Origin of the sequence: Paraburkholderia translucens, assembly GCF_020881035.1 — a bacterium.
Taxonomy (GTDB): domain Bacteria; phylum Pseudomonadota; class Gammaproteobacteria; order Burkholderiales; family Burkholderiaceae; genus Paraburkholderia; species Paraburkholderia translucens.
The window spans coordinates 1-57,671 of sequence record NZ_JAJITC010000022.1 but is presented as its reverse complement, the minus strand read 5'-3'; the positions used below and the strand labels follow the sequence as shown (position 1 = coordinate 57,671).

Here is a 57,671-nt window from a genome sequence, read left to right as displayed (position 1 = left end):
AGCAAGACGTTCGCGGCCATCGTCGTGGTCGCGTATGCACTCGTTGCGACGTTGCCTATCGTGTGGATCATTCTGACGAGCTTCAAGACGCAGGAGGATGCGATTGCGTATCCCCCTGTCGTGATGTTTCAACCATCGATGGAAGGCTACGTGAATCTTTTCACGATCCGTTCACGGCAGTCGCCGGAGTTCATCGCGAGCCTGCCTCCGGCACAGACCTGGTATGACCGCGACGTCCGCAAACGCAATATGGTGATTGCGGGGCCGTCGAAGGTCTTGCCGCGTTTCGTCAATTCGCTCGTCATCGGTTTCGGCTCGACGTTTCTCGCGGTGTTTCTCGGCACGCTTGCCGCGTATGCGTTCTCGCGGTTCAGGGTGCCGCTGGCCGACGACCTGCTGTTTTTCATTCTGTCGACACGGATGATGCCACCCATTGCCGTCGCGATTCCCATCTATCTGATGTACCGTGCGCTTGGACTGGCCGATAGCTACCTGGGCATGATCGTGCTGTACACGGCCGTGAATGTGTCGCTCGCAGTGTGGTTGCTCAAGGGTTTCATCGACGAGATTCCGCGCGAATATGAAGAAGCCGCGCTCGTTGACGGATACACGCGGCTGCAGGCTTTTCTCAAGGTCGTGTTGCCGCAAGCGATCACGGGCATTGCCGCAACTGCGATTTTCTGTTTGATCTTCGCCTGGAACGAGTACGCGTTTGCATTGTTGCTCACAAGCGGCGACGCGCAGACGATGCCGCCGTTCATTCCGTTCATCATTGGCGAGGGCGGCCAGGACTGGCCAGCCGTCGCGGCCGCCACGACACTGTTCGTGCTGCCAATCCTCATCTTCACCGTCGTGCTGCGCAAGCACCTGTTGCGCGGCATCACTTTCGGAGCGGTGCGCAAATGAAAGTGCAAACTACCCTGTCACGCCGGCGCTTTTTCCGCCGGCGCTATTGTGAAGGCGCTTCGACGGTGCTCATCGGCGTGGGCATCGCGATGCTCGTACAACCGTTCACTGTCGATCTCTATACGTGGTCGTTCCCCGTGATTCTGGCGGGCGCGCTGGCTTTCGTCGTGACCAGTCATTTTCCGGACTAAGCCATGTCGACGATCGTTCTTTCGAATCTTCACAAGCGTTTCGGCGATTTTACGGCCGTGCGCAGTACGAATCTGACGGTAGGCGCCGGCCGCTTCGTCGTGCTGCTCGGACCTTCCGGTTGCGGAAAGACGACGACGTTGCGCATGATCGCCGGGCTTGAGTTGCCGACATCGGGACAGATTCATATCGACGGAGAAGATGTCACGGCGCTGCGCGCGCGGCAGCGCGACATCGCGTTCGTGTTCCAGATGTTCGCGCTCTATCCGCACATGAGCGTGCGCAAGAACATCGCGTTTCCGCTGAAAAACGAGGGCATTTCGCGGCGAGAAATCGCAACGCGCGTCGAATCCGCCGCTCATATGCTGCGCATCGAAAACATACTCGACCGCAAGACGGGCGGACTCTCGGGCGGCGACCGGCAACGCGTCGCGTTGGGGCGCGCGATCGTGCGGCATCCGAAGGCCTTCCTGATGGACGAGCCGCTCGGCACGCTCGATGCCGATTTCCGCGAGCTGATGTGCCTTGAACTGCGCAAGCTGCATAACACGCTTAAAGCAACCACGATCTACGTCACGCACGATCAAAGTGAAGCGATGGCGATGGCCGACGACGTCGTCGTGATGGATCAGGGCGAAGTACTTCAATCCGCGTCGCCGCATGAGGTTTATCATTTTCCTGCCACCGTTTTTGTCGGCAAGTTCATCGGAAGTCCGCCAATGAACTTTCTCGCTGTAGACGCCGGAGTCGAAGCGGGTACGGAACGGGTGTCGCTCGGCGGCGCGCCGGTGGCGGTGCCGCGCGTTGATGCCTCCGCCGCGAAAGCGCTGCTGGGCATCCGGCCCGAGCACGTCCTGATCGACGCGCGCGGTGCCTTGCGTGGCCGCGTGATTGCCGACGAGTATCTCGGCTCGCATCAGATCCTCGTGGTCGATACAGCGCTTGGCATTGTGCGCGTGAGGGTCGGCAAGGACGAAGGGCAGGCCGCAGGGGCTCAGGTCGGTCTGTCGTTTCGCAAGGAGCGCACGCTGCTGTACGACGCGGTGAGCGGCAGGATGCTCCCGGGCGCGGCGCGGCAGATGGCCGTCAATGGAAACGGCAATGGAGACGCTTATGTCTGAGATCCGTTTGCTCCACGTGACGAAACGCTTCGGCGATATCGTCGCGGTAGACGACGCTTCGATCGAGGTGAAGGAGGGCGAATTCGTCGTGTTGCTGGGCCCGAGCGGCGCAGGCAAGACGACGACGCTGCGCCTGATCGCCGGGCTCGAAAAGCCCGACGAAGGCGAGATTTTCATTGATGGCGAACCGGCGACGGATTTGCATCCGGCGGATCGCGACGTTGCGTTCATCTTTCAACAGTATTCGCTGTATCCCCATCTGACCGTATTCGACAATCTGGCTTTTCCGTTGCGTTCTCCGCGGCGGCGCGTGAGCGAGGCGCAAGTCAGCGCGCGCGTGCAGGCGGTGGCCCGCATGCTGCATATGGAGTCCAAGCTCGGCAACGCGGCGACGCGCCTGTCGGGCGGCGAAATGCAGCGCGTCGCGATTGGGCGCGCGCTTGTGCGCGAGCCCAAAGTGTTCCTGATGGACGAGCCGCTGTCGTCGCTCGACGCGAAACTGCGCGAGGAACTGCGGATCGAACTGAAACGGCTGCATCGCACGATCGGCGCGACGATTATTTACGTGACGCACGATCAGGTCGAAGCGACGACGCTCGCCGATCGCATCGGCATACTCGAGCATGGCCGCATTGTGCAGATGGGCGCGCCGCGCGAAGTGTATGGCAAACCGGACTCCCTCAGTGCGGCCCGCCGCCTCGGCTCTCCGCCCATCAACTTGTTGCCCGCTACGCTGTTCGACGCCGCCGCGATGCCAGCGGGTACGGCGACGGTCGCGATCCGTCCTGAAGACATCGTGCTGCACGCTCCTGATGCGCGAGACGTCCTCAATCTTCGCGTGCTCGAATATTCCCCGCTTCGGCATCTGCTGATTCTGGACCGCGATGGCACCGCAATTGTCGCGACGACGATGACCGAACGCAATTTCGTGCCAGGGCAAACGGTCGGCGTGTCGTTGCCGCCGCGCAGCCTTCTTTATTTCCGCTCCGATGGCAGGAGGATTCCCGCATGAACGGCAAAACGGTCATGGCGTGCATCGAGGCTGCGCATGCCACGCTGAAGGAACACACGGACGAGATCGCGGCGCTTGATCAGCAAATTGGCGACGGCGATCATATCTTCAACTTGTTACGCGGCGTCGATGCGCTGCTCGCGATGCGCGCCGAGATAGAGGCGGAAGCGTTCGCATCCGCGCTGAACCTTGCAGCGTCGAAACTGCTGTCGACGGTCGGCGGCTCGTCCGGGCCGTTGTTCTTTTCGTTGCTGCACGGAATGGCGAAGGCCTCGGCCGAAAGTGCGCACGCGATGAGCCTCGCGGACGCGTCGCGGATTTTCGCTGCGGGCGTCGATGCCGTCGCTCAGCGTGGCAAGGCGGGCATCGGCAGCAAGACGATGATGGACGTGCTCATTCCCGTAGCGTCGCGTTTTGCGGAACTGGCTGACACCAACGCGGCGCCGGAAGCCGTGCTCGACGCGTTGCCGCAGGTCGCCCAAGCGAGCATGTTCGCCACGCGCGACATGCTCGCGACCAAGGGGCGCGCATCCTTTCTCGGCGAACGCTCGCGAGGTCACATCGATCCGGGCGCGCGCTCGAGTCAGTTGATGATCGAAGCGGTATGTGCGCGGCTCGCGCAAGACAGAGAGTGAAAGGAGCGTAGGCCATGAAAAAATTTATCAACCACGTCGACGACTTTTTGACCGAGAGCCTCGCCGGATTCGCGGCCGCCCATAGCGATCTGGTCGTGCTCAATCAGGAACCGGTATTCGTGCGGCGCAAGACACCGAAGCCGGGCAAGGTTGCACTGGTGTCGGGCGGCGGCTCGGGACACGAGCCTTTGCATAGCGGCTTTGTCGGCTATGGAATGCTCGATGCGGCGTGCCCCGGCCAGGTTTTTACGTCGCCAACGCCTGATCAGATGATGGCAGCCGCGCAGGCCGTCGATACGGGCGCGGGGACGCTCTTCATCGTGAAGAACTATTCCGGCGACCTCATGAACTTCGAAATGGCGTCGGAGATGTCGGAAGTGCCGAATGCAATGGTGTTGATCAACGACGACGTCGCAGTCGAAAACTCCAGTTACACGACGGGCCGACGCGGCGTGGCGGGTGCCGTGATCGTCGAGAAACTGGTGGGCAGCCTTGCCGAAAGCGGCGCGGACCTCGAACAATGCAAGGCGTTCGGCGACCGCATCAACAAGAATACGGCGTCGATGGGCGTTGCGTTCTCGAGTTGCACGGTGCCCGCAGCGGGCACCCTGACGTTCAAGATCGGCGACGATGAAATCGAAGTCGGCGTCGGAATACATGGCGAGCCAGGGCGGCGGCGCGCGCGCTTTGCCGCGGCCGACGCGATTGCGGGAGAACTGCTAACGGCGATCGTCGCCGATCTGAAACCACGGACTGGCTCGGAATTGCTGGTCCTGATCAATGGACTAGGCGGCACGCCGCTCGGCGAACTGTATCTGTTGTTCAATTCCACGCGCTTATGGCTGCAACAGCGCGAGCTGAAGATCGCACGCGCGCAGGTCGGTTCGCTGACGACCTCGCTGGAAATGGCCGGCGCGTCGATCACCTTGTGCGTAATGGAAGATGACATGACGCGGCATTGGGATAGTCCGGTGCATACGCCGTCGCTGAGGTGGGGTATATAGCGGGCGTTGTCACCTTGCTTTCCGACATGCCGCGCAAGGCATGGCATGCGTAACGAGCTGCGCGGCCTGCTGCTCTTCACGCTGAGCAGCATGCTCGACACTTCGCTGACGGCGCAAAGTGTCGGCCACGACTTCGTCGCGTCCCAGCTGATTCGCGGCGGGGCGCAAGTGCTTGCGATACTCGCAGATGCGCGAACTCGGTCAGCTCACCGGACAGATCCAGCAGCAGGCGATGGTCATGACCTTCTCGGAGACGTTCTGGCTGCTCGAGAAGCCGCAACCCGGCGCGGCCGGGTCGTCTGCTGGCCACTGATCAGGCCGTCCGTGGCCTCAATGACTCATGCCCAGATAGGCTGCCTTCACCGACGGGTCGTTGCGCAATTGCGGCGCCGGCCCATGCGCTGCAATCCGGCCGTTTTCCAGTACGTAGCCGTAGTCGGCCACGTCGAGAGCCGCCGCCGCGAATTGCTCGACGAGCAGCATCGTCACGCCCTGGTCCTTAAGATTCCGGATGATGCGAAACACCTCCTCGACGATGATCGGGGCGAGCCCCATCGACGGTTCGTCAAGCAGCACGACCTCCGGGTTCAGCATGACCGCCCGCGCCATCGCGAGCATTTGTTGCTCGCCGCCAGAGAGCGTGCCGGCGAGTTGATTGCGCCGCTCCTTCAGACGCGGAAAAAGCTCGATCGCGCGTTCGAGATCGGCGTTGACATCACCTCGCGGCCGCGCCCAGGTCAGGCGCGCAAAGGCGCCCAAAATGAGGTTGTCCGTTACGGTCATCGTCGCGAACACGCGCCGTCCCTCTGGCGAGTGGGCGAGCCCAAGTCGCGCGATGCGGTGCGAGTCGAGCGCATCGATACGCTTCGCGCTCGCGCCCACGCCCATGGTGATCTCGCCGGAGCTCGGCCGGATCATGCCGGAAATCGCGCGCATCGTAGTGGTTTTGCCTGCGCCGTTCGAGCCGATCAGCGTCACGACGGAGCCCTTCGGGACGTCGATCGAGATGCCGTGCAACACCTTCACCTTGCCGTATCCAGCATGCAGATTCTTGACCGATAGCATGTCTATTCCTGTGAGTCTCGTGGGTCCCAAAGTCGGTCGGGCGGCTCAGGCCGCTTGCCCGGTAGTCTCGCCGCCGAGATAAGCCTCGATCACCTTTTCGTTTGATTGGATGTCGGACGGATTGCCTTCCGCGATCTTCTGCCCAAAGTCGAGCACCGACACCCGGTCGCAAACGCTCATCACGACGTCCATATGATGTTCGATCAGTACGACGGTGATGCCCTGATCGCGGATCTTGCGGATGATCGCGACCAGTTCCTTGATGTCCGGCGCAGTGAGGCCGGCGGCTGGCTCGTCGAGTAGCAGCACCTGTGGATCGAGGGCGAGCGCCCGCGCGATTTCAAGCAGCCGCTGCTTACCGTAGGGCAGGTTGCGCGCTTCTTCGCCAGCAACGTCTTGTAGCCCGACAAACCGCAGCATGCCGATGGCGCGGTCGCGGGCGGCGCGCTCCTCACGCCGGTAACGCGGCGACATCAGTCCGACATCCGCGAGATTGGCGCGGAACGTGTGATGCAACCCGACCAGCACATTTTCGAGCGCCGTCATCTCGCCGAACAGTTGCACGTTCTGGAAGGTGCGCGCGATGCCCGCCAGCGCGATTTGCGCTGACGTCTTTCCCGCGAGCGATGTGCCGCCGTAGTTAAGCGTCCCTGAAGTCGGCGCGTAGATGCCGGTCAGCACGTTCATCATGGTGCTCTTGCCTGAGCCGTTCGGGCCGATCAGTCCGTGGATCGTGCCGCGCCTCACGCTCAGGTCGACATGGTTCAGGGCCTTCAGGCCGCTGAATTGCATCAGGATGCCGCGCAATTGCAGGATTTCCTCAGTGCCTTGCGCGTGTACGGCCGCAATAGCGTCGCCGCCGATCGTCGGAACGTGGCTGCTGTCGACCGTGACCGGGCGTACCCGGCGTTGCATAAGAGTTTTGCGAGCGAAACCGACGACACCGTCCTGCAGGTAGTAGACCACGAGCAGGATCATCAGACCGAAGATCGTTAAACGCCAATCAGCGAGAGTGTCGATGCGGTACGAGAACGCGGCGAGGCCCACTGTGCCCAGTACAGGGATCGCGACCTTGCGGGGTGTCGACACCTTGCGCGCCAGCGCGATACCTGCGCCGAATACGATCACGGCAGCCAGGCCCGACGCGACGGCGCGAAACATATCGATGTCATCGAGGAGCTTCGGCAGAAGCACGATGATCGCCGAACCAAGCAGCGCGCCGCTGCGTGTCTTGCGGCCGCCCATGATGACCGCGAGCAGGAACAGGATAGTTAGCTCGAAATTGTAGGTATTCGGCGAAATGTACTGCTCGGAATACGAGTAGAGGCAGCCCGCGAGACCGGCAAAGCCCGCGCTGATGACGAACGCGTAGACCTTGTAGCGGTACACCGACACGCCCATGCAGTCCGACGCGATCGGACTGTCACGTAGTGCCTCGAAGGCCCGCCCGAGGTGCGACTTCAGGACGCGGTGCACCACGATCAGCGACACCACGAGCAGCACCGCGACCAGCCAGTAGTATTCCACTTCGTTCATCGGCCGCGCCCCGAGCGACGGCTTTTGAATTTTCAATCCCATCGGCCCGTTGGTCAGGAAATCCATCTCATTGATGAGGATCTGCAGGATCGTGCCGAACGCGAGCGTCACCATCGCAAGGTAAGGGCCGGACACGCGCAGCGCGGGCAGGGCGAGGATCGCGCCGAAGCCGGCCGTGGTGAGAATGGCGAGCGGCGCGGTGACGAAGATCGGCATGCCGAGCTTGACGAAAAGCACACCCGCCGTGTAAGCGCCGACCCCGAAGAGCCCGGCATGTCCCAGGCTGACCTGGCCGGTGTAGCCCACCACGATGTCGAGACCGAACAGCAGGATCGCATAGATCATGATGGTCTCGAAGAGGTGGATGTAGTACGGATTGCCCGAGACCACCGGGAATATCGCAAGCGCGGAAAGTGCGAGTGTCGACGCGATGGGTTTTTTCAGTGTCATGGCGTCCTCACACTTTCTTGATCGAGGTCTTGCCGAAAAGGCCGGCGGGTTTCATTGCGAGCACGATCAGGAGCAGCACGAGCCCCGGCACGTCCTTGTAACCGGTGGAGATGTAGAAGCCGGTCGTGGTTTCCGCGATGCCGAGAATCACACCGCCAACAAGGATGCCCATGCCGCTAGTCAATCCGCCAATGATCGCCACCGCGAACGCCTTGAGACCGAGCACCGCGCCCATCGTCGCGCCAGTCAGCGTGAGCGGGGCGATCAGCACACCGGCGAACGCGGCAGTCAGCGACGACAGCGCATACGAGAACGTGATCACGAGGCCCGTGTTGATGCCCATCAGCGCCGCGGCGTCGCGGTCGTTGGCGGTGGCCACTACCGCCTTGCCGAAGATGGTCTTGCGGTTGAAAAATTCGACAGCGAGCATCATCAGTAGCGCACCGGCAACCACCAGCAACTCCATCGGCAGCACGTTCGCGCCAAGCACCTTCAGCGGCGCTTCCGGCAGCGGTGACGGAAAGCGCAGATCGTCGCGGCCCCACACGTTTTCAGCGACGTTCTTGAAGATGATTCCGAGCGCGATGGTCGACATGATCCAGCCGAACTCGGACTTGATCCTGATTGCCGGACGCACCCCGATCCGTTCGACCAATGCGCCTTGTACCAGACCGAAAATGCATACGAGCGGGATCATCAGCCAGTAGTTGACGCCGAGCGATACCAGCGTCAGGCCGACCAGCGCGCCGAGCATCAGCGCATCGCCCTGGCCGAAGTTGAGCGTGCCAGAGGTGGCGAAAGTGAGTTGGTAACCGAATGCGATCACGGCGTAGATCATGCCGAGCGCAATGCCACTATAGAGAAGCTGCAGAAGAATGAGCATCGTCGAACGCCTTGGGGTGCCGCCGTCCATGAAGCAAAGCCGCGCCCGCCGGAGGCCGGGTGCGGCTTTGGAGAGTACTGTTTTTCTTGCGCAGAGGTTGCATTCGCACCGGCGCATTGTGCCTGCCGTGCGTTTGTCCAGTTCCGGCGCGCGAATGTGCGCCGGGGCCGCGCCGCTAGCGCCTAGTTGGAAGACGCCTGCTTGGTGCGCAACTGGCTGCCGCCCTTCCGATCCGCCTCGTAGGCATAGATCACGCGACCGCCCTTGACCTCGCCGAGCACCGGCACGTTCGGGCTGATCGCTTCATGGTCGTCGTGGGTAAAGGGCTTGTCGTACACCATTACGACGCCATCAACCTTGGTGTTGAGGTTTTCAAGCGCGGCGCGCACCTTTGCGCCGTCGGTCGAACCGGCCTGGTTGATCGCCGCGGCCAGCAGATAGACCGAGTCGTACCCTTGCGCGGCAGACACCGGTGAGTCGATGCGGTTGTTCTTCGGCTTGAATTCATTCAGGTAGGCGTCGATGAAAGCCTTGCGCTTCGGTGTATTGGGTTCCTGAATGAATGTCTGCGGCATGCGCGCGCCTTCGCCGTTGGTGCTGGCGTTGTCGATGTAGTTCGCCATCGACAGAGTCCAGCTGCCGATCAACGGCACCTTCCAGCCGAGCTTTGCCATGCCGTTGGCGATCTGAGCGAGTTCCGGCCCAATGCCGTAAGTGAGCACCGCTTCAGCGCCGGCCTCCTTGGCCTTGAGCAACTGTGCGGTCATGTCCACGTCCTTGATATTGAATTTCTCTTCGGCGACCGGTTTCACGCCTTTCGCGGCAAGCGCTTTTTCAAGGTCTTCGCGGCCGAGCTGGCCGTAGTTGGTCGAGTCGGCGAGAATCGCAACCTTCTTGAAGCCTCGCTTGCTGACGGCTTCCTCGACGATCATCGGTGCCTGAATGCGGTCGGCCGCGGCGTTGCGGAATACGTAATTGTCCGGTTGGTCGGTGAACTGCTTCGTCACGACGCTGCCGGTCGCGACATTGTTGAAGACAGGGATCTTCGCATCCTGGAAGAAGCGTTGCGACGCGAGTGCCACGCCCGTATTGATGTAGCCCACCACCGCGGAGACTTTTTCCTTGTTGATCAGCTCTTGCGCGATCTGCACGCCGCGTTCGTTTTTCGCTTCGTCGTCGCGCTCCACCAGCACGATCTGACGGCCCAGCACGCCGCCGGCTTTATTGATTTCGGCGGTCGCGAGCCGCACGCCGTCACGCATGCTGACGCCCATCGAAGACGAGCCACCGGTGAAAGGTCCGTCCACGCCGATCTTTATCGGCTCGGCGGCGAGGCTGACATCAACGAGGGCACACAGCGCGAGCGCACTCACTACGCTTTTCAAGCGAATTCCCATAACTGTCTCCGTAGCATGTCTTTTATGCATGGAACCTTGACCGGCCCCAATACGCCGAGCGGACGTCTAAGGAAACCTGACGCTCATTGTCGGTGAGGCAGTATAGAAATCGTAATATGTGAGTAATATTCGGGCTTACCCGGTCGGTGCAATCCCGCAATCGGCGGCCATCGGGATAGGCGCGATCGTGGTGCGCTGACCATGCGTGGCCAAAACCGGTTTCCACCGGCATCGAACGGGCGACGGCACCTGCCTCCCCGACCGTCGATTCGCTCATCGGCGCGCAATCAATCCAGAACGCGATTGCGCTGGAGACAATCGTGGTGAACGTGTATTCATGACTGTTGTCTCCTTGGACTGAATTGGGGCGTTTCGCTTGCCGTATCGCTGGCGCCCCATTGAACACTCATTGCTTCTGTAGTTTTGTGACCGTCAGTGCGCCATTGACCTCTTCCGCGACGAAGTCGATCCTGTCGCCGACCTTCACCTGGGACAACATGGCCGGGTCCTTGACCTTGAACACCATCGTCATCGCGTCCATGCCGAGGTTCTCGAGCGGACCGTGCTTGATGGTCAGCTTCCCGGCGGCGGTATCCACTTTCTTCACCTCGCCATGTGACATGGTGTTCTTCGCGTCTGCGCCCTGTTGCGCGCCTCCCGCCATATTCATGTTGCCCGTATCGCCGGCCGCGAAGGCGGTCGCTGAAACGGCCACGGCGCAACCCATCACAATCGAAATCACTATGTTCTTCATCAGGTTTGCTCCACAGTAAAAGTCACAGATATCTGGCCGGGCGAAAACCCCGGCTCCAGCAGGAATCAGCTATCGGGCAGTTCGCCGGTGTATTCGTACGCGACGGTTCCCTTCGGATGCTTGAACCAGCCCGGGTCGCGGTAGTCGTTGCGGCCGAGTCCCTCACGCACCTTCACGACGCTGAACATGCCGCCCATTTCCAGCGCGCCGAACGGACCGGTCCCCGTCATCATTGGGAGTGTGTTGTCCGGTAGCGGCATTTCCATATCGCCCATCGAGCCGCCAGCGCTGCCCATTGCCATGTAGTCCGGCACGAGCTTGTTGATGCGCTTCGCGAGGTCTTTTTGCGGCACGCCAATCAGATTCGGCACCTGATGCCCCATCGCATTCATCGTGTGGTGCGACTTGTGGCAGTGAAAGGCCCAGTCGCCGGGCCGGTTGGCGGTGAACTCGATGGCCCGCATCTGACCGACTGCGACATCGGCGGTCACTTCCGGCCAGCGTGCGGAGGGAGGAATCCATCCGCCGTCGGTCCCTGCGACCTCGAAGCTGTACCCGTGCAGATGAATGGGGTGATTGGTCATCGTCAGATTGCCGAAGCGGATGCGTACGCGGTCTCCGGCTCGTACAGGCAGCGGGTCGATGCCCGGAAAGACCCGGGCGTTCCAGGTCCACATGTTGAAGTCCGTCATTTCGTTGACGCGCGGCGTGAAGCTGCCCGGGTCGATGTCATACGCGGACATCAGAAACACGAAGTCGCGGTCGACAGGCATGACGCCAGGGTCCTTCGGGTGCACGATGAACGTGCCCATCATCCCCATCGCCATCTGCACCATCTCGTCGGCATGCGGGTGATACATGAAAGTGCCGTGCTTCTCGAGCTCGAACTCATAGACGAACGTCTTGCCCGGCGGGATGTGCGGTTGCGTCAGCCCGCCCACGCCGTCCATGCCGGACGGCACGAGCATCCCGTGCCAGTGAACCGTGGTGTGTTCCGGCAACCTGTTGGTCACGAAGATGCGGACCTTGTCGCCTTCGACGGCTTCGATGGTCGGGCCAGGCGCCTGGCCGTTGTAGCCCCACAGGTTCGCCTTCATGCCGGGCGCCAATTCACGGACCACAGGCTCGGCAATCAGATGGAACTCCTTCCAGCCGTTCTTCATGCGCCATGGCAGCGTCCAGCCATTGAGTGTCGCCACGGGTGTATAGGGGCGACCGTTGGGCGGGACGAGCGGCGCCTGGGTGCTGGTCTTATCCATGCTTGGCGCTTCGGGAAGCGACGCTGCGCCAGCCTTGCTGACCAATGCAGCGCCAAGGAGCGCGGCGCCCGAACCGCCGAGAAAACTTCGACGTGAAACCATCTTCATTGACCTTCTGAATTCGTGGGCGACGCCGGTTGCGTCGCGGGAGCCGGCGTTGCGCCGCCGCGCGGTATGTCCTGCGTCTGCGACATCGCAAGCGGCGGCAGCCGGCCGCCAAGCGACTGTTGCAGGTCCGTCTGCGCAAGCCAGTAGTCCTTCAGCGCATCGATGTAGCCGTTGACCGCGGCGATCTGCTCGCGCGAATCGGCAAGCAGCTCGAATACGCTGGCGAGCATGCCGTTGTAGCGCAGCAGCACTTCATCCGAAATGGTCTTGCGTACGGGCACGACCTCGTCCCGATAGTGCCTGGCGACGTCGTAGCTCGTCACGTAGGCGGAGTACGACTCACGTACTTCGGAGCGGGCGTCGATCGCCGTCTGCGCGAGCCGGTTCGCCGACTGCATATAGATGGCTTCGGCACGTGCGACCTTGGCGCTTCCCCAGTCGAAAAGGGGAATCTCGACACTGATTTCGTAGCCATGCTCATGACCCTTGTCGGTCTCGAAGTTGTCGAGATAGCCAACGTCCAGCGCATTGATGAACCGGGTTGCCCTGGTGAGCCCCAGAGAGGTCGCAACGCTTTGTGTTCTGAGCTTCGCCGCCTGGATGTCGAGGCGGTTTTGCATCGCGAAGCTTTCGAGGTCGTTGAGTTGCGGCCTGTCTTCTGGCAGGTCAGGCAGTCGCTCCGGCAGCTCGTACCGGGTCGCTGAACCCCATAGGCCCATCGTGCGCGTGAGCTTTTCCCGCGCCATGACCGAACGCTGCCGGACCCTTGCCAACTGCGCGACCGACTCCGCGTAAAAGGCCTGCTCGCGCGCATAGTCGAGCTTGCTGAAATTGCCCGCCTCGCGCATGCGCAACGCGAGTTCCGCACCGGCCTCGGCGGAGTCCCTGACCTGCGCCGCATACGAAGCCGCCTGTTGCGCAGCCACCGCGTTCACGTAGGCCTTGCGGGCGTCGGCGGCCACCGAGAGCATCGCGTTGGCGGTCTCGAGCTTCGTCTGTTCGAACCGGCGGCTCTCGATGCGAGTCGCGACGGGCAGCGTGAGCACCCCGAGCACACCCATCGAAAATGTCCGGCTGATGCCGAAGCCATCGCTCCAGTGTGTCCGGCTGAAGGTGAAGCCCGGATTGGGCAGACGGCCTGCCTGGACGAGGTCGGCTTCGGATATGCCGAGTTCGCCGTATGACGCCTGGAGCCCTCGGTTGTTGAGCAGGGCGAGCTGGACGGCGTCGTCCATGCCGAGCGGCTTCGACAGCAGTTCCTGCGTCCGCCTGAAGGCCGCATTGCGATCCGCGTCGGTTTTCACATGGACCGCATCTTTGCCGAGGCGCTCAGACGCGGCCGTCGATACGGCGTTGAATCCACCGTCCTTCGAAAAGGTCGTGCAGCCAGCCAGCAACACCATCGCAACGATAATGCCCGTCGCGCGGTGTTGCGCGAGGTATTGGATCATCGCGTCTCGCCCCCGTGTTCGTGAGCGCGGGTCCCGTTGGAGGTCTCGCCTGGCTGCTGAGCGTGCCCCATCCCCGCCGTGCCGCGACTCGGGGTAACGGCGCGATTCAATTGTTGCCAACTGGGGGCTTGCCGATCCTGGTAGGACCTGTAGCCGTCGAACGCGGATGGCACCGAGGCGACCGGCACCGACGCCCCCGCATCCGTGGGGTCGGCCACTGTCGCGGCATGCGCGAGCAACGGCAACGCCGCGGCTGCGCTGAAAAGCGCCGCAGAAATAGTTCGCATGAATGGTTCTCGTCGTGAATCATCCGGAGACCGTGACGGACTCCAGAAAAACCTGCTGGTCGTAGCGAATGGCTACGCGTGGGAGGATCAGACGAGAACCGACCGGGGAGGCCGTTCAATGCCGCCTGTCGTGAACGACACGACACTGGCAGCCGGGGGCAATGGGACGGGGAATTGAGGCAGGTCAGCCGTAGCGAATGAAGCAGGCACAACCGGCGGCACTGCACCAACACAGCAGGACGCGCAGGTCAAACATTCGTGAACATGGTGGCCGCCGTGATGCTGCTGGCCCTGGCGGTCGTGATCATCGGCCACGACAGCGTGTTCGTTGACCGGCCCGGATTGATGGTGATGATGGACGGCCGGTTCGGCATCGACCGATTCCGAGGCGGCACAAACCATCGAGACGACCGCAAACGACTGAACCGGAAGGCTCAGTGCCAGCAGCACGACAAGAAAGAGTTTGCGCCAGTAGGACATAGGGGCGAATTCTAGCATTTGCCATCTGTGCTCGAGGAAATGCTATCCGCCTGCTCAAACCGCAACGGGTGGCGTAAGCGCGTTCAGCTTTGCCGCAGATTGCGCACGAAAAGTTCGAGGTTCACGCGCGCGGCGCTCGCGCTCTGCGCGTCCATGCCGTTCAGCATTCGTTCCTCGACAGCCTGCACCGCTTTCATGCCCTGGCGCATCACATCGCGCCCTTCGCCGGTGAGCCGCAGCACGACGATGCGTCCGTGATTCGGGTCCGGCTCGCGGCTGATCCAGTTGCGCGACACCATGACGCTGATCACCTCGTTGGCCGATTGCGGCGTGATGAACGAACCCTCGGCAAGCTGGGCGTTCGACGCTTCGCCGCGCCTGTCCAGCACGGATAGCGCGGTGAACTGCGAAAGCGTGAGGCCAAGCGGAGCGAGCGCGGCCGACAGTTCGCGGCGCAGGAGCCGCTCGAGACGGCCGATCAGGTAGGTCAGCCGGGGCGCAGCGGCCTTGCGCCCCCTGACGGATGCGCGAGCCGCGCCGACAGACGTTGTTTTTGTGGAGACCTTGTCGTTCATTGCGTCGGTTGAAGGCTGTCGGTGGAACGCGCAATGGTACCGCAACGCTAAACCACCCATGACCTGCCAGAGATCGCGTCCCTGTATGGAATGACCGTTTAAGACACCACCACCTGGGGTATCCACCAAATACAATCAGCTTGCGCTATCAGGACGCCTGATATTAAATTCGGGCTGTCACCGGGGCAGGCGCGTTTTCAGCAACGCGCTTTATTTTGCCCATGTTATCAGGTTTCCTGATACGCACAATGGACCCCGCGGTGACTTCGAAAACTAAATAGACCATCAGGCGACAACCATGAGATCGACCAGAACGGCACTATCAGGAGACGACGCGGCAACGCGACCCATCGCGGGTAGCGGTATCGCCACGACTTTAGCCCTTTGTTTCGCGGTTGCCCTGCTCGAGGGGATGGACCTGCAGTCGGTCGGCGTTGCCGCGCCTCGTATGGCGCGCGAATTCGGCCTCACCGTGTCACAGATGGGACTCGCTTTCAGCGCCGGTACGTTCGGACTCCTGCCGGGCGCGATGGTCGGCGGCCGGCTCGCCGATCGCATCGGGCGCAAGCGGGTGCTGATCCTCTGCGCCGCCATATTCGGCATTCTCTCGATCGCCACCGCGCTCGTCAGCAGCTTCGACATGCTGGTGCTGGTTCGCGTCCTGACCGGCATTGATGCTGCTGCGGAGGCCGCGCGCGATGGACTGAGCTCACCATTCTGAAGAATCACGTTCGCAGTTCAATAAAAGCACACAACAAGGTTTGGAGACAACAACATGCAATTGAAGTCGACTCACGTCCTCATGTGCGGCGCGCTGTGCGCGTTGAGCACTGGAGCCTTCGCGCAATCGAGTGTGACGCTGTACGGTATCGTGGACACCGGCATCGAATTTGTTTCGCACGCCAATGCGAAGGGCGACCACGTGTTCCGGATGCCCGCCGTGACCGGTGAATTCCCGTCGCGCTGGGGGCTGCGCGGCAACGAAGACCTCGGCGGTGGCTACAGCGCGGTGTTCACGCTCGAAAGCGGCTTCAACTTGCGCGACGGCAGTTCCGGTCAGGGTGGACGGCTCTTCGGACGGCAGGCCTTCGTCGGCATCAAGAGCCCCTATGGAACGCTCGCGTTTGGTCGCCAATACACGATGACCTATCTCGCGGTTCTGGGCGCGGACATCATCGGACCCGACATCTACGGCATGGGTTCGCTCGATGCCTACGTGCCCAACGCGCGCGCGGACAACTCCGTCACATACCTTGGTTCCTACAAGGGCTTCACACTCGGCGCGGGCTACTCATTCGGACGCGATGCCGCGGGCACCGGCAACTCGCCGGGGCAAGGCACGTGCGCGGGCTCGGTGCCCGGCCACCCCACGGAATGCCGCGACTGGTCCGTGATGCTCAAGTACGACTCGCAATACTTCGGCGCCGCGGCCTCGTACGAGGAGCAGCGCGGCGGCGCGACGGCAGCGGCCAACTTCTTCGACGGCGTGGCGCCGACGCCGCTCATCAACGCAGCCGACAAGGACGCGCGCACGCAGCTCAGCGCCTACGCACAGTACGGCGGCGCGAAGCTCGGCGCGGGCTGGATCGGACGCCGCGTGGTCACCGATTCGCCCGCGGTGCCCAACGTCCGTTCGAACCTCTTCTTCATGGGGGTTTCGTACATGGTCACGCCCGCGTTCCTGCTCGATGGCGAAGTGTTCCGCATCATCAATAGCGACCACGACACGCGCGCCACGATGGGCACGCTGCGCACGACCTATCTCCTCAGCAAGCGTTCATCGGTCTATGCACAGGCTGCGTATCTCGCCAACAGCACGAAGGCGCGCTATTCGGTGAGCGGGGGCGGCGGCGGAACCACGCCTGCCGCTGGTGTGGGCCAGACCGGCGTCATGGTCGGCGTCAAACACCTGTTCTAGCATCGCGTCGAAGATCATCGCCGGGAGCGACGCGCTGGCGGCGTCCCTCCCATACGATGTCTCTTCAACGAAAGGAACTCCGGCGTCAAGATCGTGCTGGGCGATCCGGAAGGCAGCGGCTTGTACAACTTCGTGAAGACGGGCGAGGTATGCGTCGAAGGCAGCTCGATCACGGAGGGTCTCGGCTCGTCGCGCGTGACCGCCAACCTGGAGGGTACGCCAATCGACGAAGCCGTTCTAATCGACGATCCGGCGTGCGTGAACATGGTCTACCACTTGCTTCAGGAAGAGGGACGCTTCGTCGGTGGCTCGACCGGCATCAACGCGGCGGCAGCGATGTGGCTCGCGCGGCGGATGGGTTAGGAGTCCAACCGCTATAGCGCGCCGATGAAATCGTTCCACACTGTCGCGTGCATCGTCTCGGTGGCGGCATGCCCATAACCCCGGATGATCAGCGCCGCTAGCTCAAGCTGTTTCAGATCGTTCGTCTCGACAATGTCCACGACGTCGAATCGTCCGAGTGTCAGATAGCTTTGTTTCCAGGTCACGGCTGGGCATTCAGTTTTGATTTTTTCCGCTACGGTGGCGGCAATCAGTTTGAGTTCCCTGGGATCCTTGAACGCGTCAGGGGAGAGACGGCTGAGGATGACGTAGGTAGCCATGGGGTACCTCCATGCAAAAATGCTCCGCGCGCAGGTACGACGGACACACCAAGGTCGGCAGCTACCTGTCGAGCGGCGCGTGCCTCTTGATTATAGTAAGGTCCCGTCCTGAACGTCGGAGGTCGCTCGTCATGGCCATTGGCGGGCGCGGATCACCGGAATCGATCGTGTCCGCGCAGCTTTCCGAGCGCAGCTAGTCACGTCGGTCAGCCACGTTGAGAAACATGAGTACGTTACGGACAGGGCGGGCGCAGCGATGCATCCAGGTACTCCTGGGTGTGGTCGCGGTCATTGTGATCGTGACGGGTGGGTGGATCATCCAGCACACTCGGACGGCCGCACGCCAGACTTCCCTTGTATTGGCTTCGGCCGCGAGAACCGCAAACGACGCGGGGAACCATGATCGCGGGATGCGTTTCGCCGTGCTGGCGATGGGCAAGGGCTGGCTTTCGCCCGGATCGGTAGAGGCAGAGCTGGAGCTGATGCGTGGCGCGTATGCATCGATGCAAACCACGCTGCTCAGCGGGCATCAGGATGCGGTCGATTCCGCCGTCTTCAGCCCGGACGGCCAGCGCGTGGTGACCGCATCCTGGGACGGAACCGGGCGGGTGTGGGACGTGCAGACGGGCAAACAGATCGCGCTGCTCAGCGGGCATCAGGGGTGGGTTTATTCGGCGACCTTCAGTCCGGGCGGCGAGCGGGTGGTGACCGCATCGCGGGACGGAACCGCGCGGGTGTGGGACGCGGCGACAGGCAGACAGCTCGTAAAGCTCAGCGGACATCAGGACCTGGTTTATTCCGCCGTCTTCAGTCCGGACGGCCAGCGCGTGGTGACCGCGTCCGCGGACAGGACCGCGCGGGTGTGGGACGCGTCGACCGGCAAGGTGATCGCACAGCTCACCGGGCATCAGCGACCGGTTTTCTCCGCCGCCGTCGGTCCAGATGGTCAGCGGGTGGTGACCGCGTCCGCGGACAGGACCGCGCGGGTGTGGGATGCGTCGACCGGCAAGGTGATCGCGCAGCTCATCGGGCATCACGGGCCGGTTAGCTCCGCCGTCTTCAGCCCGGATGGTAAGCGGGTGGTAACCGCGTCCGCGGACAAGACCGCACGGGTGTGGGACGCGGTGACGGGCAGAAAGATTGTGCTGCTCAGCGGGCATCAGGATCTGGTCTATTCCGCTACCTTCAGCCGGGACGGCCGGCGGGTGGCGACCGCGTCCGCGGACGGTACCGCGCGGGTGTGGGATGCGGTCGCCGGCCAGATGATCGCGCAGCTTACCGGGCATCAGGGACCGGTGAGCTCCGCCGTCTTCAGCCCCGACGGCCGGCGGGTCGTGACCGCATCCGATGACAAAACCGCGCGGGTGTGGGACATAACGAGCGGCCAGGTGATAACGCAACTCGCCGGACATCAGGCGCCGGTGAACTCCGCCGGCTTCAGTCCGGACGGCCGCCGGGTGGTGACCGTGTCCGTGGATCGGACCGCGCGCGCGTGGGACGCAGCGGCGGGCAACCAGGTCTTGCCGCTCAGCGAGTATCAGGGGGCGGTTGTCACCACCGCCTTCAGCCCGGACGGCCATCGGATGGTGACTGCGTCCCGTGATGGGGACGCGCGGGTGTGGGACGTGTCCACGGGCAAACAGATCGCGCAGCTCAGCGGGCATCAGGGGACGGTAAATTCCACGGCCTTCAGCCCGGATGGCCGACGCGTGGTGACCGCCTCCGATGACAAAACCGCGCGGGTCTGGGACGCGGCGACCGGACAGATGATCGCGAATCTGACCGGGCATGGCGGGCCGGTCAGGTCCGCCGCCTTCAGCCCGGACGGCCGGCGGGTCGTGACCGCATCCGACGACAAAACCGCGCGGGTGTGGGACACGGCCACCGGACGGATGATCGCGCAGCTTACCGGACATGACGGGCCGGTTTGGTCCGCCGTCTTCAGCCCGGACGGTCGACAGGTGGTGACCGCGTCCGCGGATCAGACCATGCGGGTGTGGTCCATCCGGTGGCTCGTGGAGAATCGAGGTCGGAGCCTCGTTGAAGCCGTTTGCAAGGAGAAGCTCGCGGGCGCAACACTGCTCACAGCCGGGGATGAAGCTGCTCTTTCTCTCATTCGCGGACGCAAGGGGCAAGACGTGTGCGGATCGTAATTCGGCGATGCGAACGCGGTACGCTTCACCACGCCGCAAATGCGCTACCGCTGGGGTACGCCGCCGCGCCACTCGCCCCAATGCGTGACGATGTCCTGTACGAGCGGGTTGCCCGTCAGAAACAGATTGTCGATCGCGATCGCGAAGCCGCCCTGCGAAGCGTAGTTGAGCAGATTGTCGGCGCTCGATTGGCCCGCGTACGGGCGGTCGAAGTCCGAGCCGGCACGCAGCACCGCAACACGGTTCAGGTCGACGCGATGCACGGTCGCCGCGCGCGTCAGCGCCTCGAAGGTGGCGTTGTCTTCCTGCTGCGTCGTGCAATAGGTGCCCTTGCCGTCGGTCAGGATCTTCGTCCATTGCCGCGCGCGCTCTCCAAGGTCGGTGCCCGACCACCAGGTATCGCCCGCCAGGGTGTCGCATTGGATCACGGTCGGCGGACGGTTCGCGGGCGCATAGTTGTATTTCGCGCGTGCAGCCTGCGCCTGGGCGTCGTCGGTCAGCGTCACGTTGCGTGATAGCGCGAACGCCGCGTTCGCGAGCGCCGGATTGAGCTGGAACACTTCGGTGCGGTAGTCGAGCGGTGGCTTCTGCGTCGGGCTCGTCGTGTTGATGCCGAGATAGCCGGTGTTCCAGCCCGGCGGAATTTCGCGTCCGTCGATTTCCCACTGAATGCCGAAGTCGACGAGCCATTTCGCCCAGGCAGCGGAACCGACGGTCCCCTGAAGCGGATCGATACCCGCGATGCCCGCCACCATGAAGTAGGTATGACGCAAGTCGAAACGTGGCGAGAACGTCAGCGCCATGATCGACGCGGCGGCGTTCGCGTGCCCCATGCCCGTCGTCATCACGCAGACGTCCTGGCGATTGCAGTGCACGGCCGGGTAGTCAGGAGACAGGCCCGCGACGGTGATGTCCTGCCACGGTCCGAGATGATCGAGCCATACCTGACCTTCCGGGCCGAACATCGAAATGATCATCACCTTGACCGCACGGCCATGCGAGGCGCCGTCGTCCTGCGCGAAGCCGTCGTCTGAATGCGCGATGGCCGGCGCAACGGCCGCGCCGGTCACGAGCAACGATGAAATCACAGCGCGAAAAGAACGATTTAGCATAAGAGACCCCACCTGTAGTGTAAGAATTGCGGTTGCGAAACGTGAATCGCGTGCCGTGTTGTCGACCGGTGTCGTGGCATTTTGTCGGCGTGCAGCGTGGGGCCTAGGCGTTCGCCGCTCAGGCGACAGTGAGTATAAGCGGAGAAAAATGGGAGTTGGCAAGCGGTAGCCGTCTACCGACGAGTCGACCCGTCCTCAAGCTCTTCCTCGGGTTGGCGCTCCTGCTTGGCCAACCCGCACAGGTGCACCGGCGAATGCCTGAGTTTCGCTATCAGAATGCCGCAACTACGGCCTTCGGCTCGAGAAACGCCTCCAGTCCAAACGTGCCGTACTCGCGCCCGATGCCCGATTGCTTGAAGCCGCCGAACGGTGCGGCCGGTTCGTGTGCCAGTGTATTGATGAGTACGCGCCCCGCTTCGATGTGCGCCGCGACCCAGCGTGCACGCCTCTCATCCTCGGAGAACACGTACGCCTGCAAGCCGTAGTTCGTGTCATTGGCGATGGCGATAGCCTCGTCAATATCGCGGTACGAGATGATCGACAGGACCGGGCCGAAAATCTCTTCGCGCGCGATCGTCATGTCGTTCGTCACGTCGCTGAAGACCGTGGGGCGGACAAACCATCCTGCGTCGATGCCCTCCGGCCGGCCTTCGCCGCCCGCGATCAAACGCGCTCCTTCGTCGATGCCGATGCGGATATAGCGCTGCACGCGCTCCCACTGGTTCTCGCTGACCATCGGGCCGACGCTCGTTCGCGGATCGCGCGGATCGCCCGCCTGGGTGCGCGCCACCTCTTCCCGCACGCGCCTCTCGAATTCCGCGAGCCGTTGCCCGGGCACGAGAATGCGCGTGCCAGCGATGCATGCCTGACCGCTGTTCATGAAACCGGCCTGAATCGCAAGCGGCACTGCGTGATCGAAATCGGCATCGTCGAGCACGATCACCGGCGACTTGCCGCCGAGTTCCAGTGTCACGCGCTTCAAGGTTTCCGCGCCGGTGCGCAGAATGGATTTGCCGACCGCCGTGGAGCCGGTGAACGACAGTTTGGCCACGTCGGGGTGCGAGCTGATCTGCGCGCCGGCCGTGTCGCCGCGCCCCGTCACGATATTGAATACGCCCGCCGGCAAGCCTGCTTCATGCAACGCTTCCGTGACGATGTGGGTCTGGATCGCACTCATTTCGCTCGGCTTGACAACCGCCGTGCAGCCCGCGGCTAGCGCGGCTGCCAGTTTTCCGCAAATGAAACCGGCATCGCTATTCCACGGCGTGATCAGACCGGCGACGCCGAGCGGCTGCATCACGACTTCCGCGGTGCCCGCCCGGCGCGTGAACGCATAGTCCTTTAGCACCTTCGTGGCTTCGAGAAGCACATTGCTCGCATGCCGAGCCATCCACCGGCCACGCGACACGGGCGCGCCATATTCTTCCGTGATCGCTTCGTAAAGCTCGTCCTCTTTCGCGACGACGGCCTCATGCATACGCTTCAGCATGTCGATGCGCTCGCGCTTGTCCGTGCGCGAAAACGCGGGAAACGCGCGCTTCGCTGCAGCAATCGCGTCCCGCGCGTCCTGCGCATCGGCGAGGCGCACGCGGCCGATCACCTGTTCGGTCGCAGGGTTGAAGAGATCAAACAGTTCGTCGCCGTGCGGCGTGACGAACTCGCCGTCGATATAAATCTTGTCGATGATCTGCATTGCAGGTCCTTGGGTAGCGTTGTGACTGACGAGACTGTCCGCGCATGCAGTACATTCGCGGACAGCAGTACTTGAATCAACGGTCGTTCTCCGTGGTCAACGGCAGCGTCAGTCTTGCCTCGAGTCCGCCGCTGCTGCGGTTTTCCAGTTCCAGCTTGCCGCGCATCGCCAGGGTCAGCCGACGGGCGGTCGCGAGCCCGAGGCCGGACCCCGGTGCGCGCAAAGCCGTCTGCGGCGCCCGATACCACGGTGCGAAGACGGCCTCCATTTCGGCGAGTTCGATGCCCGGGCCCGAGTCCCGCACCGCGAGAATCAGCTGCCGGGCTTCGACCCGCACGCAAAGACGGACGTCGCTGCCATAGCGCAATGCGTTATCGATCAGGTTGACGAGCACGCGTCGCAGCGCGTGCGGGCAGGCGACGATCGGGCAGCCGACGTGGCCTTCGAGCACAACGGCGCTTCCCGCGTCCTTGTAGTTGTCGATCAGCGTGCTGATCAGTCCGTCTGCATCGATACAGCGCAGGCGTTCGGTGGCGCTGCACTGCATCCGCGCACAGGCGATGCTCGCGTCGACCAGCTCGGTCACTTCCTCAAGATCGAGCTCGATCGCTTCGCGCAACGCCCGGTCGCCGATCTGCTCGCAGCGAAGCGCGATGCGCGTAAGCGGCGTGCGCTGGTCGTGCGCGTAGGCGGCAAGCATGTCGAGCAGTTCAGCCGCACGTTCGGCGTTGTGCCGCTGCGAATGGTTGATCGACTGGATCAGCCGGACGATCGCGGGCGAGCCGGCCATGGCAAGCGCCTCGTGAGCGCGTTGCGGGCCGCGCTGCGCGATTGCCGCCGCGAGACGGTCGATGCTCGATCGCTGCTCGAAGGCATTCATCGATTGAGCGAGCGACAGGAGGGCAAGGCCCATTGCCACGAGGCAGACGAGCACAAGCGGCGGATCGTCGGAAAGGCTGGGCAGCATGAGCAACGCGCTCCACCCTATGGGCTGACTGATTGCGACGAGCAGGATGCCAGCCGCGATCGAGCCGCGATACAGCTCGCCTTTGGGGCCTATCCGCGCGGCAAGTCCACGCAGCTGTTTTTTCGTGACCAGGTCGGATCGCACTGATCTCACGAACGATCCCAGCAACACGTCAAGCAAGAATCCCGGGTTCAAAGTCATCTTCATCTCCTGTCGCCGCGAGGTGGAGCGGCACTGAAATGAAATCATGCGACGCGGGGTCTGCACTATCACATCAACGGGCGCGCGGCCCCTACGAAGGTTTGACTTTCGCATGCAGCCGTTGGCACACCTTCAGCGCTGGTTCAGCGCGCGAACGATCCACGTTTCCAGTTCGACGGCGTCGATCGGCTTTTCGAGCAGGCGCAGCGCGGTGCTCGCGCGCGCACGCTCGAGAATGCGCGCGGTGGCGAATGCGGTGATGAGGAGGGTGGGGATGCGCAGACCTTCGGCTTCGAGCCGCTCCAGCAGTTCCATGCCGTTCATTCCCGGCATTCGAACGTCACACAGGAGGCAGTGCGTTTGCATCCGTTCGTTCGACGCAAGAAAATCCTCGGCGCACGAGAATTCGCGGGCATCCCATCCGAGCGAACGCACGAGACTGCTCGTGGCGGTTCGAACGAGAGGATCGTCGTCGACGATCGACACGAGTTCATTAGCTGAAGGCGACAAGGGAGTTCCTGCTTGCGACCGGATCAACTCGTGGGCCCATCCCACCGTCACCCGATGTTTCAGCATACCGCCGGTAATCGCGATCGCCATCATATGTAGGTATGGAGCCCGGCTGGCCTCGGCCCACCCTTCGGCGACAGTGCGCTCAGTTCGCCTTGTGACCTACGCCGAGCGCTTCCATCTTGCGCACCAGGTCGGCGACCGAGCGCGTATTCATTTTCCGCATCGCCTGTCCGCGATGAATCTTGGCGGTGATTTCCGCGATGCTCATCCGATCCGCGATCTGCTTGTTCATCAGACCCGCGGCGACGTGTTGCAGGACCTCGCGCTCGCGTGGCGTCAGTGATTCCCAGCAGGTCTGCAGACCGTCCAGGGAGCGGGCAGCTTCAAGGCGTTTCGCATCGTTGTCGAGAGCCGCGATTACCGCGTCCACCATATCCTGGTCGCGAAACGGCTTCGCGAGGAAATCCATCGCGCCGGCTTTCATCGCCTTGACGGTCATCGCGATGTCGCCATGACCCGTCATGAATATGATCGGCATGTGGGGCTTGCCGGTTTCGGTCAGAGATTTCTGGAACGCGAGGCCACTCTCGCCGCGCAAGCGCACGTCGAGCACGAGGCACGAAGGGCCTTCGCTACGCGGCGCCGCAAGGAATTGGTCGGTCGAGCTGAATGCATGCACTGTGAGGCCGACCGAGCGCAGCAAGCCGACGACCGCACCACGTACGAGTTCGTCGTCGTCGACGACATAGACGACACGGGCTTCGAAGCGATCGGATGAAGCGGTCGTGCTGGAAGAAGGGGTATCGCGCATCGCGGCGTCCAGGTGTCCACGGTAAGGGTCGGCCTTCCGGCGACCCGGCTGTAAACGTAGCAGAAGCCGTCGCGCTGGTCCATTCGTTGCATACGCAGATGGGATGCGGGCATACGAATGGATGATACCGTTCGCCGGCGGCGTGAGGCAGCGCGAACGTCACGCGCTGCCGACCCACCGTTCGATCACCGCCGGGATATCACTGCGTGCCCCGTTATTCCCGGTGCGCGGCTTGTGCAGCGGCAATGATCGCGTCGGCCACGGCCTTCGGCTGACTGACCATCGTCACGTGGCTCGCATCGACCCGCGTGACGTGCGCGCCAATGTTATTCGCCATCGTCTGCTGGAGGTCCGGGTCGATCATGTGATCCTGACGCGCGACCACGAACCACGACGGCTTGTCGTGCCACGCCGCCTGCGTGATTTTCGCGCCGATGCAGCCGGACGCCCACGGCCCTTGTGTTTCCGCAATCAGCCGACGTTGCGGCACCGGCAGGTCCTGCGCGAAGTCTTCAAGTACTGCCTTCGTCGAGAGCGTCAGGTAGCCGCCGGCGTCGGTGTGCAGTTCGCTCACCCACGCGGGGGCCGCCTTGCCCCTGGTCATGTCTTCGATCGACTGGCCGTTGTCGGGTGCGAACGCGGCAACATAGACGAGGCTCTTCACCTTGTCGTCATTGCCGGCCTCGCTGATGACGACGCCGCCCCATGAATGACCGACGAGAACGACCGGACCGCTCTGCTGATCGATCGCGCGCTTTGTTGCGGCGACGTCGTCGGCGAGCGAGCTGAGCGGATTCTGCACCGCGACGACATGGAGCCCGCGCGCTTCGAGCAGCGGAATCACCTTGTCCCAACTAGAGCCGTCGGCGAACGCGCCGTGCACCAGCACGACGTTCGTTCCCTTGAGGGATTCGGTGCTTGCCGCATCGGAAACCTGTACTGCGAACAGACCGCTGAGCAGCAGGGCGGCGCTGAATGACTTCTTAATCGATCGGATCATGACCATGTCCTGACAGGATTGAAATTAGATTTAACCGGTCACACGGCTAGAACGTGCAAGCCGCGATGGACCGCCTGGTGTTGGCGCAACGAGCGTGCATCGAGCATGTGCGCGCTGCGTGCCGGACATTTGAATCCCGCAATGTATCTGACGTGTTTCGCGGATACCGCTTGCGTGTAACGTTTTTTGTTTTGCCGTACCGCAGATACAGTGTGATACGAAACCACCCCCGCCGACCCATCCGTTGCCCGCGGCAACGAACCGGAAATCGGCGGCGTGCATGCGAAAGTGAGCGCGTGTGCATGGCGCCGGCGGCGCCGCGGCGCATGGCCCGATTTGCGGAAAAACAGCTAAAGCGTGGCGCCTTTGGTCTCTGGCAAAAGCAACACCGTTAGAAGGACCAGGCCATACGCCGTACCCGAAAAAATCGCGATTCCGACCGAGATGCTTGTGGAATGGCCGAGCACGCCAACAAGCGCCGGAAATAGCGCGCCTATCCCGCGGCCAAAGTTATAAGTAAAGCCTTGCCCATTCGCACGCAATTCCGATGGGTACAGCTCAGCCAAATATGCGCCGATCCCGCTGAAAATTCCGCACGACGAGAACCCGAGCGGGAATCCGAGCCAAAGCATTTCGGTATTGGAAAGCGGGAGAGTCAGGTACAGGCAAACCGAGACGAGCGACAGTATCGAAAACAGGATGAAGTTGCGCCGCCGGCCCAGATAGTCGGACAGGTACGCGCCAGTCAGGTATCCGCAGAACGACCCCACGATGATCACGAGAAGATAGGCGCCTGTGTCGAGCACGGACAGATGGCGTTCGAACTTCAAGAGGGTGGGTAGCCAGATGGACATTGCGTAGAAGCCTCCCTGTATGCCCGTGCACAGCAGAGCGGCCAGCACGGTTCTTCGCAACAGCGGCGGCGAGAAAATAGCCCAGACCGGGGACGGTTTGGCATCTTGCGTTCTGGTTGCGTTGGTGGCCGCGAAGACTTCGGGCTCCGGCACGTACTTGCGTATGTACAGCACGAGCGATGCAGGCAGGAAGCTTATCCAGAACAGACTGCGCCAGGCCATGGACTCGGGGAGAACGGAAAACGCGATACTGTAGAGAATGGCTGCGGCACCCCATCCAATAGCCCACCCGCTTTGTACCAGCCCAACGACCTTGCCGCGATGCGCCGGTGTCACGATCTCGCCGACCAACACGGCACCGACGGCCCATTCGCCACCGAAACCAAGCCCCTGCAATGCTCGCAGCACGAAGATCTGCTCGAAATTCTGTGCGAAACCGATCGCAAGCGTAAAGAACGAAAACCACAGGATCGTCCCCTGCAATACTTTGACCCGTCCGTACCGGTCCGCCAGCATGCCGGCGATCCACCCGCCGAGCGAAGAAAAAAGCAGCGTCACCGTGCCCAGCAGTCCTGCCTTGCCGCGATCCAGGTGCCACAACTCAATCAGCGAAGCCAGAACGAAGCTGAACACCATGAAGTCGAACGCATCGGTCACCCACCCGGCGAATGACGCGATGAACGCCCGCTTTCCGCCAGGGCTCAATTCGGCATACCATGACGGACCCAATGCCACCGGCGGCGAAGCTTGCTCGAAATCTCTTGTTGTCATTGTTGTGTGATTCGTTAGGAACGCGTTTGTTTCGTCGAATTCAGGAGTGGCCGTTACGCGAGGCCAGCGCCCGCAGGATGACATCGGGGGAGGCGGGTGCCTCGCGGATCCGTACGCCGATCGCATCATGGATCGCATTCAGGATGGCGGCGGCCGTCGGGACCAACGCCGGTTCGCCGACGCCTTTCGCACCATACGGTCCTACGGCCGTCGGCGCCTCGATAAAAATCGACTGCACCTCCGGCACATCGTGCACGGTCGGGATCAGGTAGTCGCGGAGATTGTTGTACCGCCCTGGATGGTATTTCTCCATCAGCGCCATACCTACGCCCTGAGCCACTGCGCCTTCTATTTGTCCTTCGAGCAGGGTGGGATTGACCATTTTCCCGACATCGTGCGCTGCTATGACCTTCCGCACGCGAACTCGCCCGCTCTGGCAGTCCACTTCGACTTCCGCCATCTGGGCGCCGAACGCGTAGGTAGCGTAAGGGTTGCCGTGCCCGGTTGCATCGAGCTGCGTGACGGGCGGATCGAAGCTTTCCTCGGCAGACAGCACGTAGCCGTGCGCGTCGACCGGCAATTTACCCAGAGCCACGGCGCGGCCATCTATGGCGATACCTTGCGGACCAGCGGTGATCCTCGCATCGTCCGCAGCCCCCACCACGGCCAGCAAGCGGTGGCGCAGCGTCGTTCCGGCGAGCATGGCGGCGCGGCCGGTCACGAAGGTCTGGCGTGAAGCGGAGGTGCGGCCGCAATCCGGGGTCATGGCCGTGTCTGGCCCGATGAACCGCAGGCTGTGGACCGGCACGCCCAGAGCGTCGGCGGCGATTTGCGCTATGACAGTATTGGCTCCCTGTCCCGCATCCACCGCCCCCTGATGCAGAACGATGGTGCCGTCAGGGCGTATGCCGAAACGGACGGTCGAAGGGTTGGTGAGTGCCGTATTACCGCAACCATAGAAGAATGCCGCTATCCCGACGCCAAGGCGAACATGGCTGCGCGATGTCTCGTTCACTGCAGCAACCCGGGCGCGCGCGTCACGCCATGCGGGCCGTAACGCATCGAGGCATGCAACGAGGCCGGCGCTATCGTCGAGCACCTGTCCGGTCGGCAGGGTGTCACCGGGCCGCAAGGCGTTCAATACTCGAAATTCCAGTGGATCGATGCCCACCTTCAGCGCCAGCTCGTCGACAAGCTGCTCCTGGGACATCATCGTTTGCGGCACGCCAAAGCCGCGGAAAGCGCCGGCCGGTGTCACGTGCGTATGAATGGCGCGCGTGCGCGCCAGGTAGTGAGGAATGACGTAGGGGCCACCGGCGTGGACCGGCACCCTGTTGGCAACCGCGGTGCCCCACGAAGCGAATGCACCGGTATTGAAGTCACCATCGAACGTTACCGCGCAAAGCCGGCCATCGGCGTCGGCTGCCATGCTGGATACCATGCGGCCCGGATGGCGCTTGGTCGAAGTGGCCATCGACTCCTCACGCGTCAGGGTCATGGCGACGGGTCTGTCGAGATGCCAGGCTGCGATGGCGAGCAGCGGCTGGACCGTCATGTCGAGTTTGCCGCCGAAGCCGCCGCCAACCGCAGTCGCCACCACCCGCACCTGTTCCGGCGCAACGGCAAGGATGCGCGCGAGATCATCGCGATGTGGATAAGGAGCCTGCGTGGGCGAATGAATTTCGATGGTATCGCCCGTACGCAGCGCCCACCCGGCTTCCGGCTCCAGGTAGGCATGTTCGACGAAACTCGAGTCGAACGTTGTATTCACCACATAACGCGCGTCCTGCATCGCGGTGGCGGCGTCGCCGCGACACACGAGGCCTTCGATCAGCACATTGCCCGGGCGGCGAGGGTGAAGTTGCGGGCTTGCATCCCGCATCGCGTCCGTTATGGAAAGAACCGGTGTCAGCGGCTCCCATGTCACGGGAAAGCCATCCATCTCAAGTGCTGCGATCGTGTCGCGCTCGCCCACCACTAGCGCGACCGCCTCGAGATAGTGCCGCGCCTCCGACTCCGGCAGCACGGGCTGATCGGCATAAGGCGTTGCTACGCCATGCAGATTGATACCCGGCACATCGGCATGGGTCAAGACGCGATGGACGCCCGGGTGGGCGTCGACGAACGCCGCGAGGTCGCCGAACGCGAAACGTGCGCGATGATGCGGGCAGCGGACTGCCCGCACGAGCAGGCTATGGGCCGGGTAGCCGTCGGCGCCAAAATGCTGGGTTCCATCGACCTTTTCGGCACCGTCCAGGCGTGTCAACGGCACGCCGACGGACGGCCCTTCGGCGGGCGCGGCCGTACAACGCCGCGCGGCGCCGCCGCACCCCACCTCGGTTACGGCATCGACGATCTTCTGGTAGCCCGTGCAGCGGCAGAGCACGCCATCGATGGCGGCGCGCGCGCTAGCGCGGTCGGTTACCCGTCCAGCGTCGATTGCTGCAGCCGCGGCGGTTAGCATGCCCGGCGTGCAAAAACCGCATTGCACCGCCTGATGGGCAAGAAATGCCTGCTTCAGACGATGACCGCATTCCGTGTTCCCGGCTAGTCCTTCGATGGTGACGACACGCTGTCCCTCGACCTGCGAGACGGGAATCAGGCAGGCATAGCGCACTTCGCCATCGACAAGCACCGTGCAACTCCCGCAGTCGCCTTGCCCGCAACCTTCCTTGGTGCCGAACTGACGCAGGTCCGCACGCAGATAATCGAGCAGGCGCTTCGAACGGTCGGCAGGGATCGGCACTTGCGAACCATTGAGTTCGAAGCAATCCTGGTCCGGCGATATTGCCACCTGCGCGCCCCGCGCCGCCGTGGCATCGCGATCATCAGGCAGTTGATACGCCACGGTCGGTCTCCTTGATGCAGTGGCTAAAAGCCCGCCCGATGGCCAGCCGCGCGAGGTGAATGCGATGGGCAGCCGGGGCCCGGCAATCGTCGATGGGGGTGAGCTCTACAAGTGACGCTTCTTCGATCGCGCGGGCCAACCCGGCCCGCCGCTGGCCTTGCATCGCCGCCTCCAGCTCACGCATCCTAAGCGCGGTTTCCGATACTCCGCCTACACTTATCGCGACCGCGTCCATGGTGTCCTCCCCCGACATGCGCAGACGCACGGCAGCCGAAACGACGGCGATCGCGGCGCCATCGCGATTCGTACATTTTATGAACGCCGTGCGATCCTGCGCGCGCGGAAGCGCGAACCAAACGGCAACCAGCAATTCGTCTGCGTGCAGAGAGGTGCGGCGGCGGCCCAGCAGGAACTCGGTCAATGGCAACCGGCGCACGCCGCGCGTGCTCGCCAGCTCGACGTGTGCATCGAGCGCCAGAAGCGGCGGCACGCCGTCGGCCACCGGCGACGCATGGCACAGGTTGCCGCCGATGCTGCCCTGAACGCGGATCTGCCGGGAGCCGACGGAAGCCGCCGCTTCCCTGAGCGCGGTGGGTAACCACTCGGTCGCGGCGATGGCCTCCCAAGTAGTTGCGGAGCCAATGCGAGCCATGCCGTCACGACGTTCGATGGCGCGCAATGCGTCGACGCGGCTAATGTCCACCCATTCATATTTGGCCGGTAGTAGCGCCGGGTCGGCAAACAGATCAGTGGCACCGCAAATCACGCGCGGCGGTGGTCGCTCCGCGAGCCGACCTAGCACTTCGTCAACAGTACGAGCACGAAAATAGTTCATGGCAAGGGAGCAAGGACTGGCTGACGGCGTGCGAGTGCCAACGACCTGCTCAACTGGAGGCGGGCACGTCGGCCCGCACAACACGCTGCACGCTGTCTATCACGAATTCTTCCCAGTGATGCACCGCTTCCTCGGCATCCAGATCCTCACCGAGGAATACGGATAACGTATAACGGTTAGACGTATAAAAATAGGCAGTCGAAGCGATCAGGAGGAACATGTCGCGCGCGTTCAGATCCTTGCGGAACAGGCCCTGCTCGGCACCGCTCGCAAGGACCTTTTCAATGATCTGAATGGTATGCGACGAATATTCGCCCTTGCGTTCCAACTTGGATACGTGCCTGCCCCTGTGCAGGTTCTCCGAGTTAAGCAGCGTCATGAATTCGGGGTTGCGCCAATAGTAGCGCAGCTTGAAGCGGATAACGGAGTTGAGCGCTTCCACGGGATCTGAAGGATCGGCTACGACCCGGATCTCCGCCTCGTCCATCCGCCGATAGATGTCTTCGAGAACGGCGATGAATAGACCTTCTTTGCTCCCGTAGTAGTAGTAGATCATCCGGTCATAGGATTTCGCGAGCTTGGAGATCTTGTCCACACTGCCGCCGTCATAGCCGTAGCGCGCAAAAACCTTGGTTGCTGCGCGAAGAATCTTGTCACGGGTTTCCTGCGCGGCTGCCTCTCGCACACCTGTGCCGCGCACAGCCTTCTTTGTTGCTGACCTGCTCATACGCTTCCTGTGGCGACGCCGCCAAAAATGCTTCTGAAGAATCCCGGTAAAGAGGACTTCATGTGGTGAGCACTACATGAATGGCGATCATACAGCGGTCTCGCGTCGACTACAAGAAACAAAAAATTATCCTTTTAAATTCAGAGAGATAAGTGTTTTTGGTTCTCTGGGCCATTCCGCTTCACCGCGAGCGTGCAGCATAAATTAATTTTACTTGAAGGAGGAATGTGCTAACGTTCATTCATGGAACGATGACTACATGAAATGGTGGCTCGCAGCCTGCTGCGCCACGCTTTACGTCCGATGCCACACAGAGCCCGGGGAGGTTCCGGTGCTTTCCCCGTGGCCGCCCACTCATCAGGATGACCGACATGCTGCCTCCACCGGAGTCGCTCTGCGCGCTGCGCCACAGCGAGATGCGTTTCGCGTCTTGCAAACGGGAACCGTCCGTCGATCCGGAAAACGTGCTCGCGGCGACGTTATCCGTTCCGGCGGCCTTGCCATTGGTCGACGTCCTCCGGGCGACCAGAACGCTAAAGGTCTTCCTCCGCACGACAATCGCAATTACCGAGGCGATTTGTTCGATGCACGAAGCGGGTGGCGTCCACCGGTCGCTCAGCCCTTCACGCATCCGGATCTCGCCCGATGGGCGTATCGCTCATGTCGACACGGTGCCGCGGAGCAGCAGCAATCCCGGCGAGCTCGAATGGGACGACGAGAGCTTCCGGTACATGGCGCCCGAAATCGGCGTGCGCATGAATCGCCGTATCGACGAGCGCGCGGATCTTTACTCCCTCGGGTGCATCTTTTACGAAATGATCACCGGGATTGCACCATTCGATTCCAGTGATTTTGCCGCGCTGATTCATGCGCACGCTTCCCATGTCCCCCGGCCACCGGCGGAGGTGTCGCCGCACGTGCCATCGGTGGTTTCGCGGATCGTCATGAAGCTGATGGAGAAGGCGCCGGAGCACCGCTACAGGAATGCGCGCAGTCTCCTTGCCGACCTTAAACATTGCGAGTCGCTATTGGAGAGTCGAGGTAAGGTGACGCCGTTCACGCTCGACTCGCGCTCGAAGCATGACCGGTTAAAGCGGATCGCGCACGTGCCGGGTCGCGACGAAGAAGTTCGCCGGCTTGTCGGGTTGTACCGGACAGTCGCCGATACGGGGCGAGCAAAGGCCGCATGGGTCGAGGGTGTGTCGGGAATCGGAAAGTCGACACTGATCGCCCGCGCCATTGCATGCATTCGCGACACGAGCGAAGCGCTGATGGCGTTCGGAAAAGGCGTAGAAGCGAAGCGCACTGCGCCTTACGCCGTGCTGGTCGATGCCGTCGAACCGCTGCTGCAATTCGTACTCGGTCGCCCCGAAAAGGAGTTCGCACAATGGCGCCAAAAGATAAGAGACGCAATTGGCCCAGCCTCGCAAACGATCGCCACGTTGTTGCCGGCGGTCGGCGCACTGTTGGGCGATTCGTCCGGTGCCCCGCAGCCGCACGAAATATCGCCTTCTGCAGAACGGGAACGCGTGCTGCACGCCGTTGCCCGTCTGATTGCGTCGTTCGCGAGTGCCGGACGGCCGCTCGTGCTGGTGCTCGATGATCTTCAGTGGGCGGACGCCGCAACGCTTCAGGTGCTCGAACGCCTGCTGCGCCAGGAAGACGACATCGGACTCCTGTTTATCGGTGCATTCCGCTCAGATGAGGTTCTCTGCGAACATCCATTGCGCTCGATGCTGATCGACGCCGAGCACGCGGTGTCGATCGAACTGGGCCCGCTGCATCCCGATTCCGTGCTCGAGTACCTGACACTTGCGCTTGGCGAGGATGCAGCGGTCGTCCGCCCTCTCGCGCAGGAGATTTACCGAAAGACGGGAGGCAGCCCGATCTTCGTGCAAAGCCTGCTGCAGGCGTTGATCGCGGACGATCTGCTCACGTACCAGATGGAAACGTCGCGCTGGCAATGGAGCGTGCAGGAGATCGCCCAACATCGGGCGTTCGCGGACGTAGCGTCGCTGCTTGCACACGGACTGCTTCAGTTGCCGATCGACACATTGTCGGCAATGCAGGTGCTCGCCTGCCTCGGACGCCGCGCATCGACTCAAACGCTGTCGTGCGCGTCCGGCATAGCAGAGGACGCGATCGTGCATGCGTTGAGCGCTGCGGTAATTGCCGGCTACGTCAGCTACGGGCAAGGTGAAGGGGAGCACGAATGGTCCGGCGAAGGGTCTCCGGACCGGTTGAGCGATTGGTTCTTCACGCACGACCGGGTCTGCGAAGCGGCCTATGCAGCGATGACCGTGCAAGAACGGGCGCAGAGGCACCTCGACATCGTGCGTCGGCTGCTCGCCGCATCCTTCGACGGGTACGAGGTGTTTTATCTGGCGGCGCAGGCGAATCTTGCACGAATGGCGGCACTCGATCGTAACGAGCGGCACGTGTTCTCGCGTCTGAATCACGAGGCCGGTCTTCGGGCGAAGAAGGCGATGGCGCACGATACGGCGCTCGACTGTTTCCGCGCGGCGCTCGCCTTTGCGGACGGCGATAGCGACCAGGACCACGCCGATTACGTCCGGAATCTGCGACGGCTGTGCGGCGAAGCGGAGTTCATGACGGGTGCGCTGGAGCAGGCCGAGTCGCGTCTTGCCGCGCTGTCCACGCAAGCCGGCAGCGGCATGTTTGGTGCGGATGTGGCGCGCCTTCGTTCGGCGCTCTATACGGCACTCGGCCGCTTCGACCTTGCGTTGAATGTCGGCCTCGATTTTCTTGGTCAGTCCGGCATCGAGATTCCGAGGCTGCCGTCTGAGGCGGACGTACACGCCGAATACGCGCGCCTAAGTGCATGGCTGGACGAGCACGGAATGGAAGCCCTGCGCAATCTGCCCGTTGCGGCTGATCCGTTGCATCGCGCGATCACCGATATTTTCGCGGACATCATTCCGCCAGCGTTGTACACGAACCAGAATCTGGTGGATTTCATTCTGCTCAGAGCGACGCTGATTGCTTGCCAGTTTGGCCTCTCCGATGCGTCCGCTGACGTTTTTGTCTGCATGAATCAGGTATTAGGGGAGCGCTACGGGGATTACCGCACATCGAGGCAATTCGGCGAACTGGCCTTGCATCTTGTCGACGCCCGAGGCCTCGATCGTCATAAAGGCCGGGTCTATCTCTCGTTCGGCGCCTTGTATGTCCCATGGATCAAGCCGGCGCGGGAGGCCCGTGACTACCTGAAGCAGGCGTTTGACATCACCACGCAGACGGGCGATCACACCTTCACGGTTTACTGCAGCGCGAACGAAGCGAACGTCATGTTGTTCGCTGGAGAGAGCCTCGATGACGTTCGCGAGGTCGCGACGCAAGGGCTGACTATCGCACGGGCTGCCAATTTTCAGCTGGTGATCGAGGCGTTGCTTGCGCAATGGCAATTGCTGTCGAGGTTGCAGGACTTGCCGGCGAGCGAATCGCTTCCCGCCCAGCCCGCGACCGGCGCACCCGCTACGCTCGTGGATGTCTGGCAATGGGTCTATCGTCTCGAAGCGGCATTGATTTTCGGTGACATCGAAGAGGCGCTGCGCTGCCAGGCGCACGCGGAGTCGATCGCCGAATACTCGCGCTCGTTCGCCGACAGTGGGGACCTGCCGTTCTACGGCGCGCTCGCGCTGCTCTCCATCGACGCACGCACTGCGGCGCAGGAAGCGACGCTTCAGCGTTACGTGGGGCGGCTGCAACGCTGGGCGCAGGTGTGTCACGAGAATTTTTCGGCGAGGTACGCACTGGTTTGCGCCGAGGTGGCGCGTGAAGCAGGGCGTCGTAACGATGCCAGCGACGGCTATGCGCGCGCCGTCAAGCTCGCGCAGCAGTGGCGTTTCCCGCAAGTGGAAGCGCTCGCTGCCGAATTCGCCACGCGTTTTCATCTGCGGATCGATCACAAACTGCCGGCGCAGGCATATGCACGATGCGCACGCGCTGCATGGCAGCGCTGGGGGGCAACGGCCAAGGTCCGCCAGTTCCAGGCCGCGTATGCGTCACTGCTGCAGGACGAGGCGCAATCCGGCCAGGGCGGCGTTCCACCGGCACGCACGCTTCAGGCACTCGATGCACGCGCGGTGCTGCACATCGCGAACGCGCTCGCCAGCGACATCGTTCCCGCGCGTCTGGCAGAGACGCTATTGCGTACCGCGCTCGAAAATGCCGGCGCGGACCAGGGCACCCTGGTAGTACGGCGTGGCGAAATGTGGTCGGTCTCCGCGCGAGCCAGCGTGCGTAGCGGTGCCATCGGCGTGAGTCACGCGTCTGCGCCGTACGATTCGGATGTGCTGCCGGTCACGCTGTTGACGGTCGTTGCGCGCACCCGGGAAGCCGTCGTACTCGACGATGCGAGGGAATCTCGCGCTTACGCCCATGACGATTACATCCGCAAAGTTCGCCCGCTGTCGGTCGTGTGCGTGCCGTTGATGCGTCATTCCGAGCTGGTTGGGCTTCTATATCTCGAAAACAACCTCGTGGCCGGGATGTTCACGCCGGCGAAGGCTGCGGTACTCGAAGTCATCGCGTCCCAAGCGGCGTTTGCGCTGGAAAACGCGAGGCTTTATGACGAGCTTCTCGAACTGAACGAGAAGCGCGCCCGCGCCGAAGAGCAATTGCGCCATGCCCATGCGAGTCTCGCCCGTGCCATTCGCCTGAAGGCGATGGGGGAACTCGCCGCGTCGATTGTTCATGAGGTCGGCCAGCCTCTGGCATCCCTCGACGCGTCGGCCAGCGCCGCGCTGCGCTGGCTCGACAGGACCCCGCCGGAAATCGGCGAAGCGCGTGCAATGGTCACGCTTATTTCGCGATCCGCGGTCCGCGCGCGTACGATCATCCAGTCACTGCGCGACAAGGCAAGAAACGCCGAGCCGCAGTTTTCGACCGTCGACCTGGCGGATACGTTGCGCGAGGCGATCTCATTGTCGTCCGGACAACTGGAGGCCGCGGGTATTACGCTGCGCACCCACGGCATGGACGAGCCACTGTACGTTCTCGGCGATCGCGTGCAACTGCAACAGGTGGTTATCAATCTGCTGAGCAACGGTGCTGAGGCGATGCAGGAAATCGACGCGATGGAGCGCGTGCTCATGCTGTCATGTGAGCCGGACGAACGCACAGATGGATGCGCAGAAATACGCGTGATCGTGGAAGACACCGGATGCGGGATCGATCCCGCGATTGCGGAGCGGCTACCCGAACCGCTTTTTACGACGAAGGCGACCGGCATGGGGATGGGGCTTGCGATTTCCACGTCGATCGTCGAGGCCCATGGCGGCACTTTGCACCTGTCGCCGCGCGACGGTGGCGGCACCCGCGCTACGTTCACACTGCCGCTGCCATCGGCCAGCCATGTAGCGGAACGCGGCGCGACGGATAGCTCGCCGGGCCATCCGGAAAAATCCCGTTACTGATAGGGCTTTTACATGGCTGAAGTGCAAAGCGCTCGGCCATATCGCGCCATTTGCACGCCGCGTTAGATGAACCATGGCGTGCATGTCTGAAATTCCTCGAAAGATTCCAGCATTGCCACTTCCGCGGGGCCCAAGGAAAAATCTGCGCAGCGTACCCAGGTAATACTCGATGAACCGGGCTCTCTGGCGAATAAACGAACGTATGTATCGCGTCTACGCCCGTATGACTGCGAGCGCCGAAGGTCTGATAGAGCGGGCATTGGCAAACGAATAAGCTTCGACACGACGGTTCGACCACGATCGTTTCCAATCCAACTCAATACCTAACGTGATCGCCCGCCCGCGCGCGGCGATGCAACGACGGAGATCCAGTATGAACACTCAGCAAATCGATTCGACCAGGCCTTCGGCGTCGCGCCGCAGGCTGCTTTCGGCAAGTGCGGGCATGGCCGGCGCCGTGGCCGCGGTCGCCGCCGCGTCCAGCGTGTCAAGCGTGTCCGCAAATGCGGCGACGGCGGGCGTCACGGCGTCCACGAGCAGCACCTCGCATCATCACGGCGGCAGTTACGTGAGCGCGAAGGACGGCACGCAGATCTTCTTCAAGGACTGGGGCACGGGCGAGCCGGTCGTCTTCTCGCACGGCTGGCCGCTCTCGGCTGACGCGTGGGACGCGCAGATGCTCTTCCTCGTGAATCGGGGCTACCGGGTGATCGCGCACGACCGCCGTGGCCATGGCCGTTCGGGCCAGCCGTCCGTGGGCAACGACATGGACACCTACGCCGACGATCTCGCGGCTGTGCTCGACGCGCTCGACGTGAGGGGCGCGATGCTCGTGGGCCATTCCACGGGCGGAGGCGAAGTGGCGCATTACATTGGCCGACACGGCGAGAAGCGTGTGGCGAAGGCTGTGCTCATCGGCGCGGTGCCGCCTCAGATGGTGAAGTCTGCGAACAATCCGGAGGGTCTGCCGATGTCGGTCTTCGACGGTATCCGCGCGGGCGTGGCGGCGAACCGCTCGCAGTTCTATCTGGACCTGACCACGCCGTTCTACGGCTTCAACCGCCCCGATGCAAAAGTCTCGCAGGGTCTCGTGCAGGACTTCTGGCGCCAGGGCATGGCCGGTTCGATCAAAGGCCAGTACGAGTGCATCAGGCAGTTCTCTGAAGTCGACTACACCGACGACCTCAAGAAGATCAGTGTGCCCACGCTGATCCTGCACGGCGACGACGACCAGATCGTGCCGATCGACGATTCGGCGAAGCTCTCGGCGAAGATCGTGAGGAACGCGACGCTCAAGGTCTACAAGGGCGCGCCGCATGGCATGTGCAGCACGCACGTCGATCAGGTCAATGCCGACCTGCTCGGGTTCCTCAAGTCCTGAGCCCATAAATCAGGTTTTCAATTCGCCGCGGATCGCCAGCTTGCTGCTAACGTGCGCAAGGCGTTGGTGAAAGCGGGTGGCGTGAATATGTCGCCCGTCTTGGTACTCGCAAACGCGGGGGCTGTGACGCTCATCGGTGCTGTTCCCGATGAGGCGCAGATCGATATCGCGCAGCAGCACGCACAGGCGGTTGCTGGTGTGAGTTCGGTAGCGAGCCGGCTGACGCTCGCAACAGCGGGGCGGTAACGTTGCAGATTGGCGCGGACGCGGGCGGCGTCCGCTAGTCGCGTGGTTGCGGTGAAGTAGACCACCGTTACATCAAATCGCGGGTGAACGGGATAGCAAAAATCTTGAGTCAATGCGTCCCCCGCGCCGTCGTCCAGATCTTGGTTCATACCTGGCTCACCATTTCCCCCTGCGCTTCGGCGAGCACTCCGTGGTCGTGCTCGCGGGCGCCTTCGTCGGCGGCAAATCGCACGTAGAAGGTTGAAAGCCGCGTCCGGCGCCAATTTGCGCCTAGAGTAAGCCGCGCCGTATCGCGGCTCGTGGGCGAGCCAAACACCTGCCAGGTCGCATCGGGGGCGTTCACAAACGCCGCGGCAAACGATTGCGACGCGCTGCCGAAGCGGTGCTCCCAAGCAACCCCCCATCCGCCAGTCGAGCGTGCGCCCGAAATGGGTCCCGCATTGCTGTTTGCCGCCGCGTAGCTGAGATCGATGCCGCCGCCATCATGCTCGGCAAAGCCCGGTTGCATGTAGTGGCCCGCTCGCATGCCTGCATGGAACAGCCAGGTGCCCGAGGCAAGCGGCAGACTCAGTCCCGATTCCAGATAGGCCGCAAGAGTCGGATCTGTCGTCCGACAAGGCGCAGAAAGCATCTAAAGAATTCGGAACGTCGTTTACACTCCCGGTCGGACACACTACAGAATCTCGAGCAAGGAGTTGGCATGGACGAGACGGATAGCTTTTCGTCTCCCGGAGAAGCGTTTCTAAAGGGACTTTCGGGGCAACCGGAGAAAGAGCAGGCGGTACTGCGTGTTTTTCTTGGCTCCTTGGTGGTCGTCGCCTATCTGGCCGTGTGGGTCGGCCATCGTTCCAGCGATGTCTACGCGACGCTTCTTGTGGTCGCCGCCTATGTGCTGTTCGGCATCGCGACGTGGGTGGCCGCGACAGTCGCGGTGACGCGCGCTCCGATGCGGCTACTCCTGACGACTTTCGCCGACCAGGCCCTGATCATGGCAGCGTTGGCTGTGGGGGGGACGGCCGCGCTTCCAATGTTGTGGGTCGTCTTCTGGTTTCTGACCGGGGCAGGCTGCCGGTATGGCCATCGCATGCTGGCAGTGTCCTGTTGCGCAGCGCTCATCGGTCTCGCGGGCCTGATGCATTGGCAGCCCTGGTGGCGTGCGAACGTCACCGCCGGCCTCGGCGTCGCATTTAGCGTGGTGGCGATGTCGCTCTATCTGGCCGTTCTCGTGCATCGGCTGGAGCGACAGGCGGCGACCGATCCGCTGACTGGACTTTTCAACCGGCTGCGACTCGAGCAGGCCATCCTACGGACGCTGTCGGCGGCCGCCGACGACGCAGGCACGACCGCCATCCTGCTCATCGATCTGGACGGCTTCAAGAAAGTGAACGACTCTTTCGGCCACGCAGTCGGTGACGAACTGCTGCGCAGCTTCGCCAAAGCGCTGGAGCGCCGGATGCGCCCCGGAGATACGCTCGCTCGCCTGGGCGGTGACGAATTCGTCGTCCTGGCTCGTCGCGTCCACGGCAAGCAGGACGCACTTGCCATAGCCGACCGCGTTCATGCGATCTTCAGCGATCTTGATAACGTGGCCGGCTATCCGGTCGCTGTGTCGTGCAGCATCGGCATATGTATGGTCCCGAAAGCCGCGGGCAGCCCACGCTCTGACGTGCGGACATTGATGCGCGCCGTCGACAGCGCCATGTATCGAGCGAAAGGCCGTGGCTTGGGGAAGACCGAGTTCGTCGACAATGAGGCATAGTCGCTGGGGACATCGCCCGCGCCTGGAGTTGCGCGCTTCAGGTGCCCGCAGTCGTCGCTCCCTGGGTTTGTAGTCCGGGTCATTGACGCCGCGCGGCCTTGTTTTCGCTGGGGCTGCAGCGCCGGCAACTTTCGACATTCGGCTCGGCCAACTTCCTACTCTTCATTGCCCTCGTTCCTCAAGTGTTTGGGTCGTAACTCCACTTGGGGAGATTGATGCCGTTCGGTCATGAGCGCAGCTTTCACTTTATGTGCAATCGACACTCTCGCCTGAATTACGAGTCTGCCGTGCAATTCAGTTCGCATTCCCCAATACCCGAATCCGAATACGTCAATACCGAAATCGGGATTGGACGGGTAAAACAAATCGGCATTACTATATTTTCATAATATCAAAGCAGACAAATACAGACAGAGACGGCAGTTCCGGGACATAACCCAAGGAGGCACGGTGACGGGCATTCAGCTCAACGGCGTGACGAAGCGGTATGGCGAGACGGAAGTGATCACTGGTCTCGACCTCAATATCCACGAGGGCGAATTCCTCGTCTTTCTAGGTCCATCCGGTTGCGGTAAGTCGACGCTGCTGCGCATGATCGCCGGGCTGGAGGGTGTCAGCGAAGGGCAGATCAGCATCGGTGGCCGCGAGGTTACCCATCTGCCGCCAGCCAGGCGCGATGTCGCAATGGTGTTCCAGCACTACGCGCTCTATCCGCACATGACGGTCTACGACAACATGGCGTTCGGATTGCGCAACTCGGGTGTCGTCGCGAGCGAGATCGACCGGCGCATTACCGAGGCCGCCCGTATGCTCGAACTCGATCCACTGCTCAAGCGCCGCCCCGCGCAATTGTCGGGCGGTCAGCGTCAGCGTGTCGCGATCGGCCGCGCCGTGGTCAAGGAACCGCAAGCGTTTTTGTTCGACGAGCCGTTGTCGAACCTCGATGCGGCGTTGCGCACCCGCACCCGGGTCGAATTGGCGCGCATCCATCGGCGCCTCACGTCGACCATGGTGTTCGTCACGCACGATCAGATCGAAGCAATGACGCTCGCCACGCGCATCGTGGTGATGAACCGCGGGCGCATCGAGCAAATCGGCGCGCCGCTCGATATCTACCGGCGTCCGGCCACGCGCTTCGTGGCCGGCTTCATCGGCGCACCGGCAATGAACTTCATCGATGTCGAACCCGCGGGCGAAAACGGCGGCCGTTTGCTCGTGCGCCTGCCGGTCGACAATGTCGTGATTCCGACCTCGATCGCGGCCGACAGATTGCCGCCGGGCCAGCTCACGCTCGGCATCCGCGCCGAGCATGTGGTGATCGACACCGCAGGTGCGCTCAACGGCCGCGCCGAATTCATCGAGCGCCTCGGCGATCGTTCGCTGGCGCACGTGAGTCTGGCCAGCAATCAGATGGTTGTGATCGAGATTCCGCGCGAGTACGAATTGCAGCCCGGCGAACCGCTGCGTATGAGCCTCGACGCCGCCCATCTGCACCTGTTCGACGCCAACGGGGCCGCGCATCATGGCGGCTGAGCGCCCGCTGGCGGGCGGTTTGCCGAAAGCGCGGCAACGCCGTTTCAACTATCCCCTCGCGTCCTGGTCGAACGGGCTGTTCGTATTGCCGTTCGTGGTCGTCTACGTGCTGTTGCTGGTCGTGCCGCTCGCGTACGGCTGGTGGCTGAGCCTGCAGAACGTCGATCTGCTCGCCGGCACCACCGAGTTCATCGGCCTGAGGAACTACGTCGACCTCGCGTCAGATCCGATCTTTCGCGGCGCAGTGCGCAACACGTTCTACTTCGTGTTCATGACCGTGCCGATGTTCGTCGCGCTCGGTCTTGCGCTCGCGCTCGTGCTCAACCGGCCAGGCCGATTCTGCGCGGCGCTGCGCGCGATCTTCTTCGGTTCGTCGGTGCTGTCGGTGACGATCGTCACGCTCGTCTGGAAGCTGGTGTTGATGCCGGGCCGCGGACTGCTCGCCGATGTCAGCCACGCGTTGAACATCCCCGAGTTCGTGCCGCTCGTCCATGAAGCCACGGCGCTGCCGATGATCGCGATCGTTACCGTATGGTGGATCGTCGGTCTGCCGATGATGCTGTTTCTTGCCGCGCTTCAGCAGATCCCGCAGGAGTTGTACGAAGCGGCCGCGCTCGATAACGCAAACCGTTGGCGCACGTTCGTATCGATCACGTTGCCGTCGATCCGGCGCACTGTCGCGCTGGTTGCGGTGATCGAAGCGGTGTTCCAGTTCCAGCTGTTTGGTCAGGCGCAACTGCTGACCGACGGTGGCCCGAACAACGCTTCGCGACCACTTGTCCAGTTCATTTACGAATCCGGCTTTCGCCAATGGTTGTTCGGCTATTCGGCTGCCGCGGCCCAGGTGCTGTTCGCGCTGATGCTGCTAGGTATCGCCGTGCAGGCATGGATCGTACGCAGAAAGGATCCCGCATGAGTACCGCCGCACTGGAGTCCACTTCGCGTCCCCCCGGCCCCGAACGCACGCGCGGGTCATTGACCGGCCGTCTCGGCGAGCGCGTGATGCTCGGCGCCGTGGTGCTGCTCGCGCTCGTCTGGATCGCGCCGCTGGTCTGGGTGTTCGCGTTGTCGTTCAAACCGAACGCTTTCCTGGAGCAGCATACCGATGTGCTGTTCTCGGCGCCGTTCACGCTGCAGAACTACACCAGCATCATCGGCACGTCCGCTGTAGGAGGCTGGCTGATCAACAGCGTGATCGTCGCGCTGGGCCAGACCTTGCTGACGCTCGTCATCGCGTCGCTGGCGGGCTACGGCTTCGCACGCACGACCTTTCCGGGCAAGCGCTGGCTGTACGTGATCTGCCTCGCGGGGCTCGCGGTTCCCGAGCAGGCGCTTGTGATTCCGCTGCATGGCATCTTCGCTTCGCTCGACTGGCACAACACCTACGGCGCACTGATCATGCCGCGGCTCGCGTCACCGTTCGGCGTGTACCTGATGACGCAGTACTTCAAGGCCGTGCCCGTCGACATCGAGGAAGCCGCGCTGCTCGACCACGCGTCGCGCTTCAAGGTGTTCTGGCGCATCGTGTTGCCGCTGTCGATGCCGGCCCAGGCGACGCTCGCGATCTTCACCTTCCTCAGCGCCTGGAACGACTACCTCTGGCCGCTCGTGTCGGCCTCGAAGCCGGAGATGTATACGTTGACGATCGGCCTCGCGTCCACGCAAGGCAATTTCGCGCAATCCGAGGGTATCGGCTATCTGATGGCGCAAGCTGTTTTCGCCGGCCTGCCGATTTTCGTGCTGTATCTGTTTTTCCAGAAGTACATCGTGGCCGCCGTGGCTGGCACCACGGTGCGATGAATTGAATCGCCGCCACACCGATGTTTCACGGCATCGGCGCCATGTTGGGAAGAACCGGTCAAGACGTTGACCAATAAGGGTGCGGGTGCTGAAGCACTAACTCCCATCGACATCGTTTGATGGGATGGGAGTAGGTGCTAAACACTAACTCCCATCGACATCGGAGACAATCATGAAAAGATCGCTCGTACGCGGTGCGCTTTCGCTTGCCTTGCTGGGTCTGGCGGTCGGCCTCACAGCGCCGGCCCACGCCAAAACCGAAATAACATTGTCGCGCTTTTTCGGCGCCTGCGACGCTGAATACGGCAATGTGAATGACGTGAACAAGGCCACGGGGGAGTGCGGAATCATCACGACGCTGGTCAATCAGTTCAATGCGACGAACAAGGAAGACATCGTCGTCAAGCCGCAGATCATTGAATGGGGTCCGTACTATACGCAGATCGACGCGCGCATTCTGAGTCACGACGTGCCGACGATTTCGGTCATGCACGAAGCGGTAATCGGCGACTATGTGAAGCGCAAGCTCGTCGAACCGCTTGACGACGGCTTCAGATCGGTGGGGATCGATACAAAGGACTTCACGGGCCACGCGCGTCGCGGTGTCACGTTCGACGACAAAACCTATGCATTGCCGTTCGATACGCATTCGTGGCTTTGGCACATCAACATCAATCTGTTCAGAAAAGCGGGTCTCATCGACGCGAGCGGCAAGCCGATCCTGCCAACCACGCCTGACGAACTGCTCAAACAGGCGAAGCAGTTCAAGGACAAGACCGGCCTGCCGTATCTCGCCATGCCGATCGCCAACGAGAGCGCCGCGCAGACCCGCTCGCTGTACACGATGGTCTATCAGCAGAACGGCACGCTCTTTCCGTCAGGCCCGACAAAAATCGATCCGCGCGTCCCGCCCGTTACCAATGCACTGCAATTGCTGGATGGGCTGATGAAGGCGGGCGACATCACGCCGAACCTCGACTACGGCGCAGCGAATCAGGCGTTCATGAACGGCAACGCGGGCGTGCTGATCTGCGGCACATGGGTGATCGAGGACCTGACCAACCTGGCGAAGAAAACGGGTTCGCCTCTTGCCAACAATGGTTACGAGGTCGTGCCGTTCCCCAACCTGTTCCAGAAGAAGGCGGTGTGGGCCGATGGCCACTCATGGGTGATGCTCAAGGGCGGCGCCAAGGATGAAAAGAGCCGCCATGCCGCGTTCGTGTTCCTCAAGTTCCTCTATGACCACGACGCCGACTGGGCCCGCACCGGGCATCTGCCGGCCCGCCAGTCGGTGATCGATAGTGCGGCGTTCAACGCATTGCCGCACCGGGCGGAGATCAAGGAGATCTCGTCCACCGGCTATGCGCTGCCGAACACGGTGCCGCGTCAGTTCGCGATTCAGGAAATCGTCGGCAGCGAGGTCAGCAATATGTTGACCTCAGGCAAGCCGATTGCCGCAGTCGAGCAAGACGCGCAAGACCGTGTCAACAAGCTGTTGTCGAGGTAGTGGCCGCGCGGTTGGCGCAAACTCGACCGAATTCGATCGAAACCAAGCGAACTCAATAGCCTGCGTGCCGCATCGGGCGGCACGCGCAGGCATCTTCCACAGGACCTATCACAATGATTGCTTCCCGCCTTGTCGTCGACCGGGATTTCGTCGTCGCGGACCTTGACCGGCGCGTGTTCGGCACGTTCGTCGAACATATGGGCCGCTGCGTGTATACCGGCATCTATGAACCGGATCACCCCGACGCGGACGAGCGTGGCTATCGAAAAGACGTGATGGCGCTCACGCGCGAACTCGGACCGACCATCGTCCGATATCCCGGCGGCAACTTTCTGTCAGGCTATAACTGGGAGGACGGCGTCGGCCCGAAAGCGCAGCGGCCCAAGCGGCTTGATCTCGCATGGTATTCGGTCGAGACCAATCAGTTCGGCACCAACGAATTCATCGACTGGTGCCGCGAGCTCGATATCGAGCCGATGTACGGCGTCAATCTCGGCACACGCGGACCGGATGAAGCGCGCCGTTTCGTCGAGTATTGCAATCATCCTGGCGGCACCACGCTGTCGGACTTGCGTCACGAACACGGCTATGCGAAGCCGCATGACATCAAGTTCTGGTGCCTCGGCAACGAGATGGACGGGCCTTGGCAAATCGGCCGCAAGACCGCCGACGAGTACGGTCGCGCCGCGCTCGAAACGGCCAAGCTGATGCGCGCGGTGGATCCCACCATCCAGCTCGCGGCGTGCGGCTCGTCGAACCACGAGATGGCGACCTATGGCGCGTGGGAAGATCGCGTGCTCGAACACTGCTTCGATCAGGTCGATTTCATCTCGTTGCATACGTACTTCGAAAACCGTCATGACTCGACCGCTGAATTCTTCGGCAACATCGACGTGATGGATCTGTTCATCAAGGAGATCGTGACCGTCGCGGACAGCGTGGCGGCACGCAAGCATTCGACCAAACGCATCATGCTGTCGTTCGATGAATGGAACGTCTGGTACAAGGCCCGCACGATCAACGATCTGCGCAAGCCGGGCTGGCCAACCGCGCCGCGCCTGATCGAGGAGGTCTACAACGCCGAGGACGCGCTGGTGGTCGGCGGCGCGCTGATCACGATGATGAACAACGCGGATCGCGTCAAGACGGCGTGCCTCGCGCAACTCGTCAACGTGATTGGACCGATCATGACCGAGCCGGGCGGCGCCGCCTGGCGACAGACTATCTTTTATCCGTTCTCGCAGGCATCGAAGTTCGGGCACGGCCGCGTGCTCAAGCCGGTGATCGAATCGCCGGCCTACGCGGCCGAAACCTTCCCTGAGATCGCCTACCTGTGCGCCGCCGTGGTCGACGACCGCGCGAGCGGCACCACGACGATCTTTGCGTTGAACCGGCACCTGACCGACGAGATGGACCTCAGCATCGAATTGCGCGGCCTCGGCGTGGAGCGCACGCTCGATCACGCGCTCGAACTTCACCACCCGAACATGAAGGCGGTGAATACGCGTGAGGCGCCGCTGACGGTCGCTCCCGCGACCAACGAGAATGTCTCGGTCGATGGCGAGAAACTGACGGCGCGTCTGAAGCCCGCCTCGTGGAACGTGATTGTCACGACCGCGGCCAAGCGCGGCTAGATGGCTCGCACGGGACGTCTACGAAGGAGGGGTGATGTTCGAGCGTGAGCCCGTCGTAGGGACGATGACCGCGCAGGTCGCGCGGATCGTCGGCATGAGGATCGTCTCGGGCGAGTTCGGCCCGGGCGATCTGCTCCCTGTCGAAAGCGAGTTGTGCACCGAGTACCGCGTGAGTCGCACGACGGTGCGCGAGGCGATCAAACAGCTTACCGGCAAGCGCCTGATCGAAGTGACGCCGAAGATCGGCACGCGCGTGTTGCCGTTCTCGGACTGGAATCTGCTTGACCGTGACGTGCTTGCCTGGCGGCTCAACGCGCAGTTCGATTCGAAGATCGTCGAGGACATCTTCGAGATGCGCCTTTGCTTCGAGCCGCGCGCGAGCTTTCTGGCGGCGCGGCACGGCAGTGACGACGACTTTCAGCTAATCGAGCGCCGCTATCGCGAGCTGGCCAGCGCGTATGCATCGCCGTCGGCGCAGTCGGATGTGCGGGCGGTGAGCGAGGCGGTGCTGGAGTTTCATATGGCGATCATCGCGATGTCGCAGAACGGCATGTTCATCACGATCGGCAGTGCGATCAAGGCGGCGTTGCGGGTGTCGTCGGAGATGCTGCTGCGGCAGGCGGCGCGGCCCAGCGAAGATATCGAACTGCACGACGCCGTGCGTCGCCGGATCGTTTCTCGCGACGCACAGGCTGCGTCCGCCGCGATGACGCGGCTGCTCGAAGCATCGCGCGAAAGGATGCTGCGCTACACGATCAGACCCAAGAACGCCGTGTGACGCACGGACGGCGTCTGCGGAATCGAAGGGGATCGGTCGAGCTTCGCAGCTTCGCCGCCCTTACGGGCGATCCATCTTCAACGAGGAGGCTCCATGGCAGAAGCGCTGTTCGATATTCCACTGAAATTGGCGAAGGCTCAATAAAAGGCGCGGCCGGATCTTCGCAAAACAGAATAATGCCCGGCGGAGCGGTTTCCATCACATCGACCCGGCAAGGCATTCACGCCGGAAGGCGCTCATCGCAGGCTTAAGGCATTCCTACCGATCTTCTGCGGGTTGGCCGCAGCTGTGATAACAGATCCCGCAGACCAGGCCGATTTCAATTCGGCCGCGAAGGCCGCGGGTATTCTGGACGGCATACCCAGCAAGTCCAGTTGCTCCGACCTGGAATGCCTCTTCGGCCTGATGGCGGTTCTGTTCGTCGAGGCGCCGCTGCTTGGGTCCAAGCCGGCTTATCAGGTGCAAATGGTGATAGACGAGATCGAGTATATGGGGACCGCGCTATCCGTTTCCGGCGGGGTGAGGGTGCCCCACCATTTTCACTAAACGGAAAACCATGCGTCTGGCGCTATAGGAAGGGCCGCTGGCAAAAAGAATACTAAGGAGGGTCTGCACAACTGGTTTTCAGAGCGTCGATCTTTTGCCACTTGAACCGAATCAGCCATGAGAATCTGCTGACAGGTTGGTCGCCCGGCTTTTGAACCGCGACGCCCCCCTGTTTGCCGAGACTTGTAACCTCAATTTCCAGGCATTTCAAGCTTTTCGCAAAGCCTTGCGTGCCATCCACAGGTTGCCCACCGCAAATAGTGTTGTGATCTGGGCGGTGTTTTTCATCAAACCCCGGTATCGGGTTTTCGTGTAGCCAAACTGCTGTTTGAGGACTCGGAACGGATGTTCGACCTTGGCGCGAATGCCGGCCTTCAGGCGATCAATCTGGTCGAATATCGCGTCCAGACGATCGTTCAGGTCCAGTTGTCTACGCCTGCGTGGCCGCATCCCGACATGCCAGCGAACCGGGTTTGCCTTGCAGCGCTTTTCAATACCCTGATAGCCGGCGTCAGCGTACACATTTGTTTCCTGGCCGTGCAATGGATCTGCAGCATCGTCGCAATCGGGAACGGCGGCCGTCCAGTCTTACCCTTCGGATAGTGCGGTTCGATCAACGCAATCAACCTCGACCATGGCACAACGCGCCTCATCTCATCGAGAAATTGCCGTTTGCGTGTACGTTTCGTTGACAAATCCGGACCAAGACCAAGTTGCGTCATCGAAGAACCCCTTGAACGTTCCTATCTCCCAGGATAGTCCACCCGTACGTCGACGCCAGGACTTTTGCAGACCCTCCTTAGGCTGCTTCTCCGTCCTTGAGCTTTTTGAAAGTGGCCGAAGGCAGTCACATTTTCGCTTCGCACAAAAGGCTTATGGTGAGATTTTCTGGAGTTCGAAGCGACCGTAGACACGCAAAAATGTGCGCGAGGAATGCGTTGAGAGAACTCGACGTCCTCGCTCCTGCGTCACTTTTCCTACCGCCAGTTCGGCGGCATGCCAAACGGTCGGTCACCACGGTACCCTCACATGACCATATCCTGGACAGGCGAACCCGCGAGGAAACAGCGATAACAGAGAACGCTATTTTTATCGTGCGGCACGTGATGGCCGCTACAATCTCGCCTGGCCCCGGGAAGCATCGGGGTGATGCGGCCGGTAGCCCCCTTTGAACCTGCGCTAGCTTTTTTGGCGCGAATCACAATGAGTTGGGCTTCTCCCAGAGATTCAGCGATTGGCCAATTCCCTGCCGCACTGCATTCCTGTACATTTCGAAGCCCCAACTGATGTCGAAAACAGCCATGCCGCAGGCAATGAAAATCACCCGTTCCTTCGCGCTCTCCCGACCGGGCTTATTGCCATTGACGACGTCACCCAGACCAGTCGAATCCGCTAGCGTGGGCAGTTTGCCGGCATCGATCAACCGGTAGAACGGCCCGCCGATCACACCGCTGTAGTAGGCGTCCTTGTTCCCCGACGCGATCGCGTCCTCGACGTACGCCTCTTGCAGGGGAGTGTGATCGAAGACGATCTTGCAATTGGTCAGGAAAGAATCGTCGGTATTGAATGGTCCCGACACCAGAATGGTTGCCCCTTCCTTGATCCACTCATCCTTGAAGTAAAGCGGCTTCAGGCGCGAGGCTGCGACCGTGATGACATCCACATCACGGAAGCCTTGCTCAGCCTGGTCGACGCCGATGGCGCTGATGCCGTACTTTTCTTCAACCCAGCTGGCAAACTCGTTCGCCTTGTCCAGGAAGACGTCGAAGCAGATGATTTTCTCGATCGCGTCGAGTTGGGTCATGATCGCAGTTAGGCAGGCCTTGTTGATCGGGCCGCAGCCGATGACCGACGCGGTCTTCGAATCCTTGTTGGTCAGATGCTTTGCTGCGACGCCAGGCACAGCCCCGGTTCGTGCGGCACTCAGAAGGTTCGCGGACATAAGAGCCAGTGGGGCCCCTGTGTCCTTATCATTGAGCATCATGGTCAGAATGGAGCGCGGCAATCCCTTCTCTGCATTGGCATGGTTCGACCCATACCATTTATTGCCGCAGACATCGAAACGTCCACCGAGATAGCCGGGCATTGCGGCGAATCGCCGGTCCGGTCCCGCTACCGGCATGTTCGGAAACTTCGTCTCTTTTGGGAAGACGATGTTCATGCCGTGATTGTTGTGATTGGCGCCGCCCATGAGGTAATCGCCGTTGCCAAGAAGACTGAAAGTCTCCTCGCATACAGAAACACATTGCGCTGCATCCAGTACGCCGGCTGCGATCATGTCCGGCTCTGAAAGATAGAGAAAGTCGATTTTCGGATACATTTGAGTCTCCCATTCGAAGGGGTTTGATGGTATGTCGGCAGGCATCCGACGGCAGAAGCGCGTCAAAACCGAAGAAGTGGCGAAATGTCATAGAGGCGGCAACCGGGGCTTCGTGCACTGGCACGCATCAGAAAGTTCAGCTTTTCGATGCGTTCTCCGGAGCGCGGCGCGCCGTTCTTTTGAAATGGAACCCGGAGGCCGACCGAGAAATCCATCACGACGTCATTCACGACGCCACCGGAGCGACCTGATGGCACCGCGATCATCCCGTGTTCTTCGGCAAATCGATAAGCGTCCAACGCCTCCGTGATCGTGCCGACCTGATTGGGCTTGAGTACGAAACCATCCACGGCCCGGAGTTCGTAAGCTTTCTTAAGCAAGGCAGGGTTGGTCACGGTCAGGTCGTCGCCGAGAACGATGGTGTGGTCGAGTTCGCGAACTGCTTTGATGTAGCCGCTCCAATCGTTCTCGTCGAGCAGGTCCTCAATAAAAACAAGAGGGAAAGTCTCCGTCAGGAACCTGGCATAGGCGATCAGTTCGTCCGACGATACCCATTTGCCTTTCAGCAGATAGGTATTGGTCTCCTTGTTGTACATCTCGCTCGAGGCACAATCGAGCGCGAAGGCGATTCGGCCTGTATAGCCGCACTCATCAACGGCCTTCTGCATCAGTGCCAGGATCGTTTCGGGGTCTTCTGACGGCGCAGCATAGCCGTAGGAACTGGCAACTTGTGGCTTATGTCCCAGGTAATCCGTAAGTACTTCGGCGAGCTTCTGGAATACGGCAACCGCCATCTCGATGGAAGAATCGACGCGATCAGTGCCGTAGGGAACAATTAGGAACTCATTGAAAGCCTGCGTCAGTCCATCGTATCGCCCGCCGTTGACCACGTTGAAGCATGGAACCGGCACGGTCCGGATGTCGCCACCTGCGATGTGCTTGTAAAGAGGAGTCGAGAGCGCGGCCGCCGCAGCGCGGAAAGCCGCAACGGATACGGAGTAAATCGTATTGCCTCCCAGCTGCCTCTTGTCTGGCGTGCCATCGAGGGCGATCATTTTTTCGTCGATGGCTCGCTGATCGAATACGTTCATGCCGGTGAGCGCCGGGCCGATGACGTTGACCGCGTTGTCGACGGCTTTATGAACGCTTAGCCCCTTGTAGCTCGACGGGTCGTTATCCCGCAGGACAAATGACTCGTGCATGCCAACCGAAGTACCCGTGGGCGCGGCGCCCAGACCGATCGCACCGCCTTCGGTACGTATCTCGACTTCCACAGCGGGGCGGCATTTGCAGTCGATGATCTGCTGGGCTCGGACGGATGCGATCCTGTCTTCCATGTTACTCGCCCCCCTTCAGTTCAGGAACGTAAAGTATGTTTAGATCGCACAGGTTGGTGCCCGTGTTTCCGGTAAAAACAGCAGAATTAATCGAGTCGAGAGCCTCGAAGCAACTGTGATCACGCAGCGCTTGATAGAGACTGATCCCCTTGTCGGCCGCGGCCTTGAAGCTAGTGGAATCGGTGATACCGCCAGCGACATTTGCTGTGCCGTCCGTGCCTTCGCTATCGATTGATAACAGGCAAGCGCCCTGTGTCTTGGCGGCCGTTATGGCAAAACTCACGGCCATTTCTTGGCCTGGGCCACCGTGGCCCTTGATCGCGCTGTTGTCATCGATCAGCGTCGTAACTTCGCCGGAACTAAGAAGCACACACGGAGGCTTGACCGGGTTGCCATATGTCTGGATCTCGCGCGCCATCGAAGCTAAGAAAGTGCCGGCGTCCCGGCTCTCACCCTCAAGGAAGGATGAAACGATCATGGCCGGGATACCCATCTTTTCGCAAATTTGCTTGGCGTAGATACAGGAATCCGGCAGCGTGTTTATCAGGAAGTAGGTGTTGTCGGGAAACGCTTTGGGCGTTTCCGATTCAGGGCCTGCGTTCATCAAATAATCGACAACGCTTGCAGGCAGGCGATCGGAAACATTGCGATTGACGATCGTCGCGCGGGCATCGTCCAGCGTCGTCATGTCGGGACCGATCGGCGTGCTCTTATAGGCCGAATAGGGCACAGCGATATCGCCCGTGGCAGGCGAGCCCACCGCATCGCTGATACCGAATCCAATCAGTTCGGCTCCTACCTCCTGAATGCGCTTCGCCAGCATCCCGCCATTCAAGGCTGAAATGTGACGGCGTACCGCGTTGATTTCGTATATGCCCGCGCCGGATTTCAATAGCACGTCGGTGGTATCGATCTCATCCTGCAAGGTAATGCCATCAATCGGACATGACATGAGTGCTGAGCTGCCGCCGCTGATCACAGCAATAAACAGGTCATCGGGTCCCGCCTGATCGACGAGTTCGATAATTTTTCTGGATGCGCGGTGCCCTTCTTCGTTTGGTAGTGGGTGTCCACCAACGAAGACTTCGGTCCTGTTGAATCGATCTGTTTCCTCCAAAATCTTTACGATGGCGATCCCCTGCGTCAGGAAGTCTCCCAACACGTGATCCACCGCCATCGCCATGTGATTGCAGGCCTTGCCGGCCCCGATCAGGTACACGTTGCGCTTCAGCGAGAGATCCCATGAGCGGGTTCCGACATGCAACACGTTGCCTTCCATGCGCATGATATTTCTGATCCGCTGGTAGCTGTCCAACCTCTCGAGTGTCCGGTCGGCAATCTCGAGTACGACTCGCCGGGAGGACAAGTCGCCGTGCGTGAGGATCGCGTTTGCATTTCGTATCTTGTTCATGCTGAGGGAAGACAGTCAGGGTTATCGCCACGGAGTCGGGCGGGATGGCCATCAATTTAGGCAAACGACCTGCACAGATACATGTACACTTGGTGGGACCGCGAAATAGCTGTATAGGGCGGGGCGCCTCTACACCTGTTCAGTTGTCCGTCCGCGTTCTTCTTTGTGGGACCACGATGAAACCCGTTTTGACCTTGGATTCCAAATCGGATACGCCTCTCACCGTACAGATCGTCGCGGGCGTGATGAATGAAGTCGCTGAAAAGCGCTGGCGAGCCGGTGCGCGCGTGCCGAGCATCCGTGCATTCGCCGCGGCGCACGGTGTGTCGACCTTCACTGTCGTCGACGCCTATGATCGGTTGGTGGCGCAGGGCGTACTGGAAGCGCGACGTGGATCCGGTTTTTACGTATCTGATCGGTGCCACAGCGCGCCGCGGAAGGTCGCCGAAAACCTCGATGAGAGGGTTACCAATGGCTGGTTATTGCGAAACTTCCTTGGCGCGAATGAAGGAGCGATATACGCGGGAGCCGGTTGGCTTCCTGAGCCGTGGTTCGACAGCGATGGTCTAGCGCGGGCGCTCAGACAACTCGCATTGCAGCCGGAAAGCCTGCTGGGTTACGGGCACGCAAGGGGGTACGAACCGTTGCGAGAACAGATAGCCCGACAGCTATCCGACTATGAAATAGAGGTGGATGTCGGCGGGGTTATGACGACTCTGGGTGCGAATCAGTCGCTAGACCTCGTCATACGGCAATTCACTCAGCCGGGCGACACTGTCATGGTCGATGAACCGTGCTATAGCGACCTGCTCGTAGCCTTGCGGTTGCGCGACGTTGAAAGCATTGGGATACCGATGACACCTACCGGACCCGACACTTACGTCATGGAGACGGTTCTCGAAACGCGTCGTCCAAAAGTCTACTTCACGAATAGCCGACTTCATAATCCCACCGGCGCGAGTTACAGCTCGGCCACGGCCTTCAAATTGCTGAAAGCTGCGGAACGCTATAACTGCGTGATCGTGGAGGACGACGTCTCTGCCGATCTGGTGCAAGGTTCGCATGTGACGCTGGCATCGATGGATCAACTGAAACACGTCATTTATATTGGCAGTTTCTCGAAAACAATAGGTGCGGGTCTGCGCGTCGGTTTCGTGGTAGCAGAGGCTGGAATACTTGAGGGTCTGCTCTATCAGAAGCTGGTGTCGGGTATGTCAACACCAACCGTCACTGAACGGCTGGTGAGCGCGATACTGGTAGAAGGGCATTTTCGCAAACAGACGGAACAGTTGAGAGACCGTCTCGCAACCGCCCAGGAGCGAGTCTGTCGCCGGCTTGAAGCAATCGGATTTGAGATCTTTTGCGAGCCCGGGGCTGGTATGTTCGTGTGGGCGAGACCGGCAGGAGTCGAGCTGGATTCGGCGGAACTAGCCGAGCGTGCCTTAGACAAGCAGATCCTGCTTGCGCCCGGACATCTGTTCTACGGCGGACGCGTAAAGACTGGCTGGCTAAGATTTAACGTGGCACACAGCAACTTCGACCGGCTCTTTACCTTTTTAGCGGAATCCGTTGCGCCTTAAACCTTCCCCTTCGCACGGAGCACATTCCGAATCGATGTTTGGTCGCTAGTCCTCACGCCATTGCTGCCAACTGAAGGGCGAATTCCGGTTGACCACTGCTGCCAGGTCGACGAACCCGCACGCCTGGGACGTATGCCGGCTTGATTGTCTTGACACGGCTGCGGCGCTCGACCTCGAGATCCTCCAGGTAGAGCATGCGCGCTCGCATGCGTGCGCCGGCGAACGCATGCCTCAGATGCGTTCCGTCAAGGCGAGGAGCAGCCAATTCGGCTGAGCCCTTTCATAGTCATGCTCGGTTCTTTGATTGCGCGATGGTGCCGGTCTTCGAGACCAGCCGCTGCTTCTGTCCCGTCGATCCAATTCAAACCTTCGTATTTCTTCTTAACCTGGTCCAGGGAGCCTCCCTGGAAACTGTGCAGGTCTTGCCGACTGCACAGGCAGGGGCACGTGTTGGGGAGTGTGCATGTCGCGTTGAAATTTGAACAAAAAGAATACGCAGGCTTTTGCGAGCGCATGTGTTCCACAGAACTGAATGCGGATATCGGATCACATGATGCGAGAGCCGGTTGCCAATCGATCACTGCGAGGAGAAAGATTTATGGACGGTATTAAGACCACGGCCTTGTTCGCTGCATTCCTATTCACTATCTGCATGACTGCGGAAGCAGAAGTCGTCAAGGTGGGTGTTGCAGGTCCCTTGACGGGAGGGCAGTCGAATTTCGGCAAGGACGATGAGCGAGGTGTCCGCCTCGCGGTCGAAGACCTGAACCGAAAGCCGATGATGATCAACGGCCAACCAGTCACGTTCGAAGTGGTGTCGGAGGACGACGCAGGGGATCCGAAGACGGGCGTGTCCGTCGCTCAAAAGCTGGTTGATTCAGGCGTGAAGGCTGTCATAGGCCACTACAACTCCGGGGTGACGATTCCCGCATCGCGCATCTATAACAATGCGCGCATTCCGATGATCACTGGCGCGGCATCGAATCCGGCGATTACACAACAGAACTTACCCTATGTGTTTCGTCTGGCCGCCAACGACAATGTCATGGGCGCGCGCATGGCCGAATACGCAGCAAAGGTGTTGCATGCCAAGCACGCGGCCGTGATTGACGATCGCACGGCATACGGCTCAGGAGTCGCTGACGTGTTCGCTGCCACGGCGAAGAAGAACGGTGTCGAGATTGTCGGGCGAGAGTATTCGAACGACAAGGCGACTGACTTCAACGCGATCCTGACTCATATCAAAGCCGAACGTCCGGACGTGATTTTCTATGGCGGCTACTATGCACAGGCTGCTTCGATCGCACGACAGTCCAAGCAGTTAGGGCTTGAGGTTCCGATTATGGGAGGTGACGGGATCTGCTCTGTAGACATGCCGAAGCTCGCTGCAGGATCGCTGGAGGGTCGAGGGTACTGCGCTCAAGGCGGTTCGCCGTTGGCGACATTGCAGGGCGGTCCCGAATTTGCGACCAGATTTGAAGAGAAGTTCGGTGAGAAAAACGATATCTACTCACCGGCTTTCTACTCGGCAACCATGGTTGTGGCACAAGCAATCAAGGCCGCGAATTCGACCGATCCCGAGAAGTTCGTGCCGGTGCTTAAACAAATGCAATTCTCTAGCTTGGTCGGGCGGATAGCTTTTGACAAGACCGGTGAGTGGATAGATGCGCCTGTGACGGTCTACAGGGTGTTGGGCGACACCCTCAATCCGATCCGCTAAACGCCGTTAAGACCTCGGAAAACAGCTAACGAGCGGCGCCAAGTCGCTCGTTTCGTACGTACAGGTCAAAGGCCGTAAAGGCGTGGGAGAGACATGGACATCCTCGTCCAACAAATCCTGAATGGACTGGTGCTTGGCAGTGTCTACGCCATCATCGCACTGGGCTACACGATGGTTTACGGCATTCTGGGCATCATCAACTTCGCTCACGGCGATGTGTTGATGGTGGGCGCGATGGTCGCGCTTTCCGCCATAGGCGTGCTGCAGAACCACTTTCCCGGCCTCGGCAATGTGCTGACGCTCGTCATCGCGTTGATCATCGCAGCGGCGGTGTGCTCGGTGGTCGGCTACACGATCGAGCGCGTGGCCTACCGGCCGCTTCGCCGCGCGCCGCGTCTCGCGCCGCTGATCACCGCCATCGGTGTGTCGATCCTGCTGCAGACGCTCGCGATGATGATCTGGTCGCGCAATCCGCTGCCGTTCCCTCAGTTGTTGCCCACCGAC

The 57,671-nt window shown here is 61.5% G+C and carries 48 protein-coding genes and 5 pseudogenes (1 of these 53 running past the window's edge); 26 read left to right on the top strand and 27 right to left on the bottom strand.

The annotated features are described in order from the left end of the window. From LJ655_RS27880 to LJ655_RS30150, 7 genes are all read left to right on the top strand, one after another. Positions 1–906, top strand: the 3' portion of a protein-coding gene (locus LJ655_RS27880; protein WP_230564394.1) for a carbohydrate ABC transporter permease. It extends 48 nt beyond the left edge of the window; the window shows 906 of its 954 coding nt (coding positions 49–954); the start codon falls outside the window, past its left edge; the stop codon is at positions 904–906. Then, positions 903–1,097, top strand: coding sequence for a hypothetical protein (locus LJ655_RS27875; RefSeq protein WP_230564393.1), 195 nt, complete (start codon positions 903–905; stop codon positions 1,095–1,097). Before LJ655_RS27880 ends, LJ655_RS27875 begins: the two co-directional genes overlap by 4 nt. A gap of 3 nt (positions 1,098–1,100) precedes the next feature. Then, positions 1,101–2,216, top strand: coding sequence for an ABC transporter ATP-binding protein (locus tag LJ655_RS27870; RefSeq protein ID WP_230564392.1), 1,116 nt, complete (start codon positions 1,101–1,103; stop codon positions 2,214–2,216). Next, on the top strand, positions 2,209–3,228 hold the full coding sequence (locus tag LJ655_RS27865) for an ABC transporter ATP-binding protein (RefSeq protein ID WP_230564391.1): 1,020 nt from the start codon (positions 2,209–2,211) through the stop codon (positions 3,226–3,228). The genes LJ655_RS27870 and LJ655_RS27865 overlap by 8 nt, the downstream gene beginning before the upstream one ends. Next, positions 3,225–3,863 (top strand): dihydroxyacetone kinase subunit DhaL, encoded by a 639-nt coding sequence (gene dhaL, locus LJ655_RS27860; RefSeq protein ID WP_230564390.1) that lies wholly within the window; start codon positions 3,225–3,227, stop codon positions 3,861–3,863. The genes LJ655_RS27865 and dhaL overlap by 4 nt, the downstream gene beginning before the upstream one ends. Before the next feature lie 14 nt (positions 3,864–3,877). Beyond that, positions 3,878–4,867, top strand: a complete 990-nt coding sequence (gene dhaK / locus LJ655_RS27855) for a dihydroxyacetone kinase subunit DhaK (RefSeq protein ID WP_230564389.1) — start codon at positions 3,878–3,880, stop codon at positions 4,865–4,867. A gap of 187 nt (positions 4,868–5,054) precedes the next feature. Continuing rightward, positions 5,055–5,180 (top strand): hypothetical protein, encoded by a 126-nt coding sequence (locus LJ655_RS30150; RefSeq protein ID WP_268991746.1) that lies wholly within the window; start codon positions 5,055–5,057, stop codon positions 5,178–5,180. A gap of 17 nt (positions 5,181–5,197) precedes the next feature. Here the strand turns inward: LJ655_RS30150 and LJ655_RS27850 are convergent, their stop codons facing one another. The 10 genes from LJ655_RS27850 to LJ655_RS27805 all read right to left on the bottom strand — a co-directional run bounded on the left by LJ655_RS27850 (position 5,198) and on the right by LJ655_RS27805 (position 15,112). Further along, entirely contained in the window at positions 5,198–5,932 is a 735-nt protein-coding gene (locus LJ655_RS27850; protein ID WP_230564388.1) for an ABC transporter ATP-binding protein, read from the bottom strand. Positions 5,933–5,977: 45 nt separating this feature from the next. Then, a complete protein-coding gene (locus tag LJ655_RS27845) occupies positions 5,978–7,918 on the bottom strand; it encodes a branched-chain amino acid ABC transporter ATP-binding protein/permease (RefSeq protein ID WP_230564387.1) in 1,941 nt (646 codons plus the stop codon). Between the two features lie 7 nt (positions 7,919–7,925). Continuing rightward, the gene (locus LJ655_RS27840) at positions 7,926–8,801 is read right to left on the bottom strand and encodes a branched-chain amino acid ABC transporter permease (RefSeq protein ID WP_230564386.1); all 876 of its coding nucleotides are present in this window, start codon (positions 8,799–8,801) and stop codon (positions 7,926–7,928) included. A 182-nt stretch (positions 8,802–8,983) separates the two neighbouring features. Further along, complete coding sequence (locus LJ655_RS27835) at positions 8,984–10,198, bottom strand: ABC transporter substrate-binding protein (RefSeq protein ID WP_230564385.1); 1,215 nt, start codon at positions 10,196–10,198, stop codon at positions 8,984–8,986. A 406-nt stretch (positions 10,199–10,604) separates the two neighbouring features. Beyond that, on the bottom strand, positions 10,605–10,952 hold the full coding sequence (locus LJ655_RS27830) for a copper-binding protein (RefSeq protein WP_230564384.1): 348 nt from the start codon (positions 10,950–10,952) through the stop codon (positions 10,605–10,607). Positions 10,953–11,017: 65 nt separating this feature from the next. Continuing rightward, the gene (locus tag LJ655_RS27825; RefSeq protein WP_230564383.1) at positions 11,018–12,319 is read right to left on the bottom strand and encodes a copper oxidase; all 1,302 of its coding nucleotides are present in this window, start codon (positions 12,317–12,319) and stop codon (positions 11,018–11,020) included. Beyond that, positions 12,316–13,770: a TolC family protein gene (locus LJ655_RS27820; RefSeq protein ID WP_230564382.1), complete on the bottom strand. Its 1,455-nt coding sequence runs from the start codon at positions 13,768–13,770 to the stop codon at positions 12,316–12,318. The genes LJ655_RS27825 and LJ655_RS27820 overlap by 4 nt, the downstream gene beginning before the upstream one ends. Next, a complete protein-coding gene (locus LJ655_RS27815; RefSeq protein WP_230564381.1) occupies positions 13,767–14,057 on the bottom strand; it encodes a hypothetical protein in 291 nt (96 codons plus the stop codon). The genes LJ655_RS27820 and LJ655_RS27815 overlap by 4 nt, the downstream gene beginning before the upstream one ends. Before the next feature lie 87 nt (positions 14,058–14,144). After that, a complete protein-coding gene (locus LJ655_RS27810) occupies positions 14,145–14,459 on the bottom strand; it encodes a hypothetical protein (protein WP_329959743.1) in 315 nt (104 codons plus the stop codon). A gap of 161 nt (positions 14,460–14,620) precedes the next feature. Next, a complete protein-coding gene (locus LJ655_RS27805; protein ID WP_230564379.1) occupies positions 14,621–15,112 on the bottom strand; it encodes a MarR family winged helix-turn-helix transcriptional regulator in 492 nt (163 codons plus the stop codon). A 298-nt stretch (positions 15,113–15,410) separates the two neighbouring features. Between LJ655_RS27805 and LJ655_RS27800 the strand changes: the two are divergent. The 3 genes and pseudogenes from LJ655_RS27800 to LJ655_RS27790 all read left to right on the top strand — a co-directional run. Beyond that, positions 15,411–15,785 (top strand): annotated as a pseudogene (locus LJ655_RS27800) (MFS transporter); the annotation flags it as partial. A gap of 102 nt (positions 15,786–15,887) precedes the next feature. Beyond that, the gene (locus LJ655_RS27795; RefSeq protein WP_230564378.1) at positions 15,888–17,030 is read left to right on the top strand and encodes a porin; all 1,143 of its coding nucleotides are present in this window, start codon (positions 15,888–15,890) and stop codon (positions 17,028–17,030) included. A gap of 84 nt (positions 17,031–17,114) precedes the next feature. Next, positions 17,115–17,390 (top strand): annotated as a pseudogene (locus LJ655_RS27790) (cysteine synthase A); the annotation flags it as partial. Between the two features lie 14 nt (positions 17,391–17,404). Here LJ655_RS27790 and LJ655_RS27785 read toward each other — a convergent pair. After that, positions 17,405–17,692, bottom strand: coding sequence for a GYD domain-containing protein (locus LJ655_RS27785; protein WP_230564377.1), 288 nt, complete (start codon positions 17,690–17,692; stop codon positions 17,405–17,407). A 410-nt stretch (positions 17,693–18,102) separates the two neighbouring features. On the opposite strand from LJ655_RS27785, the gene LJ655_RS27780 reads away from it, so the two are divergent. Next, positions 18,103–19,845, top strand: a complete 1,743-nt coding sequence (locus LJ655_RS27780) for a WD40 repeat domain-containing protein (protein WP_230564376.1) — start codon at positions 18,103–18,105, stop codon at positions 19,843–19,845. A 44-nt stretch (positions 19,846–19,889) separates the two neighbouring features. On the opposite strand, the gene LJ655_RS27775 is transcribed toward LJ655_RS27780, so the two are convergent. From LJ655_RS27775 to LJ655_RS27730, 10 genes are all read right to left on the bottom strand, one after another. Beyond that, positions 19,890–20,957, bottom strand: coding sequence for a purine-nucleoside phosphorylase (locus LJ655_RS27775; RefSeq protein ID WP_230564375.1), 1,068 nt, complete (start codon positions 20,955–20,957; stop codon positions 19,890–19,892). Positions 20,958–21,228: 271 nt separating this feature from the next. Beyond that, the gene (locus tag LJ655_RS27770) at positions 21,229–22,650 is read right to left on the bottom strand and encodes an aldehyde dehydrogenase family protein (RefSeq protein WP_230564374.1); all 1,422 of its coding nucleotides are present in this window, start codon (positions 22,648–22,650) and stop codon (positions 21,229–21,231) included. A 76-nt stretch (positions 22,651–22,726) separates the two neighbouring features. Continuing rightward, a complete protein-coding gene (locus tag LJ655_RS27765; RefSeq protein WP_230564373.1) occupies positions 22,727–23,818 on the bottom strand; it encodes a sensor histidine kinase in 1,092 nt (363 codons plus the stop codon). 132 nt (positions 23,819–23,950) lie between these two features. After that, positions 23,951–24,328 (bottom strand): response regulator transcription factor, encoded by a 378-nt coding sequence (locus LJ655_RS27760; RefSeq protein WP_230564372.1) that lies wholly within the window; start codon positions 24,326–24,328, stop codon positions 23,951–23,953. A gap of 145 nt (positions 24,329–24,473) precedes the next feature. Then, positions 24,474–25,142, bottom strand: coding sequence for a response regulator transcription factor (locus tag LJ655_RS27755; RefSeq protein WP_230564371.1), 669 nt, complete (start codon positions 25,140–25,142; stop codon positions 24,474–24,476). 214 nt (positions 25,143–25,356) lie between these two features. Further along, positions 25,357–26,142 carry an alpha/beta fold hydrolase gene (locus LJ655_RS27750; RefSeq protein ID WP_230564370.1) on the bottom strand — a complete coding sequence of 262 codons (786 nt, stop codon included), beginning with the start codon at positions 26,140–26,142 and terminating at the stop codon, positions 25,357–25,359. 350 nt (positions 26,143–26,492) lie between these two features. After that, positions 26,493–27,767 (bottom strand): MFS transporter, encoded by a 1,275-nt coding sequence (locus LJ655_RS27745; RefSeq protein WP_230564369.1) that lies wholly within the window; start codon positions 27,765–27,767, stop codon positions 26,493–26,495. A 40-nt stretch (positions 27,768–27,807) separates the two neighbouring features. After that, positions 27,808–30,615, bottom strand: a complete 2,808-nt coding sequence (locus tag LJ655_RS27740; RefSeq protein ID WP_230564368.1) for a molybdopterin-dependent oxidoreductase — start codon at positions 30,613–30,615, stop codon at positions 27,808–27,810. Then, on the bottom strand, positions 30,596–31,450 hold the full coding sequence (locus LJ655_RS27735) for an FAD binding domain-containing protein (protein WP_230564367.1): 855 nt from the start codon (positions 31,448–31,450) through the stop codon (positions 30,596–30,598). The genes LJ655_RS27740 and LJ655_RS27735 overlap by 20 nt, the downstream gene beginning before the upstream one ends. A gap of 49 nt (positions 31,451–31,499) precedes the next feature. Next, positions 31,500–32,177, bottom strand: coding sequence for a TetR/AcrR family transcriptional regulator (locus tag LJ655_RS27730; RefSeq protein WP_230564366.1), 678 nt, complete (start codon positions 32,175–32,177; stop codon positions 31,500–31,502). A gap of 362 nt (positions 32,178–32,539) precedes the next feature. Between LJ655_RS27730 and LJ655_RS30435 the strand changes: the two are divergent. From LJ655_RS30435 to LJ655_RS27710, 4 genes and pseudogenes are all read left to right on the top strand, one after another. Then, positions 32,540–33,097 (top strand): annotated as a pseudogene (locus tag LJ655_RS30435) (protein kinase domain-containing protein); the annotation flags it as partial. 24 nt (positions 33,098–33,121) lie between these two features. Further along, on the top strand, positions 33,122–37,615 hold the full coding sequence (locus tag LJ655_RS27720; protein ID WP_230564364.1) for a trifunctional serine/threonine-protein kinase/ATP-binding protein/sensor histidine kinase: 4,494 nt from the start codon (positions 33,122–33,124) through the stop codon (positions 37,613–37,615). 373 nt (positions 37,616–37,988) lie between these two features. Further along, positions 37,989–38,996: an alpha/beta fold hydrolase gene (locus tag LJ655_RS27715; RefSeq protein ID WP_230564363.1), complete on the top strand. Its 1,008-nt coding sequence runs from the start codon at positions 37,989–37,991 to the stop codon at positions 38,994–38,996. Between the two features lie 87 nt (positions 38,997–39,083). Beyond that, positions 39,084–39,242: a BON domain-containing protein gene (locus LJ655_RS27710; RefSeq protein WP_230564362.1), complete on the top strand. Its 159-nt coding sequence runs from the start codon at positions 39,084–39,086 to the stop codon at positions 39,240–39,242. Between the two features lie 145 nt (positions 39,243–39,387). On the opposite strand, the gene LJ655_RS27705 is transcribed toward LJ655_RS27710, so the two are convergent. Beyond that, positions 39,388–39,873, bottom strand: a complete 486-nt coding sequence (locus LJ655_RS27705; protein WP_230564361.1) for an autotransporter domain-containing protein — start codon at positions 39,871–39,873, stop codon at positions 39,388–39,390. A gap of 69 nt (positions 39,874–39,942) precedes the next feature. Between LJ655_RS27705 and LJ655_RS27700 the strand changes: the two genes are divergently transcribed. The 8 genes from LJ655_RS27700 to LJ655_RS27665 all read left to right on the top strand — a co-directional run bounded on the left by LJ655_RS27700 (position 39,943) and on the right by LJ655_RS27665 (position 48,799). Continuing rightward, positions 39,943–41,001: a GGDEF domain-containing protein gene (locus LJ655_RS27700; protein ID WP_230564360.1), complete on the top strand. Its 1,059-nt coding sequence runs from the start codon at positions 39,943–39,945 to the stop codon at positions 40,999–41,001. A gap of 450 nt (positions 41,002–41,451) precedes the next feature. After that, positions 41,452–42,534 (top strand): ABC transporter ATP-binding protein, encoded by a 1,083-nt coding sequence (locus tag LJ655_RS27695; protein WP_230564359.1) that lies wholly within the window; start codon positions 41,452–41,454, stop codon positions 42,532–42,534. Next, entirely contained in the window at positions 42,524–43,450 is a 927-nt protein-coding gene (locus LJ655_RS27690; RefSeq protein WP_230564358.1) for a carbohydrate ABC transporter permease, read from the top strand. The genes LJ655_RS27695 and LJ655_RS27690 overlap by 11 nt, the downstream gene beginning before the upstream one ends. Beyond that, positions 43,447–44,334 carry a carbohydrate ABC transporter permease gene (locus LJ655_RS27685; protein ID WP_230564357.1) on the top strand — a complete coding sequence of 296 codons (888 nt, stop codon included), beginning with the start codon at positions 43,447–43,449 and terminating at the stop codon, positions 44,332–44,334. The genes LJ655_RS27690 and LJ655_RS27685 overlap by 4 nt, the downstream gene beginning before the upstream one ends. Positions 44,335–44,506: 172 nt before the next feature. Beyond that, positions 44,507–45,841, top strand: a complete 1,335-nt coding sequence (locus LJ655_RS27680) for an extracellular solute-binding protein (protein WP_230564356.1) — start codon at positions 44,507–44,509, stop codon at positions 45,839–45,841. Between the two features lie 113 nt (positions 45,842–45,954). After that, positions 45,955–47,475, top strand: a complete 1,521-nt coding sequence (gene arfA / locus LJ655_RS27675; RefSeq protein ID WP_230564355.1) for an arabinosylfuranosidase ArfA — start codon at positions 45,955–45,957, stop codon at positions 47,473–47,475. A 34-nt stretch (positions 47,476–47,509) separates the two neighbouring features. Then, positions 47,510–48,253 (top strand): FadR/GntR family transcriptional regulator, encoded by a 744-nt coding sequence (locus LJ655_RS27670; RefSeq protein WP_230564354.1) that lies wholly within the window; start codon positions 47,510–47,512, stop codon positions 48,251–48,253. 276 nt (positions 48,254–48,529) lie between these two features. Continuing rightward, complete coding sequence (locus LJ655_RS27665) at positions 48,530–48,799, top strand: hypothetical protein (protein ID WP_230564353.1); 270 nt, start codon at positions 48,530–48,532, stop codon at positions 48,797–48,799. Between the two features lie 207 nt (positions 48,800–49,006). Here LJ655_RS27665 and LJ655_RS27660 read toward each other — a convergent pair. The 5 genes and pseudogenes from LJ655_RS27660 to LJ655_RS27645 all read right to left on the bottom strand — a co-directional run. Further along, positions 49,007–49,372 (bottom strand): annotated as a pseudogene (locus LJ655_RS27660) (transposase); the annotation flags it as partial. Next, positions 49,315–49,521 (bottom strand): annotated as a pseudogene (locus LJ655_RS30430) (transposase); the annotation flags it as partial. The pseudogenes LJ655_RS27660 and LJ655_RS30430, both read right to left, overlap by 58 nt. 476 nt (positions 49,522–49,997) lie before the next feature. Further along, positions 49,998–51,119 (bottom strand): tyramine oxidase subunit B, encoded by a 1,122-nt coding sequence (locus LJ655_RS27655; protein WP_230564352.1) that lies wholly within the window; start codon positions 51,117–51,119, stop codon positions 49,998–50,000. Between the two features lie 62 nt (positions 51,120–51,181). Continuing rightward, entirely contained in the window at positions 51,182–52,456 is a 1,275-nt protein-coding gene (gene eno / locus LJ655_RS27650) for a phosphopyruvate hydratase (protein WP_230564351.1), read from the bottom strand. 1 nt (position 52,457) lies between these two features. Beyond that, positions 52,458–53,867, bottom strand: a complete 1,410-nt coding sequence (locus LJ655_RS27645) for a glycerate kinase type-2 family protein (RefSeq protein WP_268991742.1) — start codon at positions 53,865–53,867, stop codon at positions 52,458–52,460. 176 nt (positions 53,868–54,043) lie between these two features. Between LJ655_RS27645 and LJ655_RS27640 the strand changes: the two genes are divergently transcribed. The 3 genes from LJ655_RS27640 to LJ655_RS27630 all read left to right on the top strand — a co-directional run. Then, positions 54,044–55,447, top strand: coding sequence for an aminotransferase-like domain-containing protein (locus LJ655_RS27640; RefSeq protein WP_230564349.1), 1,404 nt, complete (start codon positions 54,044–54,046; stop codon positions 55,445–55,447). Positions 55,448–56,045: 598 nt separating this feature from the next. Next, positions 56,046–57,167 carry a branched-chain amino acid ABC transporter substrate-binding protein gene (locus LJ655_RS27635; protein ID WP_230564348.1) on the top strand — a complete coding sequence of 374 codons (1,122 nt, stop codon included), beginning with the start codon at positions 56,046–56,048 and terminating at the stop codon, positions 57,165–57,167. A 93-nt stretch (positions 57,168–57,260) separates the two neighbouring features. Then, on the top strand, positions 57,261–57,671 hold a 411-nt coding region (locus LJ655_RS27630; RefSeq protein ID WP_230564347.1), incomplete at its 3' end, for a branched-chain amino acid ABC transporter permease.

Coding starts and splice junctions, on each gene's coding strand:
- LJ655_RS27875 (WP_230564393.1), top strand. CDS start 903: ATGAAAGTGCAAACTACCCTGTCACGCCGGCGCTTTTTCCGCCGGCGC.
- LJ655_RS27870 (WP_230564392.1), top strand. CDS start 1,101: ATGTCGACGATCGTTCTTTCGAATCTTCACAAGCGTTTCGGCGATTTT.
- LJ655_RS27865 (WP_230564391.1), top strand. CDS start 2,209: ATGTCTGAGATCCGTTTGCTCCACGTGACGAAACGCTTCGGCGATATC.
- dhaL (WP_230564390.1), top strand. CDS start 3,225: ATGAACGGCAAAACGGTCATGGCGTGCATCGAGGCTGCGCATGCCACG.
- dhaK (WP_230564389.1), top strand. CDS start 3,878: ATGAAAAAATTTATCAACCACGTCGACGACTTTTTGACCGAGAGCCTC.
- LJ655_RS30150 (WP_268991746.1), top strand. CDS start 5,055: ATGCGCGAACTCGGTCAGCTCACCGGACAGATCCAGCAGCAGGCGATG.
- LJ655_RS27850 (WP_230564388.1), bottom strand. CDS start 5,932: ATGCTATCGGTCAAGAATCTGCATGCTGGATACGGCAAGGTGAAGGTG.
- LJ655_RS27845 (WP_230564387.1), bottom strand. CDS start 7,918: ATGACACTGAAAAAACCCATCGCGTCGACACTCGCACTTTCCGCGCTT.
- LJ655_RS27840 (WP_230564386.1), bottom strand. CDS start 8,801: ATGCTCATTCTTCTGCAGCTTCTCTATAGTGGCATTGCGCTCGGCATG.
- LJ655_RS27835 (WP_230564385.1), bottom strand. CDS start 10,198: ATGGGAATTCGCTTGAAAAGCGTAGTGAGTGCGCTCGCGCTGTGTGCC.
- LJ655_RS27830 (WP_230564384.1), bottom strand. CDS start 10,952: ATGAAGAACATAGTGATTTCGATTGTGATGGGTTGCGCCGTGGCCGTT.
- LJ655_RS27825 (WP_230564383.1), bottom strand. CDS start 12,319: ATGAAGATGGTTTCACGTCGAAGTTTTCTCGGCGGTTCGGGCGCCGCG.
- LJ655_RS27820 (WP_230564382.1), bottom strand. CDS start 13,770: ATGATCCAATACCTCGCGCAACACCGCGCGACGGGCATTATCGTTGCG.
- LJ655_RS27815 (WP_230564381.1), bottom strand. CDS start 14,057: ATGCGAACTATTTCTGCGGCGCTTTTCAGCGCAGCCGCGGCGTTGCCG.
- LJ655_RS27810 (WP_329959743.1), bottom strand. CDS start 14,459: ATGGTTTGTGCCGCCTCGGAATCGGTCGATGCCGAACCGGCCGTCCAT.
- LJ655_RS27805 (WP_230564379.1), bottom strand. CDS start 15,112: ATGAACGACAAGGTCTCCACAAAAACAACGTCTGTCGGCGCGGCTCGC.
- LJ655_RS27795 (WP_230564378.1), top strand. CDS start 15,888: ATGCAATTGAAGTCGACTCACGTCCTCATGTGCGGCGCGCTGTGCGCG.
- LJ655_RS27785 (WP_230564377.1), bottom strand. CDS start 17,692: ATGGCTACCTACGTCATCCTCAGCCGTCTCTCCCCTGACGCGTTCAAG.
- LJ655_RS27780 (WP_230564376.1), top strand. CDS start 18,103: ATGCGTTTCGCCGTGCTGGCGATGGGCAAGGGCTGGCTTTCGCCCGGA.
- LJ655_RS27775 (WP_230564375.1), bottom strand. CDS start 20,957: ATGCTAAATCGTTCTTTTCGCGCTGTGATTTCATCGTTGCTCGTGACC.
- LJ655_RS27770 (WP_230564374.1), bottom strand. CDS start 22,650: ATGCAGATCATCGACAAGATTTATATCGACGGCGAGTTCGTCACGCCG.
- LJ655_RS27765 (WP_230564373.1), bottom strand. CDS start 23,818: ATGACTTTGAACCCGGGATTCTTGCTTGACGTGTTGCTGGGATCGTTC.
- LJ655_RS27755 (WP_230564371.1), bottom strand. CDS start 25,142: ATGCGCGATACCCCTTCTTCCAGCACGACCGCTTCATCCGATCGCTTC.
- LJ655_RS27750 (WP_230564370.1), bottom strand. CDS start 26,142: ATGATCCGATCGATTAAGAAGTCATTCAGCGCCGCCCTGCTGCTCAGC.
- LJ655_RS27745 (WP_230564369.1), bottom strand. CDS start 27,767: ATGACAACAAGAGATTTCGAGCAAGCTTCGCCGCCGGTGGCATTGGGT.
- LJ655_RS27735 (WP_230564367.1), bottom strand. CDS start 31,450: ATGAACTATTTTCGTGCTCGTACTGTTGACGAAGTGCTAGGTCGGCTC.
- LJ655_RS27730 (WP_230564366.1), bottom strand. CDS start 32,177: ATGAGCAGGTCAGCAACAAAGAAGGCTGTGCGCGGCACAGGTGTGCGA.
- LJ655_RS27720 (WP_230564364.1), top strand. CDS start 33,122: ATGAAGCTGATGGAGAAGGCGCCGGAGCACCGCTACAGGAATGCGCGC.
- LJ655_RS27715 (WP_230564363.1), top strand. CDS start 37,989: ATGAACACTCAGCAAATCGATTCGACCAGGCCTTCGGCGTCGCGCCGC.
- LJ655_RS27710 (WP_230564362.1), top strand. CDS start 39,084: ATGTCGCCCGTCTTGGTACTCGCAAACGCGGGGGCTGTGACGCTCATC.
- LJ655_RS27705 (WP_230564361.1), bottom strand. CDS start 39,873: ATGCTTTCTGCGCCTTGTCGGACGACAGATCCGACTCTTGCGGCCTAT.
- LJ655_RS27700 (WP_230564360.1), top strand. CDS start 39,943: ATGGACGAGACGGATAGCTTTTCGTCTCCCGGAGAAGCGTTTCTAAAG.
- LJ655_RS27690 (WP_230564358.1), top strand. CDS start 42,524: ATGGCGGCTGAGCGCCCGCTGGCGGGCGGTTTGCCGAAAGCGCGGCAA.
- LJ655_RS27685 (WP_230564357.1), top strand. CDS start 43,447: ATGAGTACCGCCGCACTGGAGTCCACTTCGCGTCCCCCCGGCCCCGAA.
- LJ655_RS27680 (WP_230564356.1), top strand. CDS start 44,507: ATGAAAAGATCGCTCGTACGCGGTGCGCTTTCGCTTGCCTTGCTGGGT.
- arfA (WP_230564355.1), top strand. CDS start 45,955: ATGATTGCTTCCCGCCTTGTCGTCGACCGGGATTTCGTCGTCGCGGAC.
- LJ655_RS27670 (WP_230564354.1), top strand. CDS start 47,510: ATGTTCGAGCGTGAGCCCGTCGTAGGGACGATGACCGCGCAGGTCGCG.
- LJ655_RS27655 (WP_230564352.1), bottom strand. CDS start 51,119: ATGTATCCGAAAATCGACTTTCTCTATCTTTCAGAGCCGGACATGATC.
- eno (WP_230564351.1), bottom strand. CDS start 52,456: ATGGAAGACAGGATCGCATCCGTCCGAGCCCAGCAGATCATCGACTGC.
- LJ655_RS27645 (WP_268991742.1), bottom strand. CDS start 53,867: ATGAACAAGATACGAAATGCAAACGCGATCCTCACGCACGGCGACTTG.
- LJ655_RS27640 (WP_230564349.1), top strand. CDS start 54,044: ATGAAACCCGTTTTGACCTTGGATTCCAAATCGGATACGCCTCTCACC.
- LJ655_RS27635 (WP_230564348.1), top strand. CDS start 56,046: ATGGACGGTATTAAGACCACGGCCTTGTTCGCTGCATTCCTATTCACT.